Origin of the sequence: Arcicella rosea (assembly GCF_014204325.1) — a bacterium.
GTDB classification, from domain to species: domain Bacteria; phylum Bacteroidota; class Bacteroidia; order Cytophagales; family Spirosomataceae; genus Arcicella; species Arcicella rosea_A.
In genome coordinates, this window is record NZ_JACHKT010000022.1 from 57,672 (window position 1) to 98,707 (window position 41,036).

Annotated in this window: 35 protein-coding genes (1 of these 35 only partly in view); 14 read left to right on the forward strand and 21 right to left on the reverse strand. The window is 33.4% G+C overall.

Translation table 11 applies throughout. The features are described 5' to 3' along the window. On the reverse strand, positions 1-266 hold the start of the coding sequence (locus HNP25_RS14595) for a fasciclin domain-containing protein (protein WP_184135262.1). 1,999 nt of this gene lie to the left of the window's left edge; only the first 266 of its 2,265 coding nucleotides appear in the window; the start codon lies at positions 264-266; its stop codon lies beyond the left edge, outside the window. Between the two features lie 1,131 nt (positions 267-1,397). On the opposite strand from HNP25_RS14595, the gene HNP25_RS14600 reads away from it, so the two are divergent. Both HNP25_RS14600 and HNP25_RS14605 read left to right on the forward strand, forming a co-directional pair. Next, positions 1,398-2,939 carry a sensor histidine kinase gene (locus HNP25_RS14600; RefSeq protein WP_184135263.1) on the forward strand — a complete coding sequence of 514 codons (1,542 nt, stop codon included), beginning with the start codon at positions 1,398-1,400 and terminating at the stop codon, positions 2,937-2,939. A 207-nt stretch (positions 2,940-3,146) separates the two neighbouring features. Beyond that, on the forward strand, positions 3,147-3,833 hold the full coding sequence (locus HNP25_RS14605; RefSeq protein ID WP_184135265.1) for a LytR/AlgR family response regulator transcription factor: 687 nt from the start codon (positions 3,147-3,149) through the stop codon (positions 3,831-3,833). 134 nt (positions 3,834-3,967) lie between these two features. On the opposite strand, the gene HNP25_RS14610 is transcribed toward HNP25_RS14605, so the two are convergent. From HNP25_RS14610 to HNP25_RS14630, 5 genes are all read right to left on the reverse strand, one after another. Continuing rightward, positions 3,968-5,161 (reverse strand): DUF5009 domain-containing protein, encoded by a 1,194-nt coding sequence (locus tag HNP25_RS14610; protein ID WP_184135266.1) that lies wholly within the window; start codon positions 5,159-5,161, stop codon positions 3,968-3,970. A 15-nt stretch (positions 5,162-5,176) separates the two neighbouring features. Then, entirely contained in the window at positions 5,177-6,286 is a 1,110-nt protein-coding gene (locus HNP25_RS14615) for a family 20 glycosylhydrolase (protein ID WP_184135268.1), read from the reverse strand. Between the two features lie 165 nt (positions 6,287-6,451). Further along, a complete protein-coding gene (locus HNP25_RS14620) occupies positions 6,452-6,889 on the reverse strand; it encodes a nuclear transport factor 2 family protein (protein ID WP_184135270.1) in 438 nt (145 codons plus the stop codon). A gap of 1,465 nt (positions 6,890-8,354) precedes the next feature. Continuing rightward, on the reverse strand, positions 8,355-8,915 hold the full coding sequence (locus HNP25_RS14625; protein ID WP_184135272.1) for a hypothetical protein: 561 nt from the start codon (positions 8,913-8,915) through the stop codon (positions 8,355-8,357). 96 nt (positions 8,916-9,011) lie between these two features. Further along, entirely contained in the window at positions 9,012-11,750 is a 2,739-nt protein-coding gene (locus HNP25_RS14630) for a hypothetical protein (protein ID WP_184135274.1), read from the reverse strand. Positions 11,751-12,038: 288 nt separating this feature from the next. On the opposite strand from HNP25_RS14630, the gene HNP25_RS14635 reads away from it, so the two are divergent. Then, the gene (locus HNP25_RS14635) at positions 12,039-12,176 is read left to right on the forward strand and encodes a hypothetical protein (protein WP_184135275.1); all 138 of its coding nucleotides are present in this window, start codon (positions 12,039-12,041) and stop codon (positions 12,174-12,176) included. A 387-nt stretch (positions 12,177-12,563) separates the two neighbouring features. After that, complete coding sequence (locus HNP25_RS14640) at positions 12,564-13,529, forward strand: hypothetical protein (protein WP_184135277.1); 966 nt, start codon at positions 12,564-12,566, stop codon at positions 13,527-13,529. 99 nt (positions 13,530-13,628) lie between these two features. Here the strand turns inward: HNP25_RS14640 and HNP25_RS14645 are convergent, their stop codons facing one another. The 6 genes from HNP25_RS14645 to HNP25_RS14670 form a co-directional block, all read right to left on the reverse strand. After that, positions 13,629-14,360, reverse strand: coding sequence for an outer membrane lipoprotein-sorting protein (locus HNP25_RS14645; RefSeq protein ID WP_184135279.1), 732 nt, complete (start codon positions 14,358-14,360; stop codon positions 13,629-13,631). A 369-nt stretch (positions 14,361-14,729) separates the two neighbouring features. Continuing rightward, positions 14,730-15,983 carry a TCR/Tet family MFS transporter gene (locus HNP25_RS14650; protein ID WP_409012517.1) on the reverse strand — a complete coding sequence of 418 codons (1,254 nt, stop codon included), beginning with the start codon at positions 15,981-15,983 and terminating at the stop codon, positions 14,730-14,732. A 112-nt stretch (positions 15,984-16,095) separates the two neighbouring features. After that, positions 16,096-19,524 carry a sensor histidine kinase gene (locus HNP25_RS14655; protein WP_184135280.1) on the reverse strand — a complete coding sequence of 1,143 codons (3,429 nt, stop codon included), beginning with the start codon at positions 19,522-19,524 and terminating at the stop codon, positions 16,096-16,098. A 516-nt stretch (positions 19,525-20,040) separates the two neighbouring features. Next, on the reverse strand, positions 20,041-20,406 hold the full coding sequence (locus tag HNP25_RS14660; RefSeq protein ID WP_184135282.1) for a hypothetical protein: 366 nt from the start codon (positions 20,404-20,406) through the stop codon (positions 20,041-20,043). A gap of 599 nt (positions 20,407-21,005) precedes the next feature. Beyond that, positions 21,006-21,407, reverse strand: coding sequence for a response regulator (locus HNP25_RS14665; protein WP_184135284.1), 402 nt, complete (start codon positions 21,405-21,407; stop codon positions 21,006-21,008). Continuing rightward, positions 21,404-23,623 carry a PAS domain-containing protein gene (locus HNP25_RS14670; protein ID WP_184135286.1) on the reverse strand — a complete coding sequence of 740 codons (2,220 nt, stop codon included), beginning with the start codon at positions 23,621-23,623 and terminating at the stop codon, positions 21,404-21,406. Before HNP25_RS14670 ends, HNP25_RS14665 begins: the two co-directional genes overlap by 4 nt. 353 nt (positions 23,624-23,976) lie before the next feature. Between HNP25_RS14670 and HNP25_RS14675 the strand changes: the two genes are divergently transcribed. After that, the gene (locus HNP25_RS14675) at positions 23,977-24,564 is read left to right on the forward strand and encodes a DUF4202 domain-containing protein (RefSeq protein WP_184135287.1); all 588 of its coding nucleotides are present in this window, start codon (positions 23,977-23,979) and stop codon (positions 24,562-24,564) included. Positions 24,565-24,740: 176 nt separating this feature from the next. Next, on the forward strand, positions 24,741-25,697 hold the full coding sequence (locus HNP25_RS14680) for a sulfite exporter TauE/SafE family protein (RefSeq protein ID WP_184135288.1): 957 nt from the start codon (positions 24,741-24,743) through the stop codon (positions 25,695-25,697). 132 nt (positions 25,698-25,829) lie between these two features. Here the strand turns inward: HNP25_RS14680 and HNP25_RS14685 are convergent, their stop codons facing one another. Then, complete coding sequence (locus HNP25_RS14685; protein ID WP_184135290.1) at positions 25,830-27,587, reverse strand: ABC transporter ATP-binding protein; 1,758 nt, start codon at positions 27,585-27,587, stop codon at positions 25,830-25,832. Positions 27,588-27,904: 317 nt separating this feature from the next. Between HNP25_RS14685 and HNP25_RS14690 the strand changes: the two genes are divergently transcribed. From HNP25_RS14690 to HNP25_RS14700, 3 genes are all read left to right on the forward strand, one after another. After that, positions 27,905-28,495 carry a hypothetical protein gene (locus HNP25_RS14690; protein WP_184135291.1) on the forward strand — a complete coding sequence of 197 codons (591 nt, stop codon included), beginning with the start codon at positions 27,905-27,907 and terminating at the stop codon, positions 28,493-28,495. Between the two features lie 650 nt (positions 28,496-29,145). Continuing rightward, complete coding sequence (locus HNP25_RS14695) at positions 29,146-29,934, forward strand: sensor histidine kinase (protein WP_184135293.1); 789 nt, start codon at positions 29,146-29,148, stop codon at positions 29,932-29,934. A gap of 14 nt (positions 29,935-29,948) precedes the next feature. Beyond that, positions 29,949-30,596, forward strand: a complete 648-nt coding sequence (locus HNP25_RS14700) for a response regulator transcription factor (protein WP_184135294.1) — start codon at positions 29,949-29,951, stop codon at positions 30,594-30,596. A 52-nt stretch (positions 30,597-30,648) separates the two neighbouring features. Here the strand turns inward: HNP25_RS14700 and HNP25_RS14705 are convergent, their stop codons facing one another. From HNP25_RS14705 to HNP25_RS14725, 5 genes are all read right to left on the reverse strand, one after another. Continuing rightward, positions 30,649-31,386, reverse strand: a complete 738-nt coding sequence (locus tag HNP25_RS14705; protein WP_184135295.1) for an acyl-[acyl-carrier-protein] thioesterase — start codon at positions 31,384-31,386, stop codon at positions 30,649-30,651. 142 nt (positions 31,387-31,528) lie between these two features. Further along, positions 31,529-32,254 carry a carboxypeptidase-like regulatory domain-containing protein gene (locus tag HNP25_RS14710; RefSeq protein ID WP_184135297.1) on the reverse strand — a complete coding sequence of 242 codons (726 nt, stop codon included), beginning with the start codon at positions 32,252-32,254 and terminating at the stop codon, positions 31,529-31,531. Positions 32,255-32,376: 122 nt separating this feature from the next. Beyond that, positions 32,377-33,213, reverse strand: a complete 837-nt coding sequence (locus HNP25_RS14715) for a phosphatidate cytidylyltransferase (protein WP_184135298.1) — start codon at positions 33,211-33,213, stop codon at positions 32,377-32,379. A 26-nt stretch (positions 33,214-33,239) separates the two neighbouring features. Next, positions 33,240-33,467 (reverse strand): putative signal transducing protein, encoded by a 228-nt coding sequence (locus HNP25_RS14720; RefSeq protein ID WP_184135300.1) that lies wholly within the window; start codon positions 33,465-33,467, stop codon positions 33,240-33,242. Positions 33,468-33,504: 37 nt separating this feature from the next. Further along, positions 33,505-34,437: a CPBP family intramembrane glutamic endopeptidase gene (locus HNP25_RS14725; RefSeq protein ID WP_184135302.1), complete on the reverse strand. Its 933-nt coding sequence runs from the start codon at positions 34,435-34,437 to the stop codon at positions 33,505-33,507. A gap of 125 nt (positions 34,438-34,562) precedes the next feature. Here HNP25_RS14725 and dusB point away from each other — a divergent pair, with 125 nt between their 5' ends. The 5 genes from dusB (at position 34,563) to frr (ending at position 38,519) form a co-directional block, all read left to right on the forward strand. Next, on the forward strand, positions 34,563-35,564 hold the full coding sequence (dusB, locus tag HNP25_RS14730) for a tRNA dihydrouridine synthase DusB (RefSeq protein ID WP_184135303.1): 1,002 nt from the start codon (positions 34,563-34,565) through the stop codon (positions 35,562-35,564). Positions 35,565-35,672: 108 nt separating this feature from the next. Beyond that, positions 35,673-36,581 carry a DMT family transporter gene (locus HNP25_RS14735; protein WP_184135305.1) on the forward strand — a complete coding sequence of 303 codons (909 nt, stop codon included), beginning with the start codon at positions 35,673-35,675 and terminating at the stop codon, positions 36,579-36,581. A 10-nt stretch (positions 36,582-36,591) separates the two neighbouring features. After that, positions 36,592-37,089: an acyl-CoA carboxylase biotin carboxyl carrier protein subunit gene (locus HNP25_RS14740; protein ID WP_184135307.1), complete on the forward strand. Its 498-nt coding sequence runs from the start codon at positions 36,592-36,594 to the stop codon at positions 37,087-37,089. Between the two features lie 80 nt (positions 37,090-37,169). Then, positions 37,170-37,880 carry a UMP kinase gene (pyrH, locus tag HNP25_RS14745; protein ID WP_184135309.1) on the forward strand — a complete coding sequence of 237 codons (711 nt, stop codon included), beginning with the start codon at positions 37,170-37,172 and terminating at the stop codon, positions 37,878-37,880. Positions 37,881-37,958: 78 nt separating this feature from the next. Continuing rightward, positions 37,959-38,519: a ribosome recycling factor gene (frr, locus tag HNP25_RS14750; RefSeq protein ID WP_184135310.1), complete on the forward strand. Its 561-nt coding sequence runs from the start codon at positions 37,959-37,961 to the stop codon at positions 38,517-38,519. 229 nt (positions 38,520-38,748) lie between these two features. Here the strand turns inward: frr and HNP25_RS14755 are convergent, their stop codons facing one another. From HNP25_RS14755 to HNP25_RS14765, 3 genes are read right to left on the reverse strand one after another with little or no spacing between them, the layout of a single operon-like run. After that, a complete protein-coding gene (locus tag HNP25_RS14755; RefSeq protein WP_184135312.1) occupies positions 38,749-39,177 on the reverse strand; it encodes a DUF3995 domain-containing protein in 429 nt (142 codons plus the stop codon). Position 39,178: 1 nt separating this feature from the next. Next, on the reverse strand, positions 39,179-40,306 hold the full coding sequence (locus tag HNP25_RS14760; RefSeq protein WP_184135313.1) for an FAD-dependent monooxygenase: 1,128 nt from the start codon (positions 40,304-40,306) through the stop codon (positions 39,179-39,181). A gap of 56 nt (positions 40,307-40,362) precedes the next feature. Next, positions 40,363-40,944: a Crp/Fnr family transcriptional regulator gene (locus tag HNP25_RS14765; protein WP_184135317.1), complete on the reverse strand. Its 582-nt coding sequence runs from the start codon at positions 40,942-40,944 to the stop codon at positions 40,363-40,365. Between the last annotated feature and the right edge of the window lie 92 nt (positions 40,945-41,036).

Below are 41,036 nucleotides of genomic sequence, written 5' to 3' on the forward strand. Positions count from 1 at the left end.
GTAAAGTAAGTTTTGAAAGCATCATCATTGGGAGCAAAGAAAGTCCAATAACCAGCGCTGCTCAAAGTACGTTGGTAACCACTTTTATCAATCACACTCAAAAGCGAAGTGAAATTTCCTTTACTTTGAAGGGTTTGATAAATTGGTGGCTCTAAAGTTGCTGGGCGTTTATAAATATCCAGCTCTTCTTTAGTACAGCTACTAAGTAAAGTGAATACGCCACCCAGTATGACAAAAAAATAACGGAAAGAGTATTGAAACATCATTCTTTATGGTTTATGTATATTATTAGGAATTTTGATTTATGCTCATTAAAATACGGTGCAATGCAACACAAAAATGAAGGTTGCTAAGCTCCGTTGGAAAAGGAAATACCGCTATTGGAAAACTAACAAAAGCCTTTAAATGAATAACTTTTGTAGGAAAGTGTGGATTTAACACATTTTGAAATTTTACTGAAGAAGTACAGTTTTTTCATAGAAAAAATGGATTGTTTTTATGTGGTTAAATGAAATAATTGCTTGATAATGCTCAGTGAATTACTGAAAAGGCATGGAAATATGATTCCACAATGAGGTTAAGTGATGACGTGTTTCCTTCCATCGTATTCAAAATTTAGTATATATTAAGAGAGTGATTAAAATGTTTCATAAAATCCTATATTGTATTTTATGAATTATTTATTGTAAAATAACCTATTGGGCTTTCCCGAACCATCATGTACCATCCTGTAAATCATGTTAAATATTAGAATAGTGCAATCTTTGGCATTTGGCAAGTTGACTTCTAAAAAAAATATATTTTCTAAGAAAATTCATAATATTTCTTTGGCTAAAAAGCAAGAAAAGACGGATTGACCATAGCTATCAATCTGGAATATTTTCATGGTTAAAAAAATACGAAAGAGCCGTTTGGGAGAATAAAACTGAAGTGTCAGGAATTTGAAGGTCGTTATTAGTTGATTTTAAGTGAGTAATGAGTATTTTTCATTATGAGTATTGCTGGGTTTAGACATTATATTAAAATGGATAAAGCCTACATGAAGCTTTATAATTAGCATAAATCAAGATAAATAGTGTTCATTATTTATCTTGATAAGTATTATAGATTAGGTGAAACAATGATTACTTATTTGTTTTGTATTATATTTTTGAAGTATTTAACTTGAAATCTGTTGTATTTTTCTAATACAAACTTCATTGATAAAAATTAAGTTTTTTTTATTTCTATCCTCTTTTGAGTGCTTTTTTGGGAGAAAATTGGCAAAAAAACGATAAATCTAGCTTTTATATCAAGCTTACCTGCTCTTTTTTTAAATTCAGCCCAAATGTCGCCAAGTTCAGCACATTTTTTAATTTACCCTTCTAAGCAATACTAGCTTTGATGAAAAAAAGACAATGAATTCACACGAAAAATTTAGAACCTACGAAATAATTTTCATTCTTTTTGCTGTCATATTTTATGTCGTAAGAAGACTCTTTGGTATTGCCTACGATTTCGATATGGATATTGGCTATGCTGAGAGAATTAATATTCCTCATCGGATAATTTGGGCTGATTTAGCCAATTACGACCAAATTATCAATAACATTTTTCCAACCATCACCGCCGCAGTACTTTTTACTGCGGCTTGGTTTGTTTTTCATTACTTTTTCTTTCCTGCCATCAAACAGAAAAACTATGAAATCTCTACTGTTTTATGGTTTGTTTTTGTAGTTATTTTGGTACTTGCCAGTTGTTTTATTTACAAAGAATATAAACTTTATTGGCGTTTTCGATACGATTTTAATAGTGACCCTGTAGGGTTTAAAGTATTCTCACTTTTTAGAAAACTTCACGTGCTGACGGATGCTTTTGCGTGCATTATCATCATCGCACTTTATGAAGTGGTGGCTCAATTATATTATTATACCGTCGATTTGTTTGAGAAAGAACGCCTACCTAAATACCAGTTTTTGAATAATTTAATACTGTTTTTGGCTTTAGCATCAATTTCTTTATTTACGCTTTTTGGTGAAGTTGCCAACTTGATTGTGGGTTTGACGGGCTTAGTAATTGGACTAACACAACTACTCCTAATTGTCGGTTTACATTATCTTTCTTTCAAAATTGTTATTCCTTATTTTGCCAACATCAATTATTCAAAAAAGAATGAGATTGTCATTCCTTTGCTTTGGCTTTTTGTTTATGGTTTATTTAATATTATTCTTTATTTGCTTTGGTACAGAATTGCACTTACTGTCTATTACTTTGGCTTAATCATTGTTCCGCATTTACTGGGTTTCTTTTCTGCATTGATTCGCTGGTTATTTTTTCAGGAGAAAAAACAATTACAAACTCAAGTATTTCAAAAATCAGCTGAACTTATTACTTTACGTTCGCAGATTAATCCACATTTTTTGTTTAATGCAATGAACACTTTGTATGCTGTAGCTTTGAAAGAAAATGCTGAAAAGACTTCTAACGGAATACAAAAACTGGGCGATATGATGCGATTTATGCTACACGAAAACCATCAAGAGCGTATTCCTTTAAGTAAAGAGATAGAGTATTTAGAAAATTTTATCGAAATCCAAAGAATGCGTTTAGACGAATCGCACGAAATTGAAATTCGTGTTAATATTCAAACCCTTAATCATGAGATTTACATTGCACCTATGTTATTGAATCCATTTGTTGAAAATGCTTTTAAACACGGCATCAGTTTCAGAAAACCTTCTTGGATTTACATTACGCTTACTTTTGATGCCCAAAAACTGTATTTTAAAGTACACAATTCGCTACATCCCAAAAATGAAAACGATACCGAAAAGCAATCGGGAATAGGTTTAGAAAATGTACAAAAACGCTTGGAATTGATTTATCCACAAAGACATACTTTAGAAATTCAACAATCTGAACAAGATTATTTTGTGTCGTTGACTTTGGGTATTTTCTAGATATTTTTTGAGTGGTTGGTGATTGGATTTTAGTTTGAGAATCAAGCCAGTGGGCTAAATCAACTTAATTTTAAATAGATTTGTGCTATATTCAATAAGTGTAAAACAAATTTTATCTCTAAAAAAAATAAACATTTTGCCTAATGCCTACAGCCTATTGCATCATTACTAATTTCCAATCACTAATCACCAATCACTCAGAAAAAAATGATTGCCATAGCCATCGACGACGAGCCAAAAGCTTTAGAAGTAATACAATTTCATGCCGCTAAAATTCCTTTTTTAGCATTGAAAGCCACTTTTACCGATGCTTTTGAGGCAATTCCTTATCTGCAAAATAATAAAGTAGATTTGATTTTCTTGGACATCAAAATGCCTGACATTTCAGGCATCGACTTTGTACATTGCTTACAAAAAGTACCCATGATAATTTTTACAACAGCGTATTCCGAGTACGCCGTACAGGGCTTTGAATTAGATGCTGTTGATTATTTATTAAAGCCTTTTTCTTTGGTAAGATTTACCAAAGCTTGCAACAAAGCTTTGTCAATTAAAGAAAGTAAAGACGTTGAAGAAAGGAATTTTGTCTTCATCAAAACAGGCTATGAAGAAGAAAAAGTATTGTTTGACGATTTACTTTATATCGAAGCCGAAGGAAATTATCTTACTTTTTTCTTGAAAAATAAAAAGCTTTTGAGTCGCCAAACCATGACGGAGGTTCTACAAATATTGCCTGAAAAGTACTTTGTCAGGATTCATCGTTCTTACATTATCGCTTACCAAAAAGTAAGTAAAATTGCTCGACAATCTATCTTTATTCAAGAAACAGAAATTCCTGTTGGAGCGTCCTACGAAGAAAGTCTGTCTTTGATTAAAGATAGATTGAAGGCATAGTATATGGTGATTGGTAAATAGTGATTAGTAATTGGTGTTTTAAGTGTCTGTTTATCATATATTTAAGAATAAAAATGATTGAATTGTATTCAGTACTTATGTATTTTGACTTTCCAAGTCGAGTAAAAGAAAACTCAAATTTTTAGTTTAACATTTAGCTTTCCGAGTAAAGCCGTTATGCCAATAACAATAAAAGCGTAAACTAAAGATTTGATTAAACCGACGAAGCCATCAGTAAGAAAATCAGGTAGCGTAATTCCTGATAAATCAGCAATACCATAATACCAATACGGAATTAAATAGCAAGTGAGCGTACTTGTACCAGCCGTTTTGATACTACTAAACCAGTCGGATTTTCCTTTAACATCAACCAAAAAGTAAATGATTGCAAAAAAGATAAAAGCGATACCACTACACAGAAAAATCCAAGTAGGCGTAGCTTGAATTTTAGAAATGATAAAGAAATTTCTGGCAATAAAACCCAAGATGATGAGTACAATACCAAACAATAAGTATCTGCCAATCAATTGATATTGATTTTCAAGCTTTGAAAATTGTTCCAGTAAAATACTTGCCAAAATGCCAGCAAAGGCAAAAGCAAAAAAAGCTCCATTGGCTAAAATCCATTCAGAAGGACCTCCAGCCCATATTTTTTGTAACAAACCAGCATGACCAGCAATTGGTAAAAGATTGAAGAACAAAAAGAAGAAAACTAATAAAGCCTTTTTTTGATAAGTAAACAAGTAAATAATGGCTGCTGTAAGGTAAGTCCAACCGATGAGTCCTAAAATTCCCCACCAAAGTGGAGTCATTCCTATTAAATGTTCGTCCGTTCCCGCTTTAAAAATATAGGCTAATGTTAACAAGATAAGTACGCCAATAATTTGTAAACCTAAAAAGATTTTACTTTTAAAAGCATCTGCTTTGGGATATACATTCCAGATAAGAAAGAAACCCATTACCATTAATATCTGGAAAGTTTCGCTACTCATTCCAGTTGCTTGAGTATTAATTTCTGTAGCATTTGCCGTGAAAACGCCCATGATTAACAAAGCAACAGAACGAGTAATAATATGCTTGACTAACTGTAAAGGCGTATCTCCTTTGGCGATACGATTTTTGATGGCAAAAGGAATAGCCATGCCCAAAATAAATAAAAAGCAAGGGAAAACGACATCCGACAAGCCCAAGAAATCTTGATTGGATTCGGCGTGTTCCAGCCATAGAGGAACGTTTTTCAACGTCCAGAAGTCGTTTACAAAAATCATTAAAAGCATTGTTAATGCCCTGAATACATCTATTGAAAAAATACGTTTAGCCTTTTCCATTTGCTTTGAATGATTTTATTTTGTTTGTTGATTGATTTCGGTAAACATGGCTTTAAAACAGTTGGTAGCGGAGTTTTCTTCTACTGTTTTGTTGGTATTTCTTCCATAAAACTCATCCAAAAATGACTCTGCACCCGTCCAAACAGTTTGCATCATTCCTTGAAAATGTGGTTTCATCGTGGCAGTGGACGATTGTCTGAATTTAATCATATCTTGCGTTTGAATGACTGCAAATTTGGGCATTCTCCAAGGACAAGTAATTACATCAAAACCTTTCATGGCAAAATAAACAGCGGTTTGGTCGGGGCGTTCGTAATGCCAATCGCAAATGGTGATGTCTTTGGCAATCAAATCTATTGCCTTGTGCGTATTGTTAAAACTGCCTTCCCACATACCGATTCCAGTGGTTTTTCCATCGATTAGTCGGTCGCCCCAAATCCAGAGTTTTCTATTTTTTAATGCTAAACGATTTCTGATTTTATTTACTTCGCCAGCAAATAATTCAGCTTTATCTCTTCCCGAACATCTTGGGCATTTATCGTCGCCAATGTAAAATACTTCGTCCATTCCTGCATGGAAAGCATTTGTTTCAAATACATCACAAATTTCATCCATCAACGCAAAAACTACTTGATGCACTGTTGGATGTAACGGACAGTAACTTTTACAATATAAACCATCAGGATTAGGCCAAACATATTTTTCTGGCATTTTTACGGCTGGTGTTTCGTCAAATTCAGGATATACTTTTAGCAGATTTGTGGTAGTAGTTGCCCAAGACTGATGTCCCAATAAATTGATTTGCGGGATGATACGAATATTATTTTTCTTACAAACACTAACCAATTTTTTAACATCTTTTTTAGAAAGGGCTTCAGGGTCACGGAGTTCTGGATGGCTTTCAAATTGATAATTATAATCAACTCGAAGAATCAAAGTATTTACTTGTCGAGGAGCTAATTCTTCTTGAATAAACTTGACAAAATCATCCACTTTTTGTGGTTTTGGTGCTGAAATACAAAAGCCACGAGTAGGAAGCAAGCTATCAATTTTTGATTGAGCCAATAAACTATTCCATAAAGTAGCACAAAAACTAATAAAGAGTAACAGAGAAAACTTAGCCATGATGAAGAGGAATTTTTTAAATTGGATAACACTACAATTTGGCTAAATTCAATAAGGATAACAAGGCGTTTTAGCCCAAAAGCAGACAAAACAGGTCAGTTTAAGACTAAAAAAATAAGCTAATCGGAAATATGTTACTTGGTATGCTGTAAATGATTATGGGAATTAGAAATTATCGTAATAAGTAAAATCCTTTGTAATCACTCCGTTTTCAATCGTGAAGATGGTACAGATGGGTAAAACAAAAGCAGATTTATCTGGAGCGGTGCCTTTTGAAATAAATTCTACAACGATATGTTTTTCGCCAGCGGGATATATGTTGGTAACAGAATCTTTAAGGTCTGGGAAAGCTTGGCTTAATTCGCTATACTTTTTAATGGTTTGTTCATGCGTTTGCTTGACAATACTTTGTCCTAAAGAAGGGTCTTTAAAATCGGCAGTATCAGCATACATAGCAGCCATTTTTTGCCAATCATGTTGATTGAAATAGGCATAATATTGTTTGATAAATGCCTCGTGAGGGTTGGCAGAAGTACTTGTTTTTTCTGTAGAATTACAAGCGAAACAAGTGAATAAAGTAATAACAAGAAGAAGATTTTTCATGTGCTTTCAAGGTTTAAGTTTAACTTCTGATTTGTTAGATAAATATAGTTCAAAAGCTTGAAAAGATGAAATAAAGGATTGTTGATAAGCTAGTTAAATTAATTTTTAATTTAATAAAATAGCTTTTCAAATCATGATTTTTCTATTAGTAGGCGAATTAATTCCTATTGATTACCAAGCTTCTAGAAGTTTGTAAAATGAAAAAGCTTAGTGAAGTTTCTTTGAAAGTCATCAAACCATCACAAACAAAGGAAAAGCTATCTCTGAGATAGGACAACCTATCAAAAACAAAGGAAAACCTATCTCTGAAATAGGACAACCCATAAAAAAGATAGAAAAATCTATCTCGAAGACAGGACGACCTATCAAAAAGATGGGACAAGCTATCTCAGAGATAGGATGACCTATCAAAAAGATGGAAAATCCTATCTCAGAGATAGGATTCGTTTGGTTTTTTATTCAAAGAAGAGTGCAAAACCAAATATTGTTCTGCAAAAGACCTCACCCCCAACCCCTCTCCTGCTGAGAGGGGAGCTTTGGGAGCAAAAAAGCCCCCTCTTTGCAGGAGAGGGGGGGTGGGGGTGAGGTTAAGCACCAAAGAATATTGGGCTGTTGCTTTCTTTTAGGACAGCCCCATGAGTAAAAAAGATGTTTCTACCTTTCAAAACAAAGGCTTGCACACCCCCGCCCCGACCGACCAGCTCCAGAACCACGGTGTTTCTACCTTTCAAAACAAAGGCTTACACACCTTAGCAGGCACAATCATGTCTTATTTCTATGGTGTTTATACCTTTCAAAACAAAGGCTTACACACCTGACTTAGTTAGAATCATTAATACTATTCGGTGTTTCTACCTTTCAAAATAAAGGCTTGCACACCATGACCGTGATGCTAAAAAGACGACAGTGTGATGTTTCTACCTTTCAAAATAAAGGCTTGCACACCTATGGGATTACAATTTGAAATGTTTGATAAGATGTTTCTACCTTTCAAAATAAAGGCTTACACACCGGGCTTAAATACTAAGACAATGCAAGATATGGTGTTTCTACCTTTCAAAACAAAGGCTTACACACCTTGATAATTCAGGCATAAAAGACGCTACAGGTGTTTCTACCTTTCAAAACAAAGGCTTACACACCAATATGCAACTCGGATAAACCATCGAACTAGGTGTTTCTACCTTTCAAAACAAAGGCTTGCACACCATTACTGATGCCAATGCTGTGGCTCAGGTGGGTGTTTCTACCTTTCAAAACAAAGGCTTGCACACCTCAAACGTTTTGCAAACGAAGAGCCTTTAAGGTGTTTCTACCTTTCAAAACAAAGGCTTGCACACCTTACAGGTTTAGAACAGAAATTATTACCAGGTGTTTCTACCTTTCAAAACAAAGGCTTGCACACCGTTAATGATACAAACAATTGAATACAAGTACTTTAACTTGTATTTTAATGATAAAAAATCTATCTATTTAAAAGGTTATTACTTTGATAATCTATTTTTAACTTTTTTTGATAGCCAATTAAGTTACAAATATCTTGGTCTTCTTCCATTTCCCAATATGTCCAACCTGCTGGTATGCTTCCATGAAAAGCGGTATTTCTTAGGTCTTTTAATTTATTTAGTAAAGGGGCTTTGAGTCCTGCTTTGGTACAAACTTCTGTAAAATTGATGTGTGCTTTCGCTCCATTTTGAGTTTTATTATTTTCCAAAATCGCTATTTCAGCATCGCTCATACTATCTACAATCTTCTTCTCCCAATCTAACATATAAAAAGCCCAATGCACAGCATCATTAAATACTCTTTGTATTTCTTTAAATACTTCTTCATAAGCAATGCTATAACCTAGTGCTGTTTTGGTTATTTGCATTTGTGGCTTTTCGGTATGTTGTTGATTGTTTTCAAATCGTTTAATCGCTTGAATAATTGCCAGTTCAATCGTTGGAGTACTTTCTACCAACAAATAGTCATCTAATTGATGAAACTTGATGTTTAAGGTAATTTCACCGTAATTATTAATCAATATTTTCTTGCTAATTGCCGATTGGGACAAATTATTTACCTTCCATTCATCTTCTTGATTACCAATAAAACTTCTATAAGCGGGACTAGTCTTTTTTTAATAATCTTTTGCCATTTGCCAAAGCAAAGTATCTTGGCAAAGTAGTTCATTCATAGCTCCAATCAATTTCTTTTTAACCTTGGAAGATTCCTCTCCAGTATTGTAGCCTTCCAAATATCCTTGGTACTGGTAATGCGTATTTCGGAGACCCAATTGCCATTCCGTTTTTTCATAGACTTTCTTTGATAAACGAAACTTACCACCACTTTCATTAAGCTCTTTAGCATAGAACTTTCTAAGCACCAGTATTGGATGAATATCAAAAGGAATATAATCGGCTAAATGGCTGTTTTTATAAGTAGGGATACCCAATTTACCCAATATTTTGTTCAGTTCTTTGCCTTTTAAAATTGACATTAAAGCTTGCCAGTTTTCTAATAAAGCAATTGTTGCTTGGGCTACTTTGGTTAATAAATCATCAATATTTTTGGCTTCTTTCAAAAGTGTTTTGATTTTATCTGGAATATGAGGCAAAGCATTTTGAATCAAAAAAGCATACTTCCCACGACTAAGGTCTTTGCCTGTTCTTTTCTCTAAGCAATAATGATAGACACTCATTTGTTGATACTCGCTTTGACGCAAGAATTTAAACTCACTTTTCGCTTCATAATGCCAGTCGAAATATTTATAACAACGCATAATTTGCCGATTTTTCTCTGCTCTACCCATTGGTATTTTAGCTTTGTTGTTATCGGCAAATATTTTTAGTTCATCCACAATTTTCTCAATACGCTTATTAGCTAACACCCTTAATTGAGGCGTATCTAAAGCTGGTTCTTGCTTATTGGCAATTTTAAAAGAAGTTGGAATTTCGTTTGCTTGTAGAATCCTAAGATTAGCAATATCTGTTTGAGTTGTTGGGTCTTTTAACTTATTGATGTCATGAATGATGCCCATAAAGAAAGTACTAACCTCTTTTTTATCTTCTAAAGAAGCAATCAGAAGATTCTTTAAAGCACGATGCCCCAACAAAAACTTATGTTTAGGCGTATCATTTTTATCGGTTTGCTCTTGGTCGAAAATCCCCACAATCACTTGTCCATCTTTAATAGCTAAACGCCAATCACTACTATTATCTTCTGAATCATTGGTTTTGGCTAAACTTGGCTTTTGATTACTAAACATTACTCTACGTTTGTTTACCAACAATTCCACTTTTTCCATTTTGCCATTTACCATCTTTTCTTTTACCTCTAATTCAGGTTCAAAGCGTTCAAACATCCAGTACCATGTTTTTACTTTCTCAAAATCAATCAAATACTGCACTGCAAAATGCACAAAATGGTCGAATGAACGAGGTTTTTCATTGGTTTCATAATAAAAATCATAATAGCTCAATTCAATAGGATGCGTCTTTATAGCCTCCTCAAAGGTTTCCTGTTTTTCATCAAAAGCCTTATCGAATTTAGCCACCTCTATTTTATCAAGCCATTTGCCCATTAAAGTTCTTAGCCTTTCGCCACTTCTCAGTTTGAACAAATAATAAGGATTGATTACATCTTGAAAAGAAAGTTGGTTTTCAGTTAAATGAAGCTCTCTAAAAGCATTATCGCTAATGAATTGATGAATAAAATTACGCTCGTCGATAAACTTTTGTAATTTCTCAAGTATAGCATTTCCCTCATCTTCACACCGAATACTATCAAGTATTAAGCGATGAAAACTTACTCTACTAATATGGATAGAATAGTTGTTAAATGTAATGTCTAAAAATTGTTCTAATGTCACTGTTTGCATTTCATCAACACTATCTTTTGGCGGTTTAATTTCCTTTATCAAAGGTTTTATATCCAATCCTTTTAAAACAGGATGTGTTTTGCAAAAAGCAATCATCTGTTCAGCATTAATAATCAAGGTTTTATCGGGCAAATGAAGAGGAAATAGTTTGAGGTCATTACTTACATCAGGAACATCATTGAGATAAGAAATAAGTTTAAACGCTTGTCGAGCCGCCAAAATTTCTTGCTGTTCTAGGGCGGTCATTGTTCCCAACATATTATCTTCTTGTCCATAATGTTGCCTTGCAGCACCGTCACGATGTGTGTAAAATCGGTAAACTAAATGTTTGATTTTAAATTCGTTAGTATCGGTTCTTTTATATCCCTTGTGAAGTTGAAGAAAACGAGCCATTTCTCCCCTTGTCAGGAAAAAGCTCAAGAAAAAAGCCTTCCCATCTTTAGTGATATAGTCTTTTCCTTCATGAGTTTTAAAAAGTGGTCTTTCCTTACAAGCACTTTCATAGTCTAATAACTCCTTTGAATAATCTTTCATGAAAGACAACTTGGCATCATCATGCAGTTGAAGAATGTGCTTTTTTAACTCAGGTGAAATCATCAAAACGTCATTATCATGCCAATAATGCGATTGAAAATTCCTTATCTCACTCAATTTCTCCAAAGCTTCAATCATGATTTTTCTGTCATCGGGGGTAATAACATAGCCAGAAGAGTTTTTATTAGTCATAAAACCTTTCCAGAGATAATCACGAAGTTTAGAAAAAACTTTATCGTTTTTGGAATCATTGGCATTTTTTAGCCACGAATCAAATTCTTTTTCTAAAGTATTCTTATTTGCTTCATACTTTTTCCCAAGCAAATGGTTGACAAGCCCCGCAATTCTAAAAAAAGCGAGGTTAAAGAAAATGGCAAATTCAGGATACTTTCCACCAGTGAATACATCTTTTTTAGTGATGGTTCTTGAAAAAGAAGCTTTACTACTTTGGTTCTTAGGAGACATGAGAATATTATTTAATAGGATTTGTGTATTCTCAAAAGTAGTGTTTTTAAAGCAAAAGCTCTGCCCATATTAAAAGATATATTCTCTTCACTATGAACAAAAACTAGTAGTATCAAAAAGACGGAAAAACTTATCTCGGAGACAGAACAAGCTATCAAAAAGATAGAAAAACCTATCTCTGAGACAGGACAACTCATCAAAAAGACGAAAAAACCTATCTCTGAGATAGGACAACCTATCAAAAAGATATAAAAACCCCTCTCGAAGACAGGACGACTTATCAAAAAGATGGGAAAACCTATCTCAGAAATAGGACAAGCTATCAAAATGATGGAACAAGCTATCTCAGAGATAGGACAACCTATCAAAAAGATGGAAAATCCTATCTCGGAGATAGGATTCGTTTGGTTTTTTGTTCAAAAATGAATTGAAAACCAAATAATATTCTGAATTGGATTAACATGGTTCGGAGAGTACTCTCGAACGCTCCCGAAATGAGTAGGAGAGGGAAAGCGTAATGAATATTTGTTAATAATTGCTTTAACTATAGTTTTTGATTTCACCCAAAAACAACTGATAATCAGCAATAAAGGGTTAAATAGCCAATTTCTCTTCATCACATGATGATGTATTGGGTTTGCTAAAACCACCCAATATGCGTAAATTTGAGGAAAATTGCCAACGATTATTTGTCACAAATTGATTTTCAATACTCTTTCTGTTTCTATTTAAGCTGTGGTAAGTATCATGGCATGATTTTCTTATTAAACACATTGAGGTAATCCTTGCTTTTTATTTTACTATTCAAATATCATGAAAAAACTTTCTATCTTTTTTGTAGCCATTTTAGTGGCTTTGGTTTCTGCTTGTGGCGTTACGCCAGATATTCAACCAACAACTGTTGACAATACTTTGCCTGCTGCTACGGGTGGCCTAGATGTTACTTTTACTGACCCAACTATCAATGCTACGTCGTCTGTTGTAGCGGCTAATGGCGATAACGTAAACGTTTCTTTATTAATCAAGAAAACGGCATCGGGTGGTAAGCCACGTATTATGAGAGTATTTGTTGAAACTACTGCAAATTACCGTCCTGCCAATGCAACGCCTTTGTTTGAAATTAAATTGAAAAATAAAGACGAGCAAACACAAACAATTGAATACACGGTTTCGCCAACTTCTGGAAAAGTATATATCCACTTTGATGTGTATGACAATACTTCAACTGATGCTAACAGTACTTCAGCCAATGTAACTCGTAAAACTTTGGTGGTGAATGTTTCATCTCAAGCACAGATTGCTTCTTGGCCATCAATTACTTTAGGGGCACAGTCGAATGCGGCGGGTTCAAGAGTAACGTCTGCAACGGGTGATATTTATAAAGTATGTGACTTAGATTCTAACATGAAATATGTAGATATTACGTATGCTTCTGTAGGTTCGCCAGTAAAATCTACCTTGATGTCGAATCCTGCTAGAAATACAACCTTTAGTTTAAGTACTATTGCTACTGCTACCGATTGTTCGGGTTCTTATACTGGTGGAGGTTCAGCTACCTATTTTGCAGTAGCACCAACATCTGTTGACTTTGCTACGGCTGATGATTTAGCATTGGGAGCTTTAAGTATCTCGAATACTGCACCACAGTATATTGCGATTGAATCTGGTAAAGTATATGCTTTCTTGAATGGTAGAGGTAAGAAAGGACTTATCAAAGTGAATAGCATCGTTGCTGGTGTAGCTGGTACGATTAGCGTGGATATTAAAGTGCAGAAATAAAGCATTGTTGTAATAAACACGAAGAATACAAGCATAAAAAAAGAGCCATTTTCCTTGGAAAGTGGCTCTTTTTTTATGCTATCAATATAGTTTTGAAACTTATTTAGCTGGCTTTTTAAAGATTGACTCATCAATTTTAGGATTCAATTTGATTGATTCAGTTTCAATCGTCATGCTTCCACCCATTGGGCTAGGAGTTTCCATTGTATGAGCAAATGTCAAACCTTCTATTTGTTTGAAGTTAGAATACGTTACCTCTGCGTCAATTTCTTGTCCTTGTACCTTACGTTTTCCACTTGTTTTTAAAGTATAATACGTAGAAGTAGAAAGATAAATGTTGGTTACATCTCCGTTTTTTTCAGTCAATTTTAATTTATAAGCGTCAGCACCATCTACTTTTTCAGTACCTGCTAATTCTAAAGTAGAGCCGTTTTCTTTATAACCAAACAATGAACCACCTAAGTTTAATTGTTTACGAGATTCTCTAACCATTGCTATTGGCATATCTTCTGGCGCTCCTGTTCCTTGCATCATCACTGGTCTGATAGACCAACCTGTTTCGCCATCTACTACAGTCGTCATTTCTTGTCCCATTACACTAACATCCGTTCTCAAAGATTTTCCTGATACAATTACTGTTTTACTTTCAATATCCATTCCTTGAACTGAAAACTTATTCTTCATTTCTAAGCTTTTTAAAGCTTTCCATTTTTCTAGTCCACCAATTGCTTCAATGTGTTTTGTTACAATTTCATCGGCTGTTTGTGCAAAAGCACTTGCTGTCGTTGCTAAAACAATCAAAGCAGCACCCATCATTTTTGAAATTTTCATGTTTATGTTTGTGTTAAATGTGTTTGAAATGATATTATCTGTTTCGGTTTTTGTATAAATACGCTTTGTATTCAATTTTGTTTGAAAAGTAACAAGGAATATATTCATCACAAAACACTAACATGACAATCAGTGATTTTGGAGGATGAATGGAGAAGCTTTTTGAGTTGTGAATTAGCCAATTAGTGATTGAGTGAATTAGTGAGTTGTGAATTAGTGATTGGATGAATTGTGATTTAGTGAATTAAAATGGATTACTCTTTTCTTTTGATTAACTCCATTTAAAAAAATGCTTAATCTTGTTGATAACAAATTAACTAATTCACAACTCAAAATTTACAATTCACTAACTCACTCAATCACAACTCACTAACTAACAATTGTCTCCGCTGTTAAAGAATTTTTTGGAAAAGATTTTAAGGCTATTAATAAAGCAATGATTGTCAAGAAAGCTGCCATCATAAAAGCTGCTCCGGGGAAGAATATGGGTGCATCATCTGCCGAAAAGTAAGCAAATAAATTAGATGCTAATAATGGTCCGAATATCGTAGTAACACTTTGTAAACTTGTTAAACCTCCTTGTAATTCACCTTGTTCGTTGGCAGGTACTTGTTTGGATATAATACTTTGTAAAGCTGGCCCCGCAATACCACCTAAACCAAAAGGAATCATAAAGGCATACATCATCCAACCTTTTGTAGCCAAAGCAAACAAAGCAAAACCTGCCGCATAAAATAATAATCCTACCATGACAGAGTTTCTATCTCCTAACTTTGGATTGATAATTCTATTTAAACCACCTTGTACAATAGCTACAACTAAACCCACAAAAGAAAGTGAATAACCTACTTCTGCCAATGTCCAATTAAATTCTTTCATCGTAAAATATGACCATGTACTTGGATGTGTTTGTCCTGCCAATTGCAAACAGAAAAATGCCCCAACCAGCCCTAACACTACTGGATAACGCCCCAAGTTTTTTAATGAACCAATCGGGTTGGCACGTTTCCAATCAAAATCTCTTCTATGTTCTTGCGACAGAGATTCTGGTAATACAAAATAACCATAAAGCCAATTAAGCAGTGTTAAGCCTGCGGCTACAAAAAAAGGTACTCTTGCACCTATATCTCCTAATACTCCACCAATGACTGGTCCAATAATAAAACCAATACCAAAAGCTGCACCAATCATTCCAAAGTTTTTAGAGCGATTTTCATCATTAGAAATATCTGCAATGTATGCCGATGCCGTTGTAAAGCTTGCCCCCGTAATACCAGCAATGATTCTTCCTGCAAAAAGCCATGCAATAGTTGGGGCAAAACCCAAAAGAATATAATCTAAACCAAAACCAAACAGCGAACCTAAAATAATAGGACGGCGACCATACTTGTCACTCAATCCACCTAAAATTGGTGAAAAGATAAATTGCATCACTGCATAAGCCGCCATCAAAAAACCAGAATATTGTGAAGCTTCGCTAAGTCCTTTACCAGTAAGTTCTTGTAATAATTTAGGTAAAACGGGAATAATAATTCCGATTCCTAAAACATCAATAAGAATGGTAATAAAAATAAATAGAATTGCGGGATTACGTTTTGCCGACATGGGGGAGATTGAATTCAAGGATAATTTTTAGCAAGATACTCATTTTTTGTTTACTACTGAATCTGCTATTTCAGCTTTTATCAGCATAAAAAGGATTGATAATCTTGTTATATTTTAACATTGATGCTTTTTAGTGGTATTGCTTCGGAAATACCAAAGTGAATATTGTCCCTTTGCCTATTTCACTTTTAAAGCTAATCGTTCCGCCAAGTTTATGCGTAAACTCTTTGGTGATATTCAATCCTAATCCTGTACCGTCGATATTTAAAACATTATTGGCCCTGAAAAATATCTCAAATAAATGTTTTTGATCTTCTGGAGGAATTCCAATGCCGTAATCTTGAATGATGATTTTGAAATCTTGGTCATTAACCTCCAACGACAAACTAGGATTTGGTGCGTTGGTAGAGTATTTGAAGGCATTATCAATCAAATTATTGATAATATGCTTTAATAAAGAAGCATCAGAATATATTTCTTTATTTTCTTCGGGCAAAACCAGTTCTAATTTTCGATTGTCTTTTCTATCATGATAATATTGATTATTAATGTCTTTAATCAAGGATGTAATATCAAGATATTCTAACTCCAAATTAATTTTATCATTGGCAGATTTCTCCAGTAACAATACATCCGAGAGCATTTCTGTCAATCGATTCGCTTGTGAAGTAACTCTGTTGAGATGATGTTTTAATTTTTCTTTTGTCTCAACATCCGACAGCATGTTGATGTAAATTCCCAGAATATCAATACTTGTGACAATCGTTGCCAATGGTGTTCTGAATTCATGCGAAGCAAATGAAATGAATCTTGATTTTAATAAGTTTATCTCCTTCTCTTTTTCCAATGAAAGTTCTAATTGACGAAGGTGTTTTTTAGATTCTTCAGCATTTTTTCGCTCAGTAATATCTATTAAGATTCCGTTAAAAATTATTTTATCCCCTAAAAATGTCGGGCTAGAAATTCCTTGAAACCATTTTAATTCACCATTATCAGTTAGTATTCTTCCTTCATAGTTCCAATTACTTCTACTAACCATTGATAAATAAACAGAATTCAAGAATGTTGTTTTATCTTCAGAATAAATATATTTAGCTAAATCTCTTGCGTTGTTGTCAAAATCTATTCCGAATATTTCTTGAATTTTAGCACTTAAATATGGGAAATGTGTTGTGCCATCGGCTTCAATACATAATTGATACACTACTCCTGGAACACTTTTAGCAAGGTTTTTAAACATCAATTCACTTGCAATGAGTTGTTCTTGTACCAATTTTTGTTCAGTAATATCAATACTAATACCTATTAATCTATCAATTTTACCTTGTTCATTCACAAGAGGAATTTTAGATAACAAATACCATACTCGTCTTTTGGTTGGGTCTTCAATTAATGTTTCTTTATTGATAATTGCTTCTCCTGTGTTGAAAACAGTTTGGTCTTCTTCAATAAAAATTTTGGCATACTCTGCTGTGAAAGTTTCATAATCACTCTTACCGATACCTTCTTTTTCGTCTTTGAATCCTAAGTATTCAAGTTCAGCTTTGTTGATTAGCGTTTTTCTGGATGCTAAATCTTTTACATACACATTGAGGGGTAAATTATCAATGATTGTCCTTAATAGATATTGCTCACTTTTAAGCAATTGTTCAGCCTTTTTCCTTTTGGTAATATCCATGAAGTTCATGATAATACCTTGAATTGACGGTTCAGTCAATTGATTATTAAAATGGGTTTCAATCCATAATAATTCACCATTGGTTTTTATATACCTAAAACTTGCTGTTGGGGAAGAATCTGGTTGTTCATATACTTGTTGAAAAGCCAAACGTAATCCTATTAAATCATCTGGGTGAACTAAATTTTTATCATATTCTTCAAGAGTATTAATTCCAAATATTTTTTTCCCGACTGGACTAATATCAATAATTTTTTTGTCAGCATTTACAATTGCGATACCCTCCGTACTTTTTTCAAAAAACGCTTTAAGACGTTTTTCTCGCTGAATAACATCATTTTCAACCTTTTTCTTTATTGTAATATCTTGTGAAGTAATTCTTATTTGAATATCTTTCCCATTTTCGTCTTTGTGGAGTCTGGCATCCATGACCAAATACTTTATTTGTCCATTGGGCATTTTTAACCGAAAATCAAGATTCAAATACTTGTTCTCGGTCATCATTAATTGATGCTGTTCAAGGAGTTTTTCTCTATCTTCTTCATGTACATACTTTATTGCATCAGCTAAATTGAGAGGACTTTGAGTAAAATCAAGCTCAAAAATATAATACATTTCTTCCGACCAGAAGTGGTTTTCTCCAACTAAATCTACTTCCCAATAACCCAATTTTGCTATGCTTTGGGCTGCTAATAATTGTTCATTTGTTTTTTGTAAAGCAACTTCGTTTAGCTTTCTTTCAGTTATATCTTTGCCGTAACAGGCAGTTCCTATTACTTTACCATCAAGCTTTATTGGATAGAATGATACTTCTCTCCATAAATTTTTCAAGTAAGTAATATTGTATTGTGCCGTAAAGGTTTCTCCTTCAAATGCTCTTTTATAATACGAAGTAAATAAGGCTAAATGAGTTTGGCTAAATGTTAGGGTTTCTAACATATTTTTGCCTGGGTAAATACTTTCTTGGATGTAGTCAAAAATCAATTTTTCGTAAGCGGTGTTAAAAGAAATTAAGCGAAAAGAAGTATCTACACTCCAAACAATGTCAGAGGTATTATCAATTAATGACTTCAAGTTTCTTGCATCAAATTCTCTTTGCTTTCTTGCCAAAACTTGTTCATTAATATCTCTAAAATTCAATAACACAGTTTTAATTGCTTGGTTTTCAAGGAAGTTATGAATGGTTGTTTCAAGCCATTTTTCTGAACCATCAGGCATGATAATCCTAAATTCTATTGTTTTGGCTTGGTATTGATTGTCAATTACTTCTAAGAAAAGATTACCCAAAGCTGCTTTGTCTTCAGGGTGTATTTTCAATTTGGCTTTGATGGTAGATGTATTTTCGTCGTTGTAGAAACCTAATATTTTTTTGCCTGATGTACTAATTTCTAAAATTGTACCTTCAGTATCAATTAATGCAAAGCCTTCCGTAAAGTTTTCAATAATAGTACTAAAACGTTTTTCTATCATTTTATAACTCTCATCCTTTGCTTTACGAGTAGAAATATCTTTGAAATAGCCATGCCAAATTGTTGAACCATCTACATTATTTTCAGGATTTGCGAATACTTTTATCCAGCGAAAATTATGTTCATGCTCTTTAATTCTGAATTCATAAAACCAATTAGATTGTTCCTTTTGTGAAGTTTGGAGAGTAGTAAAAAAGTCATGGTAATCTTCTTGAAATATCGACTCAAGATAGAGCGTAGGATTACTTAGGAAAGAGGTTTTATCTGCTTTGAAAAAAATATGTTCAATATCTTTACTGATGTAGAGAAACGAGATGCTTCCATCGGCTGATAATACCAACTGAAACATTGCTATAGGTGAACTATCAATGCTTTTTTCAATATTTTGGTTTTTTGTTGATGTATTCTCCACTTTTATTCAGATTGTTTTTAATTTTCAGAAACCATCGATCAACAATAAAACTAACAATTGAAATCATTGTTGGAAATATTATACATTTAATTGGTATTACAACTTACACAAAAGTTTGTTAACAACGAGATTTAAAGCATAGAATTCGGTAATATTTTGCTGTTTTTTTGATGGAAGCCTAAAAGTGAATGTTAAAAGAGAATATTATTTTTTTGAAATAAAGCTTAGGATTTTTGGGAGATTAAAGGAAGAGTTATACCAAAGTATTTGCAGTTAATCATATATCAAGTAATGAGAGAAGTTTATCGAGGTATCAATAAAAGTGGTGTAGAACTATTTACTGATTGCAATTTATTGTATTGTGCTCAATTGTTGAGTGATTATTTAGTTTACGGTCTAAAATATTTGATAAATACAAATTCGCATTGCTATAGTTTAATTTTATATATTTAAAAAACCTCCTTATCTAAGCTTAAAAAGCACAGATAAGGAGGCTTTAATGAACAGCGAGTATGATTAATCTATCGTAATATCATTTTTTTTCGCTGTATCGCTGGCTAATTCAACATCTTTAATAACTTTTTTAGTAAAAGGCATTTTTGGATTTTGCCAAGTCAAATACTCTTCTTTTGGTTGATTCCTAATAATTCTCAATCCTTTTTCTGTAGTTTGTGTACCTACTTGTTTGTAATTCCTATTGATTGCGACATTCTCGCTGATAGGAAACCCTTTTTTGTTATTTTTTTTAGCTGCCGCAGCTGCTTTATTAGGGTGTTTATAATTACTTGTGCTATACCCAGGGTCACCTGAAGGAACCTCCTGAGCAAACGAACCATAACTAGCTACTAGTAATAAGCTCGCCCAAAAAAAATTAGATTTCATAACAATATGATGTTTAAGTTGTATGGTTTTGTTTCAGAATTTAATTTCCAGAAAGCCTCAGTATAAAAAATAAACCTTACTGAGCTTTATAATAAGTATAAGTAAAAACACTTATTGCACTTGGATAACGAAAGTTGCAAACAAAAATTTTAATTGCCAAATGATGGATTCAGAGGATAAAAGCTGAAGAATTCAACTCTTTTTTTAATATTTTGTTGTTTTTTTATGAAATAAGATAGAAAATATAGCATATCTTGGAAGTTTTTCTATTAGATAAGGATAAGTATAGACGAATTGCTACTCGAAATGATAGAATAGAAAAAAATGAGGAAATGATTTTTTTTTGAAGGCTACTGAAAGTGTATAACTATAAAAATATCCTAAAAACGATTGAATCAACGATTTTTTGTAAGAACTACTGTTAAACATTAAGCTAAAAATTAGAAATAATGTCTTTTTTTATGATTTTAATTCTTTTTTAATCTTAAAATCATAAAATGATAATAAGTAAAAATACTTACCATTGTTTAATAAAAAATGGAATTATTGAAATGTTATCCTTCCAATAATTCCATTTGCCAGTAAAAGCATATAGCTTTTTAGTTCTCAAAAAAATGTTTTACCTGTGGCTGGGCTTTTAATCCTTCCAGAATATCTTTGGTTAAAGGTTTTGAAACATAAGAAATTACTTGTTCATAAGTACTTGCTTTGTCGAGGTCGTGCTGGTCAATTGAAGAACTAACCATTACCACATAAATTTGATTTTTGAGGGCTTGTTTTTGTAAAGCTTCCAACAATTCCCATCCATTCATAATTGGCATGTTGATGTCTAGCAATATCAAATAGGCATCATCTCCATGATTGTTGACGATGAAGTCAAATGCTTGTTGCCCATCAGCAAAATTTATTGGAGAATCAGTCAATCCGCTTTTTTTGGCTATAATTGAGTGCAAAGTTTGCACCATTTTGTCATCATCTACTATTAATAAATTGAGTTTCATATTAAAATATGGTTGTGATCTATTTGAATCGTGTTGTTGATTTTTCGGATAATTCCATCAATTTCGTAAGCAGAATCAAGAATATTTTGTAGTAGTTCTTCTTTGCTTATTTCAACACTATCGAAATCGTTTAATAAATTGATAATACCCATTATACGTGCCACTGGTGCCCGCACAACATGCGACTGCATCCATGCAATTTCACGTAATTGTTTGTTTTGTGCTTCTATTGCTCCAAGATGTTTCTTTTGGTCATTAATATCTTGAACCATCCCATACAATCGTATAGGTTTTCCTTGTGCTAATTCTACTCTTCCTTTAGCTCTTACCCATCTTTCTCTTCCCTTAGCAGTAACGATTTGTACTTCCAAATCGTATGGCATTCCCGAATGTATTGCTTTGTTCACCGCTGACATGATAGCATTTCTGCTTTCTCCTTCTTTATAAGAATACATACTGCTTTCAAAAGTAGGTTCATAGTCAATCGGTACTTCATGAATCTCTTTAGTAATTGAACCCCACGTAACTTTTTTAGTTGCAATATCAAATTGCCAACCACCAATTCTTCCAATTTCACTTGTTTCTAATAAAATTCTTTGATTTGTTTCCAGTTCCAGTTCAATTATTTTTCGTTTAGTGATATTTCTACCAAACATTGCTGCACCTCTAATTTCATTGCCCTCTCTGATTGGATTGAATATAATTTCTGTCCATGAACCCCAAATTGAGCTTATTTCTGGAGTATATGATTCGTAGGTAAAAGAATCTCCTTGTAACACTCGTTGATGTAAAGCATCCCACTCTTTTCTAGTTTGGTCAATAATTCCATCAAAATCATTAACAAAATCTCCTGGTTTTAAAGTAACACCATAAATTTGTTTAATTAAGTGTAAATATGCATCATTTGCGGTTGCCAAACGTTGGTCTCTATCGATACTCCACACTAAATCGTCAGTACTGTTGATAAGAGCAGCAGTATTTGTTTTTTCGGCTTCAAGAAGTAGTAAATGAAGTTTCTGTTCGGTGATATCATTGATTAGTACATGGCGTGCTTTGCGTCCTTGGTATTTTATACCGTGTGTGGTTATAAGTACTGAGATAGTCTTTCCGTCTTTTTTGATATGCCTCCACTCATATTGAGTATCTTCAAGTTCTTCATTGGGATTTGAAAGGTCAAGAAATTTGTAGGCGTCTTCTTTGGGTCTAATGTCCAAGAGTGTCATTTTTAAAAACTCCTCTCTTGAATAACCATAATGGCGAATAGCAGCTTCGTTGATTTCTAAAAAAGCAAGTGTTTCGATGTCATAAATCCACATGGGTTGTGGGTTCGATAGAAAAAGTGCCTCGTATTGAGTTTTACTTTTTTTTAACTTCTCTTTATCTTTTCTTCTTTTGGTAATATTTCTAGCATTGATAACCAGTTTTTCTACTTGTCCTTTTTCAATAATTGGATGAAAGGAAAGTTCTAGCCATTGTTCGTTATACCATTTTGTACCTGAAATATGAGTATTAACGGTGAAGAATATTCCTTTAAAAGCTCGTTCACAGTGACCTTTGAAATTTTCTATTAATTCGCCTGAATGAATCCCTTTTAGTAAAAAGTAATCTCCTTTTTTGGGCGTTTCCCCAGTATGTTTTTTGATAGCTTCTATATATGTTTTATTAGCAGAAATAAGGTTTAAGTTCTTATCTATGCACCATATATAATCGTTGGTTGAACTTAATAATACTTTTAATTGATTCCTCTCGAAAATGAGTTCTTCTAAATTGAGCTGACTCTGTTCTACCAGTGAAATAGTTTTCTGAGCGAAAGCTCTAAATATATTTTGTTCTTTAATCGTGAGTTCAACATACTTTATATTCAATAAGGAAATATGACCAAATATGGCTCCATTGGATAAACACAATGCTTTGCTTGTGATAGATGAAATACCATTAGTTAAAAAGAAATCTTCTTTAGGATTATTGACCGTAAAAATGTCATCTGTTTGCTCAAACTGATGTTGGAGAAGATAGCAACTTAACTGAAAGGTTAAGCTGAATGGATGGTTACTTTGTGACCTGTGCCATTGTTTCTTGGCTCCTAAAAAGGAGACACAAATGACGGAAGTGTCAAATATATTTGAAGCAACATCAAGAACGAAATCGAAATCGTTTTCCTTTAGAGCTTCAATTTGAATTGCAATAAATTCATTTGGCGGAGTGAAGTTATTCATATCTAATTAAAAAGCAGTTATGTAAAAAATTGATAGGAGTGGCGTCTCGTATCAATCATATTGCAAACTAATGAAAAAAAGTTACTTTGTATTCATTTTTGTATTATTTATGTTGGATTTTCACCGTAAAAGTTACTGAAAATATGGATTGGATGGTATTTTGTCAATTATTAAAATTTCAAAATTATTTGATAAATCTTTTTTTAACAGCAAGTTATGGTAATTAATAGAATCCTATCTTATGAACTTTATAAATCTCAGTATAAAACCATATTGTTTTGTAAATTTTTATTTTTGAGATTTACTTTCAGAACCCTAAAATCTGAATGAATTAATTAACCAATTTCAAGCCGATGGAAAAATTAACGGATGCTTATCAAAAATTTGATGAATATAACAAAACCGATAAAAATGTTTTTGAGTGGGAGGGAGAAAAATACCCGCAAGAGTATTTTTTGGCGATTCAATTGTACGACTGGGTACTCAAACTAGCACCTGATGCAAGCGAAGCTTTATTACTTGCGTCTAGATGCCAACACATTGGGCGTTGGGAAATAGCGAGAGAAAGCTACGCCGAAGGAAGAGTAGGCTATTTGACTTGGCGTAAAGATTTAGGGCAGTTTCATGCCCTAAAAGCTAAAGAAATATTACTTAATGTTGGTTTTGATTTAGACGAAATTGCTAAAGTTGAGAGAATTGTACTTAAACAGAGAATCAAAACTGACCCTGAAGTACAAACAATGGAAAACGCTTTGTGTCTTGTTTTTTTACAATTTCAGTATGAAGAATTTCATACAAAACATGATGCTGAAAAAGTAATTAATATTCTCAAAAAATCATTGATGAAAATGGATGCACACGGGCATCAGTTTGCTTTGTCCTTGACATATTCTGAAAAAGGATTGTCATATATTCAAGAAGCACTGAAATTATTGGCTTAGTATTTTTAATACTAGGATTTTGGTTTTCATTTTCCAACTTAATTTGTTTTCTACTTGAGAAATACGTTTAAAAAGTACTTCTTTGCTAAAGATTAAATTTTAATTAATAACTCTACTTGTATTGTAGATTAATTAAAGTCTATTAACTTTGTAGGAAACAATGAATTAAAACATTTATGGAAATCGAATCACCGACTAATCTTAAACCAGTTGTTGAGAAAAAAAAGTCTTCTAAAAATCCTTTTGAGGAGGCAATTATTAAAATTTGGAAAAGAGAAAGAACGATTTATGAAGTAGCTATTCATTTTTTCAATGCTTTGGCTTTAATGATTGTAGGATATTTTGTTTTCACTTACCTCACGATTCAGAATATTACCACAGGCTTTCACGAAATTAATTCTGATATTTTATATTATATTTTGGGAGGATTCATCGCCCAAATGATTGACGGAGCGTTAGGAATGGCTTATGGAGTAACGGCTTCTACTTTCCTTGCCAATGTGGGGGTTTCTCCTGCGGTTATTTCCATGAGTGTTCATGCCTCTGAAATTTTTACGAGTGGAGTATCGGGTTATATGCACTTAAAATTTGGGAATGTAAATTCTAAATTGTTCAAAGCAGTATTAATTCCGGGTGTAATTGGTGCTGTTTTAGGTGCTTATGCACTTTCTACTTTAGCGGATAGTTATATGCAATACGTTAAACCTGCGGTTTCTGTTTATACCTTGATTTTGGGTGTGATAATTATCCAAAAAGCATTGGTAAAACGCCAACAAAAGAAAAACGTAAAAATGATTGGACCTTTGGCTTGGTTTGGTGGAATGATGGATTCTATCGGAGGTGGTGGTTGGGGACCAATTGTTTCTTCTACGTTGATTGCTTCGGGGCGTCATCCGAAATATACCATTGGTTCTGTTAACTTGGCTGAATTCTTTATTTCACTTTCTTCATCGTTGACTTTTATTTTTGTTATTGGCTTCTCGCAATGGCAAGTAATTTTGGGTTTAATTCTTGGTGGAATCGTAGCCGCACCAATCGCCGCACGTTTGTCAAGTAAATTACCTGTAAAAGCTTTGATGATTATGGTAGGTATCGTTGTAATCTTGGCGAGTTTAAAGAAGATTATAGGATAATTCGATTGGAGATTTAGGAATGTTGATTTCGGGTTTTCGTGTGAAATATCAATATTAAAATCAATAGGGCTGGAGTTAATTCCAGCCCTATTGATTTTTCTGAAAGCTCATCGCTCACATCTTAAAGCTAATCTACGCCGTTACAAACTGCATTTTATGTAAACTTGCATACCAGCCATCTTTTTCCAACAGTTCATCGTGTGTGCCTTCTTCTTTGATTTCTCCTTTGTCTAATACCAAAATTTTATGAGCATTCTGAATAGTAGAAAGTCTGTGAGCAATAACAATTGCAGTTCTGCCTTTCATTAATTTTGAAATCGCATTCTGAATCATTTCTTCTGTTTCAGTATCAACCGACGAAGTAGCTTCATCCAACACAATTACTTTAGGGTCGTGAACCAAAGCTCTTACGAATGAAATCAATTGTCTTTGCCCAACCGAAAGCGTTGCACCTCTTTCCATTACATTGTAGTCGTAACCGTCAGGCAAGCGTTCAATGAAATCATGTGCACCAACCAATTTTGCCGCTTCTATGATTTTTTCTCTCGTGATACTTTTATCGCCTAAAGTAATATTGTTTTCAATCGTGTCAGAAAACAAAAATACATCTTGCAAAACCACACCAATTTTACTTCTCAGACTATTCAATTCATAATCTTGTAAATCGACATCGTCCACAAAAATTTTACCTTTATTGATTTCGTAAAAACGACTTAATAAATTAATCGTTGAAGATTTTCCTGCACCAGTTGCTCCGACTAAAGCAATGGTTTCGCCTTGTTTTACTTCAAAAGAAATATCTTTCAACACATATTCTTCGTCATTGTAAGCAAACCAAACGTTTTCGAAACGTACATTTCCTTTTAGTTTATCGGCTTTAAAAGTACCGTTGTTTACGACATATTCGTTGGATTCCAACAATTTAATAATTCTTTCGGTTGAAACAATTCCCATTTGAAGCGTATTGAAACGGTCTGCCAAAAAGCGAATCGGACGAAAAAACAAGTTCATAAACATGATAAAAGCTGTAAGTGTCCCCAATGTCATATCGTGTGTAAGAATTTGTTTTGAACCAAACCAAACAATTAAACCCGTTCCTGCGGCTAAAATTACATCGGCAAGTGGAAAGTAAACCGAATATGCCCAAATAGAACGAATATGTGCGTCACGGTGTACTTCGTTGATTTTTATAAATTTATCATACTCTAATTTCTCGGAATTAAAGATTTGTACAATGTTCATTCCTGTAATGTGTTCTTGCACAAAGGAATTCAAATTAGCAACAGCCAAACGTACTTCATTAAAGCTTTTCTTGATATATTCCTTGAAAAAATAAGTAGAAATTACCATGAACGGAACGGTACAAAGACAAAGCAAAGTCAAACGCCAATCTGTCCAAAACATTACGCCCGTAATTAAAACCAATTGTAGAATATCGCCAGCTATTGCCGCCAAACCTTCTGAAAATACATCATTAAGCGTTTCAATGTCCGAAACAGTACGAGTCACCAAACGACCGATGGGCGTATCATCAAAAAACTTTAGTCGAAGCGAAAGTATTTTCTCGTATAGTTGCACACGGATGTCACGAATAACGGTTTGTCCTAACCAGCCAGCCATGTAGGCACTTACAAATTGCAGAAAACCTTGTAAGAGCAAAACCCCAATCATCAACAAAAGCATGTTGGCAAGCATCGGATAATTGCCAGCTACGATATAATTATCAATAGTATGGCGAATTAACAATGGATTAAGTGGCACCACACAAGCCGAAACCATGATGATGACAACCAAAGACCAAAATCGTAATCGATAAGGAGTAAGGAAACTATAAATTCTTTGAAGGATTTGTATATCAAATATTTGCCCGCTTTTTTCTTCTTTTCTCATTAATTTGTTTGAAATATTGAGGTGGTTTTCAATAATACTTCAAAATTAACATAAGATTTTGGGGAATGGTTTAGCATGGTGGAAATAAGTAGCGTTCAGCTATCAGTTTTCGGACATCAGAGAAGGTATAAAAAGACTAAAAAATGACTCCGTATTTTCCCCGTATTGATTGGGTAGAAATACGGTATTTTAGTATAAAAATCCTTTAATTTGTTGATTTTGATGGTTTTAGTAAAAATGCCTATTGTGTAAATGATGATTAAATAGTAGTTTCAAATAGTTAAATCAATTGTTAAACATAAACCGCTTAAATTATCATGAAAAAACTATTTGGAAACCCACTAATTACTGCTTTTATTGGATTGTTTGTTGGAGGATTGCTTGTGTTTGTTTATTTTGACAAAGTTAAAGTAGATACTGATTCAAGTACTACTACGGATTTAGGTACTCCCGATGTGATTACTTCAAATGGTGAAAAATCTGCCACTAAACCTGATAGCGCTAAAGCTATGATAGATTCTCTTTATAAATTTATGGTTAAAGCCAAAACACCGAATGAAATTCGTGAGCTTTTTCACAAAAGCTATGCTTTAAGTGTAAGGGATGTCCAAGAGATAATAAATGAAATACAGAAAAACCCTAGCCCTATAGACAAAATACGTTTATATCCTGCTTTAAGAACTGTTGAAAACAAAAAGATTTTATCATTTATTCTTATGGTAGAAAAAAATGGTTCTATGCGGTGGGATCCATCAAAACCTCAGGATAGAGAAAAGTTAATTCAAGATCAATGGGGACCGTGTCCTAATGAATGTCCCCCAGGAAATGGAACTGACGATGGCAATGATTTATTTACTAAATTAGAATGGATAGAAGTAATGAATGGAACTTATATAAAAAAGAATTAAATTGAGTATAAAATAATTTAATATGAATTGGTATTTGGTCTATTTATTTATTCTTGCTTTAGCAACAATGGTAGGTGTTTTTAGATTCAAAGTTATTAGTACAAGCAATAAGTGTTTCTTATTGCTTGTACTAATAACACTCATAGTTGAAATTATTGCTTGGCAATTAGCAATGAAATCAGGTACAAACATAATTGTATATCATATCTTTACACCAATGCAATGTGCTTTAGTGCTGTTAGGTTATTACAAAGAGACAAAGATTAAAGTATTTTTTTACTTAATACCATTTGTCATAGTGTTAGGTACTGTCACAAGTATTTGGATTCAACCTATCCCATCATTTAATTCTTACTACATTTGTTTTGAATTATTCCTTTTTATATTTCTTGCACTTACATTTTTTAAAAGACTTTTAATAATCGAGACTAATCAGAAACTCAAAAATTTTCCTTTTTTTTGGATAAGTAGTGGGATGTTAATTTTTAGTATTACAAGCATTTTTGATTTAGGTACGCATAATTTTTTTATTGATTCTAACACTTATTTGGACATAATACTAAGATATATCAGATACTTCTCCAACTACATCTATTACAGCTCATTTATCGTTGCATTTCTAGTAAAACAAAATACAATCTCTGACCAATATGGGAAGTAATTATGAAATTCTACTTACGTTTATTGTTGGGATTATCATTTTTGGTATTCTAGTTACTTTTATTATTTCCTTTGTTTTTCTCTTCCAAAAACGCCAAGCAAAACACCGTCAAGAAAAGCAAGCTCTTAAAATTGCTTACGAACAAGAGATTCTTAAATCTCAATTAGAAATTCAAAACCAGACTTTGCAGGATATTGCTCAGGAATTGCATGATAATATTGGTCAATTACTTTCTGTGGCTAGAATTAATTTGAATGTCATGGAAGAGGAAGGCGATGATAAAGATGGTTATATCAAACAAACGAATGAAATTATCAATCAGTCTATCAATGATTTACGTGCTTTGACAAAAAGTTTTGATGGAGATTTTGTACAACAATTTGGTTTAGAAGAAAGTCTCTCGCACGAAATTGCTAGAATCCGCAAAACAAAACGATTTGCTACAGAAATCAATATTGTTGGCGAAAAGTATTCGCTTGGTTATGAACGAGAAATTGTCTTATTTAGAGTAGCCCAAGAGATTTTAAATAATGCTCTCAAGCATTCTAAAGCCAAAAATTTAACGGTACTTTTAAGCTACAAGCCCGAAACTTTTGAGCTTACGATTAAAGACGATGGAAAAGGTTTTGACATCGAAAGAATTCAGCAAAATGAAATGAATCAGTCGGGTGCAGGACTTAGAAATATTCAAAGAAGAGTAAAACTGATAGGAGGGACTTGCCAGATTAGTTCTGAAATCGGAAAAGAAACACAAATTACAATTACGTTAAGCCACTAAGTAAGTTTTTAAAAATGAAATACAAAATTGCTATTGTAGATGACCATACTTTATTTGCCAATGCTTTGGCAGGTTTAGTTCAAAAAATGGAAACTTATGAAGTGATGTTTGAGGTTGGTAATGGAAAAGAATTGATACAGCACTTTAAATTAAAAATGATTCCAGATGTTGTGTTGCTAGACATCAATATGCCTGAAATGGATGGCTATGAAACGGCTTTATGGCTAAAAAATAACTATCCAGAAGTAAAAGTATTAGCACTTTCGATGTTCGATAAAGAGGAGGCGATTGTTGGCATGTTAAGAAATGGTGCTAAAGGTTATTTGCTGAAAGGCTGTAAACCCTCTGAACTCAGAATAGCTTTAGATAATATTATCAATAAGGGATTCCACTACACAGAATTTGTGACGGATAAATTATTGAAAAGCTTGAATCCTGAAAAAGTTAAAAATCCCATCAAAGAACTAGGGTTGAACGACCGTGAATTGGAGTTTGTTCGCCATGCCTGTACAGAACTTACATATAATCAAATCGCAGATTTGATGTGTTGTAGTGCCAGAACGGTAGATGGCTATCGTGAACAAGCATTCTACAAAATGAAAGTAAAAACAAGAACAGGAATTGTTATAGTGGCGATAAAACTAGGAATTGTTACTTTGTAGCTTTTAGTGCTGAGTTTTTGTCTGAAACTCAAAAATCAGCACTCTCAACTCCTCATTCTAATGTCCAAACAGTTTCGCCAGTCACCAATTCTAGTCCGTTTTGATTGACCATTTTGTGAATAAATCCATCATTTCCTCTTTGGCTTTGTGTGATGATTTTATCTCCAAAAAGACTTTCGTTCTTGAAAATAATTTCAAAAGTTTTCAGTACTCCATCGTTCAACACATTGGTAGGAACACTTTCCATTAGCCATTCTACATATCGATTATTATTTGCATGTTGATTTGAATCAATATCATGCCAGCGAATATCAAAATCTCTTTGTGTTTCAACAGTAGTCAAGGGTAATATTTTTCCAGCAACCTTTTGCACAGGTTTTTCGCTTCCACAAGTTGGTGTGATGGCACGCATCCAATCTGGCACAGAAGTTATTCTTCGGCGAGCAATATCAATCAAACCAAATAAGGCATTTGCTCGAATTATTTCTACACCAGCGGCATTATAAACCTTAAAATCACGATAGTAAAAATATTTGTCTATTTCTTGAACGTATGTTTTTACGACAACTGTTTCATCATAAGATGGTAATTGTTCAATCCATATTTTCATACGAGATAGCACCCAAGTAATATTATGTTGGGCACTCAAATCTGGAGCAGAAACATTAGCAACAACAGAATGTCGCCAAGCCATTTCTTGAAAAAGTCCATTCAAAGCAGGAATCGTCAGATTGCTGTGGGCATCTACTTCGGTAATTCTAATTCGGTATGATTCAGTAATAAACTCCAATATTCAAAGTGGTTAAATATGTTTATAAAAAGGAAAAACTTCCAAAAAACAGTTCAAACGAACCGTTTTTCTGGAAGTTTTTATCATTGATAAATGCTGTGAAAATTACTGGAAAATGTAACTAAGCAAAATAACATTCAATTTAATTTCCAGTTTTTTGTTCTTTCAGGAATTTCTGACGAGAAATCCCCTCAGAAGGAGCATCTTCATAAGCTTTTTTGTACTCAGTCTTTTTTAAATCTCCATTTTTGATTGACTTAATGAAATTTGCCCAAGCAAAAGGATTGGTAAATGCCATTAACGGACTTTGCACGAAGCTTCTATTAGCAGCTGAGAAAGTCATTTGGTCTGAAAAATTCTTAAAATTTCCTGCACCACTCAATCCAGCTCTTAAAGCCAATACATTTAGTTTCGATTGCTCAAGGTTTTTAGCTAAAGCTTTTCTTCCTGCTTCATTATCCAACTTCATGTCCAGAAATGCTTTTTTAAATTCATCTTCTGTTCTGTATGGATAAATTTTTACTTCTGCCAACATCTTAGAATCTTCCGTCATAAAAATGGTAGCCACTTGAGTTTGATCGTTGGTTCTTGGAATGATGTAATATTTCTTTTTATAACCAACATAAGTAAATACCACGCTATCACCAGGATATACATACAAAGAGAAATTACCAAAATCGTCTGTCAAAGTACCTCTTCCTGACTGTGGATTGAAAACATAAGCATTTGGTAAAAACTCAGAACTACGGTCGGCAACAACTCTACCCGAAAAAATCACGGATTTGTCTTGTCCTTGTCCAAAGCTAGTGTATTGAGATAGACAAATGATAAAAGCAATTGTAAATATGTATTTTAATTTTAATAGCATCGTTTCACTTTCAGATGATGAATTTTATGTAAACTTACTCAATTTAACGTTTTCAATTGAAAATCTTGTGTGGCTTTAACAGTTTTTAACGTTTTGTAAGTCTAGCAGAATTCAGGCTAAATTTACGGAAACAACTTTAAAAAAGTAATGATAAATGGAATAGAAAGTAACAAACCATCAAATCTATCTAAGAAACCACCATGTCCTGGAATTGTTGAAGCAGAGTCTTTTATTTTAATACTTCTTTTAAATAAAGATTCTACTAAATCTCCATAAGTACCCGCTACTACAATAATTGCTCCACAACCAAACCATTGCCAAGTTAGAAGGTCATTGAAATATTTTGAAAGAATAAATGAAACGAGCATCGAAGCTAAAAAACCACCAACACTTCCTTCCCATGATTTTTTAGGTGATACTCTTTCAAATAACTTAGTTTTACCAAACTTTGTTCCAGCAAAATAAGCACCTGTATCACTTGCCCACAACAAAAATAAACAACCTAAAGGACGTTGCCAACTAAAATTTGTACTATTTAAAAATGCCAAAATGATAATTAGTGCAAATGGTAATGCTACATATATAACGCCTAAAAAAGTATAAGCGATATTTTTAAAAGGTTTTTCATCTTGTGCTTTGTAGAGTTTGATGAAAAATATCAAAGCCATTAAAGGTGAAAGTATATAATAATTGGCTTCGGGAATAATTCCTTTTTCGATAAAGAAGGTAACTGAAACCAATATAAAGCCACAAAAAGTACCGTAATAAGTTAAAGGTTCATCGCCGTCGAGCCCTAATAATTTATAAAATTCAAGCTGTGCTAAGATGGCAATAATAGCAAAAAGCCCAAAGAAAGTCCAATCGCTAAAAACAATGCAAAATATCAAAAAAGGAACAGCCACAACCGCTGCAATTACCCTTTGTTTCAGATTCGACATTCCTTGTAGTTTTTCATTCATATTGATTATTTTTAAATTAGTGATACTTATGCAATTTCTTTACTTTCTTCTAAACCTCCTTCATTATCCAATAAAAACTTGGCTAAAACAGCATCTTTTTGGTGAACATATACTTCACACAGACCGATAAGATAAGAACTATCTCTTTTACTGATTACAACTGCATTGATTTGGTGTTCATCTTCCAAATAAGCTTTCGCTAAATCTGCTTTAAATGGATTTGCAGATTCGTAAATTTTCTTCCAATCATTCATTAAATAGCATTATTTTTAGATACAACACGAAGATAAATCAATCGTCACTTCTGTAAATACTGTGTTGCCAAAACCAACGAAGTAATAATACAGTAAATAAACATGAAGCCAATGCAAAGCCAACTGGTACAGAATCTGTTTGTTCAATATCGGCTTTGATTACTTTCATCTGGTAAAGATAAGCCATCAATAATGTAAAACCATTATTTACAAAATGGGCAAACATTGATAACCATAAATTTTGAGTCCAGTAATATAAGTAGCCAAACATGGCACCCAATAACATTCTTGGAATAAAACCGAAAAATTGAAAATGAATAAAACTAAACCAAAAGGCAGCAAACCAAATGGCAATATGTGGATTTTTGAAAGTTTTTAAGGCTAAATTTTGTAAAACGCCTCTGAATAATAATTCTTCGCTAACGCCAGCCAATACTGCAACAACAAAAATCGCCAAGGCAAATTGTGCTGGGCTTTTGAAATTAGTCATAAATTTGGTGAGTCCGCCCATTGACTTTTCTGAATTTTTCATCCATTCTTCAACGCCTTTCATTGATGCAGGCAATTGCATTTTTTGATTCAGTTCAATAAAAATAGCATCAAAAGGCATGAAACCAATCACTAAAATAGCCACTAGCATTAATACTTGTAAATTAGTAGCTTGGAAACTTAAAGCTTGAATGCTTTGTTTTTCGATAACCGACCAATAAAAAAATGACGCTCCAATAAATGCCATCGGTGTTGAAATCATCTGGAGCACCATAATTCCAAGATAAGTATTGGGATAATCGTTGAGATGTTGTTGAAAATTAGCGGCTTCAGTAAAAGGCATTCCTGTAATTGCAGAAAGAGCGAAAAGTCCTATTGTGGAACCAATAAACAAGCAAATTAAGGTCAAACCCGCTAAAATCAATAGCTTGGCTATAAAGGGGCGTTCAGTTTGTGGACGAAAAGTATCGAATTCTGTCATAATGGTTGTAAATTTACGTAAAAAATAGCAGTGGACAATTATCAAAAACAGCGTAAAAGCTGTTTAAATTAATATTCACTCAAAGGATGTTTAAAAAATCATCCGAGAATAATTGAAAAAGAACAATGGTCAAGATTAAAAACATAGAATTAGGTGAATTTCCTTTGCTACTTGCTCCGATGGAAGACGTTTCAGATCCTCCTTTTCGTGCAGTTTGTAAGGAAAACGGTGCCGATTTGATGTACACTGAATTTATTTCTTCAGAAGGGCTAATTCGTGATGCAGCGAAATCCATTCAGAAATTAGATATTTTTGAATACGAACGCCCAATTGGTATTCAACTTTTTGGTTCTGACATTGAAACCATGAGAAATTGTGGAGAAATTGCTACCAATGCTGGTCCAGATTTAATTGACATTAATTATGGTTGTCCAGTTAAACAAGTGGCTTGTCGTGGTGCTGGTGCGGCTTTATTACAAGATATTCCTAAAATGGTGTTGATGACCAGAGCCGTTGTGGAATCCACACATTTACCAGTAACCGTAAAAACTCGTTTAGGTTGGGACGATACAACTAAAAATATTGAAGATGTAGCCGAACGTTTGCAAGATATTGGTATTGAGGCACTTACTATTCATGGAAGAACCAGAGTGCAAATGTATAAAGGTGATGCCGACTGGCGATTGATTGCCAAAGTAAGAGAAAATCCAAGAATTAGAATTCCTATTTTTGGTAACGGAGATATTGATTCACCAGAAAAAGCACTAGAATATAAAAATCGTTATGGCGTAGATGGTATTATGATTGGTAGAGCATCCATTGGTTACCCTTGGATTTTCAATGAAATCAAACATTTTATGAAAACGGGAGAACATCTTGCTCCGCCAACGATTCAAGATAGAATCGAAGTTTGTAAAAAGCATTTAGATTTTAGTATTCGTTGGAAAGGAAACCATGTGGGTATCGTTGAAATGAGAAGGCATTATTCTAATTACTTCAAAGGAATATCACATTTTAAAGAATTCCGAATGCGATTAGTTACTTCGATGGACTATGAAGAAATTCTAGGAATTCTCAATGAAGTATCAGTCTTTTATGGAGAAGAAGAATTTTTGATAAAAGCTTAAAAAAAGGCGAAGTAAACCTAAACGTTACTTCGCCTTTTTAATTTTTTATAAAGTACTTTATCTTCAACCCAGAAGAAACTTTCTTGATTTTGTGCTGGTTATCTTTTTATGAAAACAACCCTTACTACTTCAACAACAACCTCCACGAAACTTCAAAAACCTTTACTTGTTTGGGGCTTACTAGCACTTTTAGCGGGAATATGGGGAAGTTCGTTTATTTTAGTCAAAAAAAGCTTAGTCGTTTTTGACCCCGCACAAGTCGGCTCATTGCGTATTTTCTCGGCTTTTTGCTTCTTTCTTCCATTCTTTATCATCAATTTCAAGAAAATACCTTTTGCTAAAGCTAAGTACTTTTTATTGGCAGGTTTACTAGGTAATCTTTTGCCATCTTTCTTATTTTCGTTAGCAGGTTCAAAATTAGATAGCGGTGTTTCTGGTGCTTTAAATTCTACAACGCCTTTGTTTACCTTGATTATTGGGGCAAGCTTCTTTGGAAATAAAATCACCCAACGCCAAAGCTTTGGTATCATACTCGGTTTTATTGGAGCTATTTTATTGATTTTGGCTGGTGCTACTGGTTTCCATATAAATGGCTATGCACTCTTTGTGGTAGTCGCTACTTTACTTTATGGTATCAATCTGAATATTACCAAGAAATATTTGACAGGTTTAGGAATCGATTCTTTTTTGATCACTACATGTATTTTTATGACCATCGGTCCAATCGCCGCTGGCGTTTTATTTTCTACAGATTTTATCTCAAGACTAGAAAAACCTGATGCCCTTCAAGCATTAGTTTTTGCTGTGTTACTTGGTGTATTGGGTTCAGCTATTGCAATGGTACTTTTCAATCGTTTAATTCAGATGACGAGTGCCGTGCTGGCAAGTTCTGTTACTTATCTTATTCCAATCGTGGCGATTCTTTGGGGAGTACTTGATGGCGAAGCTATATTATTTCAGCATTATTTAGGCATGAGTATTATTCTTATTGGTGTATATTTGGTGAACAAATCTTAATTAAATTCTTATGTTGAAAGCCATCGTAAACCAGAAAACATTTAACATCGTATCGAATAATACTGGTACAACTATCGACGAACAATTACTCGATTGGGATATTGTTGAAATCCGCAAAAATCATTTTCATATTCTGTATAAAAATCGTTCGTATAATGCCGAAGTATTAGAAGCCGATTATCAAGCAAAAACATTTCTTTTAAGTTTGAACAAAAAACAAATTGTTGTAAACGTAAAAGACCGTTTTGATATGTTGTTGGAACAATTGGGAATGACTGACGCTGCTAATGCCAAAGTAAATGATTTGAAAGCACCCATGCCTGGGCTTATCGTAGCCATACAAGTACAAGTTGGCGATAGTATCAAAAAAGGAGATTCTTTATTGATATTAGAAGCCATGAAAATGGAAAATGTTTTGAAAGCTACTGGCGATGGTAAAGTGAAAAGTATTAAAGTAAATAATAAACAGAATGTGGAAAAGAATCAAGTTTTAATAGAATTTGAATAAGTCTTTAACTTGATAAGTGACAATTTCCCACGCCAAATAAAAAAAAAGTATATCTTTGCCTCCGAAAAAAACCTTAAATCATGGACAAACCGAAGTATAAACGAATTCTTCTCAAACTATCAGGCGAAGCCCTCAGTTCAGATGGTGAAGTAATTGACCCATCAATTTTAGAGCAATACGCTCTTGAAATCAAGAAAGTAAAAGAATTAGGTGTTGAAATTGCCATTGTGATTGGCGGAGGAAATATCTTCCGTGGGGCAGCCGCAGCCAAAGCAGGTATTGACCGTGTTCAAGGCGATTATATGGGAATGCTTGCAACTGTTATCAACGGTATGGCGATTCAAGGTTCTTTAGAAAAACACGGTATGTTTACTCGTTTACAAACTGCCATCAAAATGGATGCTGTTTGTGAACCATTTATTCGTCGCAGAGCGATGCGTCATTTAGAAAAAGGACGTATTGTTATTTTTGGAGCGGGAACTGGAAACCCATATTTCACTACTGACTCAACTGCAGCACTTCGTGCCATTGAGATTGAAGCTGATGTAGTTTTAAAAGGAACTAGAGTAGATGGCGTTTATACTGCCGACCCTGAAAAAGATCCAACTGCTACTCGTTATACACACCTTTCATTTGCAGAAGCAATCAGCAAAGGTTTAAAAATCATGGATACAACGGCATTTACTTTATGCCAAGAAAACAAAGTTCCTATCATTGTATTTGATATGAACAAAAATAATAATTTAGCAGATTTAGCAAGAGGAGAAGAAGTAGGAACTTTAATTAGTTAATGATTTAGGTAAACCGATGAAGATTTTCTAATTCAATCGAAAACCTTGTAGTCAATATAGAAAATCCCAAATTAAACAATGGAAGAAATAGAATTTTACATTGATGCAGCCAAAGAAACGATGGATGGAGCACTCAAGCACTTAGCAATTGAGCTTTCAAAAATTCGTGCAGGAAAAGCAAGTCCTTCAATGTTAGATGGTATTCAAGTAGATTATTATGGCATGATGACTCCACTTTCTGGAGCAGCATCAATCAATACGCCTGATGCTCGTACAATTGTAGTAAAGCCTTTCGAGAAAAAAATGATTGCTGAATGCGAAAAAGCAATTCGTAACTCAAATATTGGTTTAACGCCGATGAACGATGGCGAAATTATCCGTTTAAATATTCCGCCACTTACCGAAGAACGTCGTCGTGACTTAGTAAAAAGAGTAAAAGCGGAAATTGAAACGGCAAAAATTAATGTAAGAAACGTTCGTCAAGATGCGAACAGTTCGATTAAAAAATTGAAAAATGATGGCGTTTCTGAAGATGCTGTAAAAGCAGGAGAGGAGCGTATTCAAAAAATGACAGATGCTTATATCGTAAAAGTTGATGCAGCTTTTGCTGATAAAGAAAAAGATATAATGTCGGTGTAAGTAAAGAATTTTGAGTGAAGAGTTTTGAATGCTGAATGGTAGAATTTGGTATTCAAAACTCTTTTTTTGTGAGGTAGTTTTGATAATTGAAGCTATGTTTGGGGGCGTAGGAACGCTACGCTTAACTTACTACCAGTTTGAGATTAGCCGTCCGCCCAGGTTAAGTTCAACATTTGTTTCATGGTTTGGCTTTCAGCCACCACGAAACCTTATCTATTGGCAGAAGTTTTTATTTTGTTACTTCTAAAATTATTGTCAGTATTCCAATTGTCAAACATAATGGTGAAAAATATTTCGTGTCATTTTCTCCGAATTTTGTTTGTTTTATTTTCTTAAAAACCCCAACATAATTAAAGTCTCCAATTGCTCTCAATGTAAATATGCTTGCAATAATCCAAAGTCCATATTTAGAAAGCCATTGAGGTATGTTAAAACTTATCAGTCCAGACATTACTAAAATGAAAAGACCAAAACCTAATAAGCCAATCGCAACAATTAATGTTGGTAAAATGGTAGGCTGTAACACTTTTGTATTGTTGTCGTTTTTTGTTGGCAACACAGCATCGCTTCCCCATTTTCCTCCAAATGCCCAATAGAAGTGAATTGAGGAAATAAACAAGAAAATCAAAAATAATATAGTTGCTATTACTGTTGTCATATTAGTTCAAATTAAAAATCATATCCATTTGCTTTTTGTTGGCTGATTTAGGGATATTTTTCATTGCGAAATTACGCAACCAAATCCCAAAACTGTTTTCTATATGTGCCATTTTTCCAACTGTCCAACTTGTATTTACAATCGTAAGTGCTTTCTTTCGTCTTAAATTCTCATATTCTGCAAAAGTATTTTGTATTTCAAGTCCACTGTCAAGCAATTTACCTAAAACATAAGCATCTTCAATGGCTTGGCAAGCTCCTTGTCCCAAATTTGGTGTTGTGGCGTGTGCCGCATCTCCAATCAAACAAACATTTTCGCATTGCCATTTGTCAATTGGTTTTAGGTCAATAATTTCACTTACAATTATTTGTTCTTTTGCGGTAGCTGAAATAATATTTAAAATATCTATATGAAATTCACTAAAAAAATCTATCAAGTTTACTTCGTCGGCTTCTACATTTTTTGAATTTGCCAAAGCATACCAATATACTTTTTTATCGCTGATTTTGACAAACCCTAAACGTTGACCTTTTCCCCAAGCTTCGCTGAGTTCGTTATGATATTTTTGGGGTAAATCTATTTCACAAATTCCTCTCCAACAGATTTGGTTTGGATTACGCAATGTGCTTTTTTCAAATAGTTGATTTCTTACTACTGATTTTATACCGTCTGCTCCAATTACAATTTTGCTTTCAATGGTGGAATTGTCTTCAAAAGTCAGCTTAAAAAGTTCATTCTTTTCAATTTTTGAAAGGCGTTTGGATAATTTTATATTGTCGTAGCCAATTTCGTTGGCAAGTATTTTTTGTAATTCTCCCCTGTGAATGGCAATATTTGAAACACTATATTTTTGTTCGTATTCTGAAAGATTGACAACTGAAAGGGGGGTGAGTTGGTCGTCAGTAATTTTCATAAAGGAAATTTTATTACCTGCTTTTTCAATTTTGTCTTGAATGCCTAATTTTTGAAACACTTGCATTGCGTTGTTTGCCAATATTATTCCTGCTCCAACAGGTTTTATTTCTGCCGAACTTTCAAAAATGTTAACATTCAGTCCTCTCTGTTTGAATGTCAAGGTAGTTGTCAGTCCACCAATTCCTGCTCCAATTATGTTTACTGTTTCTGCCATTATTGCTCAGTTTTAATAATGCAAAACTATAGAACTAGAAATGAAAGAGCATTCACTTAAGTTAATTTAGTAATTATTCGGCTTCTAATTCTGCTTAGTGATTGAGGGGTAATTCCAAGGTAGCTTGCTATATATTTTTGAGAGATCATTTGCAATACTAAAGGGTTCTCTTTTAAAAGTTTTAGATATCTATTTTCTGGAGTATAATAAAGTAAGTCCTCAACTCTTTTTTTTGCAGATAGATAAACTTTATCGCTCATTTTCTTTGAAAAGTATGTCCAGAATAAATTTTTATTACACAAATTAACCCAATCATCAATTTTAATGAAATAAACTTTTGAGTTTTCAAGGGCTTGAATATTAAGTTTTGATTTTGTGCCTAATAGAAAGCTTTCATAATCTGTAAAGACAATATTTTCAATTTGCTGATTAAAGTGAAATAATAAGCTTACATCTTCTCCTTTTTCATTTAAATAAAATGTTCGCATTATTCCTTCTTCCAATAATCCTATAAACTTACAGGTGTCGTTTTCTTTTAATACAAAATCATTTTTTTTAATTTCCTTAAATTCAAATAGCGAATATAATTCGTCAAATGATGGATTATCAATTTCAAGTAGCTTTTGTAATTTATTCAGGTTGAACGCATTTAAAAATGCGAGTTATTTATAAAATTAGGAACTTTGTCAGATGAACTGGCAAACTTTCTTTCAAGACATTCCCGATTTTC

Coding starts and splice junctions, on each gene's coding strand:
- HNP25_RS14645 (WP_184135279.1), bottom strand. CDS start 14,360: ATGAAAATTTCAAAAATGATGGGTGCTGCTTTGATTGTTTTAGCAACG.
- HNP25_RS14615 (WP_184135268.1), bottom strand. CDS start 6,286: ATGGCTAAGTTTTCTCTGTTACTCTTTATTAGTTTTTGTGCTACTTTA.
- HNP25_RS14725 (WP_184135302.1), bottom strand. CDS start 34,437: ATGACAGAATTCGATACTTTTCGTCCACAAACTGAACGCCCCTTTATA.
- HNP25_RS14700 (WP_184135294.1), top strand. CDS start 29,949: ATGAAATACAAAATTGCTATTGTAGATGACCATACTTTATTTGCCAAT.
- HNP25_RS14720 (WP_184135300.1), bottom strand. CDS start 33,467: ATGAATGATTGGAAGAAAATTTACGAATCTGCAAATCCATTTAAAGCA.
- HNP25_RS14690 (WP_184135291.1), top strand. CDS start 27,905: ATGAAAAAACTATTTGGAAACCCACTAATTACTGCTTTTATTGGATTG.
- HNP25_RS14670 (WP_184135286.1), bottom strand. CDS start 23,623: ATGAATAACTTCACTCCGCCAAATGAATTTATTGCAATTCAAATTGAA.
- HNP25_RS14635 (WP_184135275.1), top strand. CDS start 12,039: ATGGGAAAACCTATCTCAGAAATAGGACAAGCTATCAAAATGATGGAA.
- frr (WP_184135310.1), top strand. CDS start 37,959: ATGGAAGAAATAGAATTTTACATTGATGCAGCCAAAGAAACGATGGAT.
- HNP25_RS14760 (WP_184135313.1), bottom strand. CDS start 40,306: ATGGCAGAAACAGTAAACATAATTGGAGCAGGAATTGGTGGACTGACA.
- HNP25_RS14715 (WP_184135298.1), bottom strand. CDS start 33,213: ATGAATGAAAAACTACAAGGAATGTCGAATCTGAAACAAAGGGTAATT.
- HNP25_RS14640 (WP_184135277.1), top strand. CDS start 12,564: ATGAAAAAACTTTCTATCTTTTTTGTAGCCATTTTAGTGGCTTTGGTT.
- HNP25_RS14755 (WP_184135312.1), bottom strand. CDS start 39,177: ATGACAACAGTAATAGCAACTATATTATTTTTGATTTTCTTGTTTATT.
- HNP25_RS14680 (WP_184135288.1), top strand. CDS start 24,741: ATGGAAATCGAATCACCGACTAATCTTAAACCAGTTGTTGAGAAAAAA.
- HNP25_RS14735 (WP_184135305.1), top strand. CDS start 35,673: ATGAAAACAACCCTTACTACTTCAACAACAACCTCCACGAAACTTCAA.
- HNP25_RS14710 (WP_184135297.1), bottom strand. CDS start 32,254: ATGCTATTAAAATTAAAATACATATTTACAATTGCTTTTATCATTTGT.
- HNP25_RS14660 (WP_184135282.1), bottom strand. CDS start 20,406: ATGAAATCTAATTTTTTTTGGGCGAGCTTATTACTAGTAGCTAGTTAT.
- HNP25_RS14665 (WP_184135284.1), bottom strand. CDS start 21,407: ATGAAACTCAATTTATTAATAGTAGATGATGACAAAATGGTGCAAACT.
- HNP25_RS14600 (WP_184135263.1), top strand. CDS start 1,398: ATGAATTCACACGAAAAATTTAGAACCTACGAAATAATTTTCATTCTT.
- HNP25_RS14695 (WP_184135293.1), top strand. CDS start 29,146: ATGGGAAGTAATTATGAAATTCTACTTACGTTTATTGTTGGGATTATC.
- HNP25_RS14685 (WP_184135290.1), bottom strand. CDS start 27,587: ATGAGAAAAGAAGAAAAAAGCGGGCAAATATTTGATATACAAATCCTT.
- HNP25_RS14605 (WP_184135265.1), top strand. CDS start 3,147: ATGATTGCCATAGCCATCGACGACGAGCCAAAAGCTTTAGAAGTAATA.
- HNP25_RS14675 (WP_184135287.1), top strand. CDS start 23,977: ATGGAAAAATTAACGGATGCTTATCAAAAATTTGATGAATATAACAAA.
- dusB (WP_184135303.1), top strand. CDS start 34,563: ATGGTCAAGATTAAAAACATAGAATTAGGTGAATTTCCTTTGCTACTT.
- HNP25_RS14630 (WP_184135274.1), bottom strand. CDS start 11,750: ATGTCTCCTAAGAACCAAAGTAGTAAAGCTTCTTTTTCAAGAACCATC.
- HNP25_RS14610 (WP_184135266.1), bottom strand. CDS start 5,161: ATGGAAAAGGCTAAACGTATTTTTTCAATAGATGTATTCAGGGCATTA.
- pyrH (WP_184135309.1), top strand. CDS start 37,170: ATGGACAAACCGAAGTATAAACGAATTCTTCTCAAACTATCAGGCGAA.
- HNP25_RS14620 (WP_184135270.1), bottom strand. CDS start 6,889: ATGAAAAATCTTCTTCTTGTTATTACTTTATTCACTTGTTTCGCTTGT.
- HNP25_RS14740 (WP_184135307.1), top strand. CDS start 36,592: ATGTTGAAAGCCATCGTAAACCAGAAAACATTTAACATCGTATCGAAT.